The sequence below is a fragment of the Xanthomonas arboricola pv. guizotiae genome (genome assembly GCF_002940205.1).
GTDB classification, from domain to species: Bacteria; Pseudomonadota; Gammaproteobacteria; order Xanthomonadales; family Xanthomonadaceae; genus Xanthomonas; species Xanthomonas arboricola_C.
Window position 1 is genome coordinate 1 of the sequence record NZ_MDSK01000034.1, and the last position, 52,073, is coordinate 52,073.

The 52,073-nt window shown below is 65.2% G+C and carries 40 protein-coding genes, 1 other RNA gene and 1 pseudogene; 21 read left to right on the forward strand and 21 right to left on the reverse strand.

Annotation, left to right across the window (positions count from 1 at the left end; genetic code table 11):
• Window positions 1–156 precede the first annotated feature (156 nt).
• From XarbCFBP7408_RS23230 to XarbCFBP7408_RS17565, 3 genes are all read right to left on the reverse strand, one after another.
• Entirely contained in the window at window positions 157–1,902 is a 1,746-nt protein-coding gene (locus tag XarbCFBP7408_RS23230) for a TonB-dependent receptor domain-containing protein (protein ID WP_258072186.1), read from the reverse strand.
• The gene (locus XarbCFBP7408_RS23235; protein WP_258072188.1) at window positions 1,881–3,146 is read right to left on the reverse strand and encodes a TonB-dependent receptor; all 1,266 of its coding nucleotides are present in this window, start codon (window positions 3,144–3,146) and stop codon (window positions 1,881–1,883) included. The genes XarbCFBP7408_RS23230 and XarbCFBP7408_RS23235 overlap by 22 nt, the downstream gene beginning before the upstream one ends.
• 785 nt (window positions 3,147–3,931) lie before the next feature.
• The gene (locus XarbCFBP7408_RS17565) at window positions 3,932–4,789 is read right to left on the reverse strand and encodes an acid phosphatase (RefSeq protein WP_104564051.1); all 858 of its coding nucleotides are present in this window, start codon (window positions 4,787–4,789) and stop codon (window positions 3,932–3,934) included.
• 194 nt (window positions 4,790–4,983) lie between these two features.
• Between XarbCFBP7408_RS17565 and XarbCFBP7408_RS17570 the strand changes: the two genes are divergently transcribed.
• The gene (locus XarbCFBP7408_RS17570) at window positions 4,984–7,284 is read left to right on the forward strand and encodes a TonB-dependent receptor (protein WP_104564052.1); all 2,301 of its coding nucleotides are present in this window, start codon (window positions 4,984–4,986) and stop codon (window positions 7,282–7,284) included.
• A 97-nt stretch (window positions 7,285–7,381) separates the two neighbouring features.
• Here XarbCFBP7408_RS17570 and XarbCFBP7408_RS17575 read toward each other — a convergent pair.
• Window positions 7,382–7,457: non-coding RNA, sX9 sRNA (locus tag XarbCFBP7408_RS17575), on the reverse strand.
• Window positions 7,458–7,533: 76 nt separating this feature from the next.
• Between XarbCFBP7408_RS17575 and XarbCFBP7408_RS17580 the strand changes: the two genes are divergently transcribed.
• Window positions 7,534–8,628 (forward strand): glycerophosphodiester phosphodiesterase, encoded by a 1,095-nt coding sequence (locus tag XarbCFBP7408_RS17580; RefSeq protein ID WP_181106866.1) that lies wholly within the window; start codon window positions 7,534–7,536, stop codon window positions 8,626–8,628.
• Between the two features lie 118 nt (window positions 8,629–8,746).
• On the opposite strand, the gene XarbCFBP7408_RS17585 is transcribed toward XarbCFBP7408_RS17580, so the two are convergent.
• A complete protein-coding gene (locus XarbCFBP7408_RS17585) occupies window positions 8,747–9,535 on the reverse strand; it encodes a rhomboid family intramembrane serine protease (RefSeq protein WP_104564053.1) in 789 nt (262 codons plus the stop codon).
• 398 nt (window positions 9,536–9,933) lie between these two features.
• Window positions 9,934–10,890: a TerC family protein gene (locus tag XarbCFBP7408_RS17590; protein ID WP_104564054.1), complete on the reverse strand. Its 957-nt coding sequence runs from the start codon at window positions 10,888–10,890 to the stop codon at window positions 9,934–9,936.
• A 261-nt stretch (window positions 10,891–11,151) separates the two neighbouring features.
• Between XarbCFBP7408_RS17590 and XarbCFBP7408_RS17600 the strand changes: the two genes are divergently transcribed.
• Both XarbCFBP7408_RS17600 and XarbCFBP7408_RS17605 read left to right on the forward strand, forming a co-directional pair.
• A complete protein-coding gene (locus XarbCFBP7408_RS17600; protein WP_104564055.1) occupies window positions 11,152–12,318 on the forward strand; it encodes a class I SAM-dependent rRNA methyltransferase in 1,167 nt (388 codons plus the stop codon).
• Between the two features lie 286 nt (window positions 12,319–12,604).
• Window positions 12,605–12,925: a hypothetical protein gene (locus XarbCFBP7408_RS17605; protein WP_104564056.1), complete on the forward strand. Its 321-nt coding sequence runs from the start codon at window positions 12,605–12,607 to the stop codon at window positions 12,923–12,925.
• Between the two features lie 26 nt (window positions 12,926–12,951).
• Here the strand turns inward: XarbCFBP7408_RS17605 and XarbCFBP7408_RS17610 are convergent, their stop codons facing one another.
• On the reverse strand, window positions 12,952–14,802 hold the full coding sequence (locus XarbCFBP7408_RS17610; RefSeq protein ID WP_104564057.1) for an Svx/AvrXca family virulence/avirulence protein: 1,851 nt from the start codon (window positions 14,800–14,802) through the stop codon (window positions 12,952–12,954).
• A 522-nt stretch (window positions 14,803–15,324) separates the two neighbouring features.
• Between XarbCFBP7408_RS17610 and XarbCFBP7408_RS17615 the strand changes: the two genes are divergently transcribed.
• A complete protein-coding gene (locus tag XarbCFBP7408_RS17615; protein WP_104564058.1) occupies window positions 15,325–16,494 on the forward strand; it encodes a glycerate kinase in 1,170 nt (389 codons plus the stop codon).
• 106 nt (window positions 16,495–16,600) lie between these two features.
• Here XarbCFBP7408_RS17615 and XarbCFBP7408_RS23530 read toward each other — a convergent pair whose 3' ends face one another.
• Window positions 16,601–16,732 (reverse strand): hypothetical protein, encoded by a 132-nt coding sequence (locus XarbCFBP7408_RS23530; protein WP_429001413.1) that lies wholly within the window; start codon window positions 16,730–16,732, stop codon window positions 16,601–16,603.
• Between the two features lie 154 nt (window positions 16,733–16,886).
• Between XarbCFBP7408_RS23530 and XarbCFBP7408_RS17625 the strand changes: the two genes are divergently transcribed.
• From XarbCFBP7408_RS17625 to XarbCFBP7408_RS17635, 3 genes are all read left to right on the forward strand, one after another.
• Entirely contained in the window at window positions 16,887–18,635 is a 1,749-nt protein-coding gene (locus XarbCFBP7408_RS17625) for a sensor domain-containing diguanylate cyclase (protein WP_104564059.1), read from the forward strand.
• A 475-nt stretch (window positions 18,636–19,110) separates the two neighbouring features.
• Window positions 19,111–20,622 carry a XopAH/AvrB family type III secretion system effector gene (gene xopAH / locus XarbCFBP7408_RS17630; protein WP_104564060.1) on the forward strand — a complete coding sequence of 504 codons (1,512 nt, stop codon included), beginning with the start codon at window positions 19,111–19,113 and terminating at the stop codon, window positions 20,620–20,622.
• 349 nt (window positions 20,623–20,971) lie between these two features.
• Window positions 20,972–23,446 (forward strand): GH92 family glycosyl hydrolase, encoded by a 2,475-nt coding sequence (locus tag XarbCFBP7408_RS17635; protein WP_104564061.1) that lies wholly within the window; start codon window positions 20,972–20,974, stop codon window positions 23,444–23,446.
• 415 nt (window positions 23,447–23,861) lie between these two features.
• Here XarbCFBP7408_RS17635 and XarbCFBP7408_RS17640 read toward each other — a convergent pair whose 3' ends face one another.
• Both XarbCFBP7408_RS17640 and XarbCFBP7408_RS17645 read right to left on the reverse strand, forming a co-directional pair.
• Window positions 23,862–25,277, reverse strand: a complete 1,416-nt coding sequence (locus XarbCFBP7408_RS17640; protein ID WP_104564062.1) for an amino acid permease — start codon at window positions 25,275–25,277, stop codon at window positions 23,862–23,864.
• 207 nt (window positions 25,278–25,484) lie between these two features.
• Window positions 25,485–25,865 (reverse strand): hypothetical protein, encoded by a 381-nt coding sequence (locus XarbCFBP7408_RS17645; RefSeq protein WP_104564063.1) that lies wholly within the window; start codon window positions 25,863–25,865, stop codon window positions 25,485–25,487.
• Window positions 25,866–26,123: 258 nt separating this feature from the next.
• Here XarbCFBP7408_RS17645 and XarbCFBP7408_RS17650 point away from each other — a divergent pair, with 258 nt between their 5' ends.
• From XarbCFBP7408_RS17650 to XarbCFBP7408_RS17660, 3 genes are all read left to right on the forward strand, one after another.
• A complete protein-coding gene (locus tag XarbCFBP7408_RS17650; RefSeq protein WP_104564064.1) occupies window positions 26,124–27,707 on the forward strand; it encodes a DNA recombination protein RmuC in 1,584 nt (527 codons plus the stop codon).
• Between the two features lie 171 nt (window positions 27,708–27,878).
• Window positions 27,879–28,283 (forward strand): hypothetical protein, encoded by a 405-nt coding sequence (locus XarbCFBP7408_RS17655; protein WP_181106870.1) that lies wholly within the window; start codon window positions 27,879–27,881, stop codon window positions 28,281–28,283.
• A 153-nt stretch (window positions 28,284–28,436) separates the two neighbouring features.
• Window positions 28,437–28,982: a glutathione peroxidase gene (locus XarbCFBP7408_RS17660; protein ID WP_104564065.1), complete on the forward strand. Its 546-nt coding sequence runs from the start codon at window positions 28,437–28,439 to the stop codon at window positions 28,980–28,982.
• 247 nt (window positions 28,983–29,229) lie between these two features.
• On the opposite strand, the gene XarbCFBP7408_RS17665 is transcribed toward XarbCFBP7408_RS17660, so the two are convergent.
• From XarbCFBP7408_RS17665 to XarbCFBP7408_RS17690, 6 genes are read right to left on the reverse strand one after another with little or no spacing between them, the layout of a single operon-like run.
• Window positions 29,230–30,273 (reverse strand): MlaA family lipoprotein, encoded by a 1,044-nt coding sequence (locus tag XarbCFBP7408_RS17665; RefSeq protein ID WP_104564066.1) that lies wholly within the window; start codon window positions 30,271–30,273, stop codon window positions 29,230–29,232.
• A gap of 10 nt (window positions 30,274–30,283) precedes the next feature.
• Entirely contained in the window at window positions 30,284–30,583 is a 300-nt protein-coding gene (locus XarbCFBP7408_RS17670) for an STAS domain-containing protein (protein ID WP_104564067.1), read from the reverse strand.
• Entirely contained in the window at window positions 30,573–31,235 is a 663-nt protein-coding gene (locus XarbCFBP7408_RS17675) for an MlaC/ttg2D family ABC transporter substrate-binding protein (RefSeq protein ID WP_104564068.1), read from the reverse strand. The genes XarbCFBP7408_RS17670 and XarbCFBP7408_RS17675 overlap by 11 nt, the downstream gene beginning before the upstream one ends.
• On the reverse strand, window positions 31,232–31,777 hold the full coding sequence (gene mlaD / locus XarbCFBP7408_RS17680; protein WP_104564069.1) for an outer membrane lipid asymmetry maintenance protein MlaD: 546 nt from the start codon (window positions 31,775–31,777) through the stop codon (window positions 31,232–31,234). Before mlaD ends, XarbCFBP7408_RS17675 begins: the two co-directional genes overlap by 4 nt.
• Window positions 31,778–31,788: 11 nt before the next feature.
• Complete coding sequence (locus XarbCFBP7408_RS17685; protein ID WP_016902129.1) at window positions 31,789–32,538, reverse strand: MlaE family lipid ABC transporter permease subunit; 750 nt, start codon at window positions 32,536–32,538, stop codon at window positions 31,789–31,791.
• Entirely contained in the window at window positions 32,538–33,332 is a 795-nt protein-coding gene (locus XarbCFBP7408_RS17690) for an ABC transporter ATP-binding protein (protein ID WP_054592475.1), read from the reverse strand. Before XarbCFBP7408_RS17690 ends, XarbCFBP7408_RS17685 begins: the two co-directional genes overlap by 1 nt.
• A gap of 303 nt (window positions 33,333–33,635) precedes the next feature.
• Between XarbCFBP7408_RS17690 and recC the strand changes: the two genes are divergently transcribed.
• The 5 genes from recC (at window position 33,636) to XarbCFBP7408_RS17715 (ending at window position 45,890) form a co-directional block, all read left to right on the forward strand.
• On the forward strand, window positions 33,636–37,040 hold the full coding sequence (gene recC / locus XarbCFBP7408_RS17695; protein ID WP_104564070.1) for an exodeoxyribonuclease V subunit gamma: 3,405 nt from the start codon (window positions 33,636–33,638) through the stop codon (window positions 37,038–37,040).
• Window positions 37,037–41,242 (forward strand): UvrD-helicase domain-containing protein, encoded by a 4,206-nt coding sequence (locus XarbCFBP7408_RS17700; RefSeq protein ID WP_104564071.1) that lies wholly within the window; start codon window positions 37,037–37,039, stop codon window positions 41,240–41,242. The genes recC and XarbCFBP7408_RS17700 overlap by 4 nt, the downstream gene beginning before the upstream one ends.
• Before the next feature lie 353 nt (window positions 41,243–41,595).
• Complete coding sequence (gene recD, locus XarbCFBP7408_RS17705; protein WP_104564072.1) at window positions 41,596–43,815, forward strand: exodeoxyribonuclease V subunit alpha; 2,220 nt, start codon at window positions 41,596–41,598, stop codon at window positions 43,813–43,815.
• 138 nt (window positions 43,816–43,953) lie between these two features.
• A complete protein-coding gene (locus tag XarbCFBP7408_RS17710) occupies window positions 43,954–45,009 on the forward strand; it encodes a virulence RhuM family protein (RefSeq protein ID WP_047126549.1) in 1,056 nt (351 codons plus the stop codon).
• Between the two features lie 506 nt (window positions 45,010–45,515).
• Window positions 45,516–45,890 carry a hypothetical protein gene (locus XarbCFBP7408_RS17715; protein ID WP_258072193.1) on the forward strand — a complete coding sequence of 125 codons (375 nt, stop codon included), beginning with the start codon at window positions 45,516–45,518 and terminating at the stop codon, window positions 45,888–45,890.
• Here XarbCFBP7408_RS17715 and XarbCFBP7408_RS23535 read toward each other — a convergent pair.
• Entirely contained in the window at window positions 45,828–45,998 is a 171-nt protein-coding gene (locus XarbCFBP7408_RS23535) for a type II toxin-antitoxin system RelE/ParE family toxin (RefSeq protein ID WP_181106868.1), read from the reverse strand. The genes XarbCFBP7408_RS17715 and XarbCFBP7408_RS23535 overlap by 63 nt on opposite strands.
• Window positions 45,998–46,252, reverse strand: coding sequence for an antitoxin (locus XarbCFBP7408_RS17725; protein WP_104564074.1), 255 nt, complete (start codon window positions 46,250–46,252; stop codon window positions 45,998–46,000). The genes XarbCFBP7408_RS23535 and XarbCFBP7408_RS17725 overlap by 1 nt, the downstream gene beginning before the upstream one ends.
• 138 nt (window positions 46,253–46,390) lie before the next feature.
• On the opposite strand from XarbCFBP7408_RS17725, the gene XarbCFBP7408_RS17730 reads away from it, so the two are divergent.
• Both XarbCFBP7408_RS17730 and XarbCFBP7408_RS22460 read left to right on the forward strand, forming a co-directional pair.
• Window positions 46,391–46,867 (forward strand): hypothetical protein, encoded by a 477-nt coding sequence (locus XarbCFBP7408_RS17730; RefSeq protein WP_258072192.1) that lies wholly within the window; start codon window positions 46,391–46,393, stop codon window positions 46,865–46,867.
• The gene (locus tag XarbCFBP7408_RS22460; protein WP_146093783.1) at window positions 46,864–47,256 is read left to right on the forward strand and encodes a hypothetical protein; all 393 of its coding nucleotides are present in this window, start codon (window positions 46,864–46,866) and stop codon (window positions 47,254–47,256) included. Before XarbCFBP7408_RS17730 ends, XarbCFBP7408_RS22460 begins: the two co-directional genes overlap by 4 nt.
• A gap of 424 nt (window positions 47,257–47,680) precedes the next feature.
• Here XarbCFBP7408_RS22460 and XarbCFBP7408_RS17740 read toward each other — a convergent pair whose 3' ends face one another.
• Window positions 47,681–48,013 carry a hypothetical protein gene (locus XarbCFBP7408_RS17740; RefSeq protein ID WP_102252942.1) on the reverse strand — a complete coding sequence of 111 codons (333 nt, stop codon included), beginning with the start codon at window positions 48,011–48,013 and terminating at the stop codon, window positions 47,681–47,683.
• Window positions 48,014–48,281: 268 nt separating this feature from the next.
• Between XarbCFBP7408_RS17740 and XarbCFBP7408_RS17745 the strand changes: the two genes are divergently transcribed.
• Genes XarbCFBP7408_RS17745 through XarbCFBP7408_RS22470 form a run of 3 tightly spaced genes read left to right on the forward strand, consistent with a single transcriptional unit; the run spans window position 48,282 to window position 50,583 of the window.
• Window positions 48,282–49,121 carry a ParA family protein gene (locus XarbCFBP7408_RS17745; RefSeq protein ID WP_104564075.1) on the forward strand — a complete coding sequence of 280 codons (840 nt, stop codon included), beginning with the start codon at window positions 48,282–48,284 and terminating at the stop codon, window positions 49,119–49,121.
• On the forward strand, window positions 49,118–49,675 hold the full coding sequence (locus tag XarbCFBP7408_RS22465) for a hypothetical protein (RefSeq protein WP_146093784.1): 558 nt from the start codon (window positions 49,118–49,120) through the stop codon (window positions 49,673–49,675). The genes XarbCFBP7408_RS17745 and XarbCFBP7408_RS22465 overlap by 4 nt, the downstream gene beginning before the upstream one ends.
• Complete coding sequence (locus tag XarbCFBP7408_RS22470; RefSeq protein WP_146093785.1) at window positions 49,672–50,583, forward strand: hypothetical protein; 912 nt, start codon at window positions 49,672–49,674, stop codon at window positions 50,581–50,583. The genes XarbCFBP7408_RS22465 and XarbCFBP7408_RS22470 overlap by 4 nt, the downstream gene beginning before the upstream one ends.
• Window positions 50,584–50,635: 52 nt before the next feature.
• On the opposite strand, the gene XarbCFBP7408_RS17750 is transcribed toward XarbCFBP7408_RS22470, so the two are convergent.
• Entirely contained in the window at window positions 50,636–51,472 is an 837-nt protein-coding gene (locus XarbCFBP7408_RS17750; protein WP_104564076.1) for a restriction endonuclease, read from the reverse strand.
• Between the two features lie 234 nt (window positions 51,473–51,706).
• Window positions 51,707–51,985, reverse strand: a pseudogene (locus tag XarbCFBP7408_RS17755) (XVIPCD domain-containing protein); the annotation flags it as partial.
• Window positions 51,986–52,073 lie beyond the last annotated feature (88 nt).

The window sequence follows — 52,073 nt, forward strand, 5'->3', positions numbered from 1 at the left end:
CGGAAACCTTGGCCGGTTTGCACTTTGTTGTCTTCACGATTCTGATGCTTGGAAATGCAGCCACGCTCTTTCAAAGTTCATAACACGCTCTAGCCAAAAAAATCCAGCCTCTTTCGAGGCTGGATTTCGTGATGCCATCCTTCGAGCAACGAACAATCAGAAATCGTAGCGTGCGGTCAAACGGAACGAGCGCGGCGTCTGGTAATTGACGTCGTTCAAATAGTTCGGGCTGATCACGTCGCGGGACGCTTCACTGAACTCGTTGTACTCGGTCACCCTGTCGTTGTTGAACAGGTTGAAGACATCGAGCTTGATACGCAGCTTGTTGTCGGCCCAGTTGGGGATATATGCAGCCGCCAGATCGAACGTCCAGGTCCAGGGTGTCCGCCCTTCATCGCCACGCTGCCGTAGCACGCGGGTGCCTTCAGCGTTCAAGCAATAAAAGCTCGAACCGCTGTAACCGGTGAGGTTGCCCTGGTCAGGCTGCGGAATGTCGTCCAGCGGGATGTAGCCCTGGCAGTTGACCGGCCGACCGGACTGCAGTATCAGGTTCCCGCCGAACTGCCATTCCGGCGTGAGGTTGTAGGCGCCGAACAGCTTGAGGGTATGCTGGCGATCATTCGGTGTCGGCCCATAGGTACCGTCGGTGAACAGACGGTGATCGAAGTCCTGCGTCAGGCCCGGGTCTTCCTGCTCCAGTGTGGAATTGACGTAGCCCTCCACATTGCCGCGCGTTCTGGCAAATGTATAGGAACCCTGGAAGTTGAACTTCTCACCGGTGCGCTCCCAAAAGAACTCCAGCGCGGTGTGAATACGCCGGTACTCGGGCAGACCGAGATACGAAGCTGGCAGGGTCGCCAATTCCACTTCGCCATCGCCATTCAAGTCGACATTGAGAGTGACATCGCTGCCCGGATTCACGAAGTAGCAGCTGGGGACCGAACTCGGATCGAAGTCGGTAAAGCCGTTGTCTGCGGCCCAATCGATCCACGGATTGGTCGTGCAGGTATCGTCCATGCCGCTCTTCACTTCTCGGCGGATCATGCGAACGCCCGCCATCCAGTTTTCCGTCAATTGCAGCTGCCCGCCCAGAATCACCTCGTCCTGGTACATGGGCGACAGATTGGTGGATGCAACAGAGGCAGGGTTTGGCGCGACCAGCGAGCCATTGGTCTGGGTCACGCCAATCTGTGCGCCCTGACCGACCGGCGTGCCGTCGGCTTCACTCCATCCATCGACAAAATACCAATTGGACACAGTCGATTCCGCGCCCGTTGCACGGATACTGGAGTTCGTAGCCACCGGAATGTAGTAGCGGCCGGCGGTACCGAACAGCTTCAAGCTGGCGTCGCCGAGCACATCCCACGAGAACCCAAGCCGTGGAGCGAGCTTGTAGTCGGATTCGACCCAAGCGATACCGTCGCCGTTCTTGTTCTCGAACTTTTCACCGCGCAGACCGAGCACGGCGAGGAAGTTTTCCGTTACTTGCCAATTGTCTTCCAGATAAAAGGCGCTGTTGGTGTTTTCGTAGCTGGAGCTGCTGGTCTGATAAACGCGCGAGCGCGCATACAGTGAGCCGCGCGGCACCAGCTGACCGTTCACGGTGCGGCCCGGGCGCCCGGCAAATGCGCCGGTGGCAACTGCATTATTGGGTACCAGGTAATAGGCCCAGTTGATGCCGCCGGCATAGGTCCGGCCACGATGGCTGGATTCGTAGTTCTCCTGATCGACACCGAAGCGCAGTCGGTGATCCCCCAGCACCCATTCGCCGTCGACACGGAATGCCTTACGAATGTCCTCGTCCGGTTCGGCATCCAAATCGGCGATGGTGGAAATCGTCCCAGGGTTGCAACCGATGTAGCGATCCACCGTGCTGGTGGTCAGCCCGAAGCTGTACGCCACGGGCACTCGCCGCCGGCAGGGTTGGCGGGCAAGCGCGAGCCGATCAGGTTGCTCAGATAGCCGTACTGCGCCGACAGGGTGAAGTTGTCGGTGAAGTAGCCGGTGTATTTGAGGATGCCGACCTTGCCACCGTTCTCCATTTCGTAGCGTTCGATCGGTGCTTCATGGCGCCCGACGTTGTAGCGGTTTTCGCCGTTGGCATCGAGATTGTATTCGTACGTGTTGTACTTGGTCTTGGCCTGGTTGTAGATGCCGGTGAACTCGACCAGATTGCGGTCGTTGATATACCAGTCCAGCTTGACCAAGCCTTGCGGTGTGCTGTCGCGAGTCCGTTGGCTCGTCAATGCTCCGAACGTGTCGCTGGTTTCGCTTCGGCCTTCGGCCAAGGCGAAGAAGAACAGCCTGTCCTTGATGATCGGGCCACTGGCATACGCCGAGTAAATGGTGCTGTCGTATTGATTGTCGCTGCGGTACTGGTACAACGGGTCTGCCGCATCAGGATCGCGCTCGCGTACGTTCTTCCCGGAAGCTCGTCCCCAATCCGGCTCCCATTCGACGCTGCCACCGTAATGCCAATCGTTGGAGCCGGCCTTGGTCACGATGCTGACGATCCCGCCCAGCGAGCGCCCATATTCGGCACCGTAACCGCCAGTCTTGACCTGCAACTGACCAATGCCCTGGAAGGGCACGTTGGCGAATGACAGAAACGTGCGCATGTTGGTCACGTCGAAGCCGTTGATGTAATAGCCGTTCTCAGCCACCGACGAACCGCCGAACGAGGCGAGATTTCCTGCACCCAGGCCGCTGTCACCTCTGACTGCGCCAGGCGCTAACAAGGCGACCGAGGAGACATCGCTTGCCACTGGCAGCGAGATCATCTGTTCGGCCGTGAACACCGTGGTGGATTCTACCGAGGACACATCGATCGGGTTGAACGCTCGTTGGCCTACCACTTCGACCCTGTCCAGGGTCGTGGCGTCATTGGTCAGAAGCACTTGCGAGCCGCTACCGACCTTGACCTCGACCTCGCGAGTCACGCCATCAGAGGTGATGACGTACCTGCCTGGAGGCAGCTGGCTGAAGGTGAATCGGCCATCGGCAGCAGCGGTGGCCGAGCGACTTACACCCGTCTGGGGGCTTTGAATGGCAACGGTGCTACCTGGCTGCCCGCTACCGAAGATGGACCCCACTGCACTTTGTGCATGCACACCACCTGCCACGCACATGCCCAAAGCAAGGCTCAAGGCACTGCGTGTGATGTTCCTGGACAACGAACTACGAACCCCTGGACGCGTCATTCCTCTCTCTCCTGATGAACTACGCTCACTACGACTGCCAAACGTGGACCCAACTGCCCTGCAGCAGCTGAGGGGAGTGCTCTCCAAACGACAGCGAGCTGAACGGCTGTCAACTTCCTGAAGGCTACCTGAAGATTAACCCAAGATTTACGACCATGTCATCCTTTGGGAACTTTCTTGTGAAATGGCGCGTTTGGGCTGGGTAATCGGCAGCGAATTCGTGTACGCAGCTGCGAATTTCGGCGTGGACGCAGCCGGGCGCCGCTTCTGGCGAAGGCCGCGCTGGGCCGCCGTCCGGCGTTCCTCACTTCTGAATCAGATGCCCGGGTAGGCTGGTAGCCGCCCTGCGCGCATCGCCGCCAAAAACGCATCGTCGGGGAGGCAGTGTTGTTGCACCCTCTCTCGTGTTTCCGTCACTTGCGGGCACACACGCCCGTCGCTGGCACGGGGCAGGGGATGGTCTGCACGTGGGAAGGGAAGTGACTGGCCGCCGTCTGCAAGATGCGGATGAACGCGCATGCCAGAGCGATCCAGCGGCAACGGCTGCGGGACCCAGGCAACCGCCACCATTGCCGGGAGCATGCCGGAGCGATGCGGAATTCGCCAGCGAGCAAGGGCGCGGGCGGACGCAGCGCGCCAACTGCGCCGGCAGCGTTCAACGCATGTCAGCCAGATTGCCGCCCCGTCTTTTCCAAGCCAACGGCGCAGCGCACATAGGTGCGCGGTACCCCTTACATCACATCAGGCAACACGGTCTGTAGCGCAGTGTCTTCGGTATCGCACGCCTGCGGCGCGGGCATCGCTGACTGCTTCGCACGTGCCTTGTCGATCTCGCGGCGCGCAGCGGCTAGATCCTTCTGGAACTCGGGGTTACCGTGCAAGGCCGCGACGGTGGCGGCACCCATGATGCGGCCCTGCAGGACATCGCTCTGCCAGTGCACGTTGCAGACCAGGCGGCTGTCGCCGAAGGCGCGGCCGCGGGCGAGCAGGGCGTCGCGGTGGGCGGGGGCGATTTCGGCCAGGATCAGGCCCCAGCTCCAGCCGATCGCGGTGTGGCCGGAGGGGTAGGAACCGTTCTTGCGCAGCGCCGCGTCGTCGCCGGGCGTGCACATCGGCTGGTCGTTGCGCATGAACGGGCGTGGCCGCTGGTAACGGGCCTTCGCCGCGCTGGTGCTGGTGCTGGCATCGCGCATGCTGCGTTCGAGCAGGCGCAGCAGGTGCGGCGTGTGTGCTTGGTCGATCTGGATGCCGAGCGCGCAACTGAAGTGATTGGCGGCCGCCGGGAACGTCAGCGCAGCGTCCTGCGTGGCCAGGTCCCAGCGCGGTGTGCCGCGCAGGGCAAGCATGGATGTGGCGATGGCCTGATCGTTGGCGAGCGCGGCGCTGCCGTCCTGCGGCGGTGGCGGTACCAGGCGCAGGCTGTCGGGCACCTGTGCTTTTTCCAGGTAGCCGTGTGCATCGGTGGCGATCACCGAGCCCGCCGGAGCCGCCTTGTCGCGCGCGCTTGCACTGCCGCATCCCACTGCCAACACCGCGATGGCGACGCTGGTCAGCGTCCGGAAACAAGCGCGAGCAATGCGATCGGACATGCAGCAACCCTCGGACAACACAGATGGATGAGTGCGCAGATTACGACGCGCAGATGACATCTGCATGCCAGCGCAACGCAGCTGCGGCGCGGAATACGCAGCTGCTGTCGCAGCACTGTCATGTCCCGGTCGCATCGACGCAAGACAGCTGTCGCACGCTTGCCGTCATCTTTTGACTCGTCCCCCTGCCGCTCATGCCCAAGACCCATCTGTTAAGTGCCGCCGTCCTTACCGCGCTCGTGCTGTCGCCGGCTGCCCACGCCGCCGATCCCGAGGTGACTGCCGATACCGGCACGACCGTGCAGCAACTCGACGCGGTCTCGGTGATCGGCCAGGGCGAAACGCGTCAGGTGCAGCGCATCACCCAGCAGGACATTCCGGTGTTGCCGCCGGGCACCAGCATCCAGAAACTGCTCAACCGCATGCCGGGCGTCAACGTGCAATCCAACGATGCCTTCGGTGCCAACGAGGAGTCGCAGACGATCAGCCTGCGTGGCTTCAACGGCACGCGCCTGGGCTATACGCTCGACGGCCTGCCGCTGGGTGACAACGCCTACGGTAACTACAACGGCCTCAATATCAGCCGCGCCCTGATTGCGGAAAACTTCGGCGGCGTGGAGCTGGCATCGGGCATCGGCGCATTGGGCACCGCGTCCACCAGCAACCTGGGCGGCACCATCCAGTACTACTCGGCCGATCCGTCCAGCGTGTTCGGCGGGCAGCTGTCGCAGACGGTGGGCTCCGATGCCAACCGGCGCACCTTCCTGCGCGTGGACACCGGCGACTACAACGGGTTTTCGGCGTATCTGTCCGGCATCAATGCCGAAGCCGACATGTGGGCGCGCCCGGAGTCGCCGACCACCACGCGGCAGTTCAATGCCAAGGGCGTGTACCAGTTCGACGGCGGCAAGCTGACCGCGTTCGCCGACACCTCGCGGACCTCGCAGGCCGACTATTCGTATCTGTCCAAGAGCGGCATGGCGCGTGGCCTGGGCTGGGACTGGAACCTGTACGCACCGGACTGGAACCGGGCGTTGGCCGCGGCGTACTGCGCACCGGCCACGCGCAATGCGGCGCGCTGCGGCTTCAGCGGCGGCGTGGACAACATCGACGATGCGTACTACCAGAGCCGCGCGTTGCGCGACGACGATCTGTTCTATGTGGCCGGCGACTTCCAGCCCAACGATGCCATCAGCCTGCACACCCAGGTCTACCACCACGAAAACAAGGGTCAGGGCCACTGGTGGTCGCCGGGCCAGGCGTCCAACCCGGGCACGCCGCAGGCATTGCCGATCTCCATCCGCAGCACCAATTACTGGATCAACCGCACCGGCGGCATCGCCTCGCTCGGCTGGAACCTGGGCCCGCATCATCTCGAAGCCGGGCTGTGGTACGAGCGCAATCACCACGATGTGGAGCGCAATTTCTACTGGATCGACGGGCCGGTCAGCGATGACAAGTTCCTGCAGGATCCCGACCGCCGGCTGTTCTCGCAGAACTACATCATCACCACGCGGCAGTTCTATGTGCAGGGCAACTTCAAGTTCCTCGACGAGCGCCTGAGCCTGGATCTGGGCATCAAGAGCCCGAGCACCGAAATGACCGCGCGCGAAACGCCGGGGCTGGCGGTGGAAGCGCCGGTGGCGACCGGTTCGATCAAGGCCAGCGAGTCGGTGCTGCCGCAGGTCGGTCTGGGCTATCGCATCGCAGACGGGCAGGAAGTGTTCGCCTCGTACGCGGAAAACATCGCCGCGTTCCAGGGCGGCGGCGCCGGTGGTCCGTTGCTGGTGACGCAGGCCTCCTTCGATGCCAGCGTCGGCGCACTGGAGCCGGAGAAGTCGCGCACCGTGGAAGCCGGTTATCGCTTCGTGCGTGACCGCTTCGAAGCCTCGCTGGTGGGTTACGACGTGACCTTCGACAACCGCCTGCTCTCGCTCAATCCCTGCGCCAGCATCCAGCAGGGCACCACGCCGGCCTGCACCACGCGCTTCTTCAACGTGGGCTCGGTGAGCAGCCGCGGCGGCGAACTGACCGTGATCTGGAAGCCGACCAGCTACCTGCAGTGGTACAACTCGGCTTCGATCAACCATTCGACCTACGACGACAACTACGTGCAGAACGGCGTGATCATTCCGACTGCCGGCAAGACCACGGTGGATACGCCCAAGCGCATGTTCGCCAGCGAAATCGCGTTCAACTACGCCAACTGGAACATCAACCTGCGCGGCAAGTACACCGGCCAGCGCTACTACACCTACACCAACGACCAGGGCTTCGGCGGTTACACCTCGTTCGATGCGGGCGCCGGGTACGACTTTGGCCAGGCCGGCGTGCTGCAGGGGCTCAAGCTCTCGCTCAACGTGACCAACCTCACCGACAAGCGCTATGCGTCCAACCTCACCGCGTTCGCCAACAGCGATCCGAATGGCCGTCAGCTGGCATTCCATGCCAGCGCGCCGCGGCAGGTGTTTTTGACTTTGGATGCGAAGTTCTGAGTTAGGGATTGGGGAGTCGGGATTGGGGATTGGTAACAGCGGGTCTTATGGCTGCTGACTGATTTCCGGTGGTGATCGACGTGGATGGTTTTAGAGTGGCTGGCAAGACTTAGGGAGTGGTTGTCAGGCTAGTGCGGACGATGCGGAGAAAGCGGGATGTACACATCGTACATCCCGCCTCGCTCATCGGCCGCGCTCGCCTGACGATGACGCGGTGGTGTTGATGGCTGTTTTTTGTTGGAGAAAGGCATGATGCAGTTCCACCGCGCGTTGGTGTTGGGAGCGATGATGGTCGGCATGAGCGGGTCCGCGTTGGCAGAGGCGCCGTTGGCGAAGACGGTGCAGATCTTTGCGCACCGTGGCGCCAGCGCCTTGCGCCCGGAACACACCTTGGCGGCGTATGCCAAGGCGATCGTCGATGGCGCCGATTTTGTCGAGCCGGATCTGGTGTCAACCAAGGATGGCGTGCTGGTGGCGCGGCATGAGAACGAGATCGGCGGCACCACCGATGTGGCCAGCCACCCGGAGTTCGCCGCGCGCAAGACCCGCAAGACCATCGATGGCCAGGCGATGGAAGGCTGGTTCACCGAAGACTTCACTCTTGCCGAATTGAAGACCTTGCGTGCGCGCGAGCGGTTGCCGCAGTTGCGCAGCACGCGGTGGGATGGGCAGTTTCAGATCGTCAGCTTCGACGAGATCATCGATTTTGTCGCCGCCGAATCGGCGGCGACCGGGCGCAGCATCGGGCTGATTCCGGAGATCAAGCACCCGAGTTACTTCAAGGCACTTGGCCTGCCAATGGAAGACAAGGTGCTGGCCACCTTGCGTGCGCATGCCTACACACACACTGCGCCGGTGATCATCCAGTCGTTCGAGACCGGCAACCTGCGTGAGCTGCGCGGCAAGATCGGGCGCAGCAGCAACATTCGCTTGCTGCAGCTGCTGGGCGGTGCGCAGATGGCGTTGCCCGATGCGGGCGTGGGCAATGCGCCACGCACCTACGCGCAGATGATCACGCCCGAGGGACTGAAGCAGGTTGCCGGCTATGCCGATGCGATCGGCCCGGACATCCGCAGCATCATTCCGCTGGATGCGCAGCAGCGCCTGGGCACGCCGACCAGCCTGGTGCACGACGCGCATGCGGCCGGGCTGCAGGTGCAGCCGTATACGTTCCGTCCGGAGAATTATTTTCTGGCGGCCAACAACCGCAACAGCGGCGCGGTGACCGAGCGCAACGACAGCGGCGCACTGGCCGAGCTGAAGATGTATCTGGATGCCGGCATCGATGCGTTCTTCGCCGACGACCCGGGCCTGGCGCGGCGTGCATTGAGCGGGCACCCCTGAGCAGCGTCGCGTAGGAGCGCGCCAGAGCGCGACGGGCTGTAGCGGTAATGCCCATCGCGCGCAGGCACGCTCCTACGCAGGGCAGGGCATGATCGGTTCTGCGGTCGCCTGGAAAGTCTCAGCTACCTGGCGGCCGCTCGCGCGGCGGGAAATGCAGCACCACGCTTTGCGAGCCATCGTCCTGGCGCTGCCACAGCACAGGAACCTGGCGTGGCGGCGGCGGTTCCAGCACGTCGCGTTCGGTGTTGCTGATCTCCCAGGCGGCGTCTTCGTCCTCGTCTTCCCAGCTGTAGCGCGGCCTGGCCTGCTGCGGGTCGCGCAGGCGCAGCAGCAGCGCGGCGATCAGGCCGGCAACCGCGCCGCCCAGATGCGATTGCCAGGACACGCCGGCCTCGTGCGGCAGGATGGTCAGCAACATGCCGCCGTAGAACAGGAAGGCGATCATGCTGGTGGCAATCGCCGGGCGGTCGCGGCGCAGCAGGCCCAGCACGAACACCAGGAACATCAGCCCGTGGGTGACGCCACTGGCGCCCAGATGCCGGCTGCCGGGCTCGCCCAGCAACCACGCGCCCAACCCCGAACCCAGCCACAGCAACGGCAGCGCCAGGGCGGTGGCGCGCGGATACACGCTGCCGGCCAGCGTGCCCAGGATCAACAAGGCGGCGGCGTTGGCGCCCAGATGCGCGAGCGAGCCATGCAGCAGCGGGGCGGTGAGAATGCCGCGCAGGCCGTCGGCCTGCAGCGGTGCCACCGCCCAGGCGCGCCAGTCGAATATGCCTTGCGCGGTGAATACCGCCACCAGCAGCAACACGGCGGCAAGGCTCACATTGAAGGCACGCAGCACCCGGGAACGATCCAGGCGAGCTTGGGTGGTGGTGTCGGCGGCGGCAACAGGATGCGGTGTCATACCTTCACGGATGGCGTCGCGCGGGTTTTTTACAAGCCTCTCAAACTCGGGATAAGCAGGCCCGGCGGCGGGATAATCCAATCCCGCCGCCGAATCCTGGCGTCGTCTGCCGCGCATGACGCAAGTGGATGAGACGCGGCACCGCACGTGCCGCGCCATCCGCCATCTGCAAAGTCCACTTCCGGCCGATCTGCAGCTTGGCTGCAGGGCCCTTGCCCGCCCACCATCGCAGGACACGCTGCAAGTACGGCCTTGTAAGCTCTTACGCGGCATCCATGCCGCGTAAGGTCCCGCGACGGTGGGCGGGCAAGGACCAGTCGGAATGGTCGGTGTGCATGGTTGCGAGCAGCGGAGGCTGCGCCACCAATCCCGAATCCCGACTGCCCAATCCCGGCTCCTCAGTGCCCGGCCGGCCTGGGCGGGCGCAGCACGCTCAGCACGATGGTCGCAACCAGGATCGCCACCACCACGCCCAGCGACACCAGCACCGGGATCTTGTACAGGTCGATGATCATCATCTTGGTGCCGATGAACACCAGGATCACTGCCAGGCCATACGGCAGCAGGTGGAAGCGGTCGGCCATGCCGGCCAGCAGGAAGAACATCGCGCGCAGGCCCAGCACCGCGAACACGTTGGAGGTGAGCACGATGAACGGGTCGGTGGTGATCGCAAAGATCGCCGGGATGCTGTCCACCGCGAAGATCACATCGATCACCGCAATCAGGATCAGCACCACGAACAACGGGGTGAACCAGCGCTTGCCGTCCTTGATCACGCTCAGCGCATGGCCGTGGTACTGCGGGCTCAGGCGCAGATGGCCGCGCATCCAGCGCAGCACCGGGTTGGCTTCCAGGTCCGGCTCCTTGCCGGCGGAGAACCACATCTTGATGCCGGTCAGCAGCAGGAAGGCGCCGAACACGTACAGCAGCCAATGGAACTTGGTCAGCAGCACCGAGCCGGCAAAGATCATGATCGCGCGCAGCACGATCGCGCCCAGCACGCCGATGATCAGCACGCGCTGGCGCTGCTCCTCGGGCACGCCGAAGTAGGTCATCACCATCAGGAACACGAAGATGTTGTCGACCGCCAGCGATTTCTCGACCAGATAGCCGGTCAGGAACTCCAGCCCGATGCGGTCGGCCGCCGCATCGCCCATGCTGCCCTGCAGGTACCACCACAGGCCGGCGTTGAAGGCCAGCGCCAGCAGCACCCAGCCTATGCTCCACCAGGTGGCTTCCTTGAAGGTGACCTTGTGGGCACCGCCGTGGCGCATCAGCACCAGATCGACCAACAGCGCCACGATCACCACGATCGCGAAGCCACCCCATAACCAGACATTGCCAATGGTTTGCATACAAGAATCCCGAAAGTGAAACGACCTGGACAACCGGTGGGCTGAGGCCTTGTGACACGGAAATCGTGGATTCCGGGTGACGGACCTTCGCCTGCGCGGCGAAGGTCTCGCTCACAACCGGCCGGGCCGGTTGCCGTTGCACCGGAGCGCCTGATGGCAGGGCTCGTCATGACGGCGACAACGCTGGGAGCTACTCCCCTTCTGCGCCCGATTCTGCGTGCCCGGGGCAGGCACGTCAATCCAGCCGGATACAATGGGCGGATGAATACTCCTGTCCCCGTCGTCCGACTCAAGAATGCCTGGCGCTCCAGCCACCCGTGGATCTTCCAGAAGCTGGTGGAAAAGCCCGCCGCCAAGCCCAAACCCGGCACCATCGTCGATGTGGTCGGCGTGGACGGGGAATGGATCGGCCGCGGCTTCTACAACGGCCATTCGCGCATTGCCGTGCGCATCCTGGAGACCGACCAGGCGGTGCCGGTGGATGCGGGCTGGTTCTCGCGCAAGATCGCCGCGGCAGTGAGCCTGCGCCGCGACTGGCTCAAGCTCGATGGCGTGTCCGATGCCTGGCGCGTGGTGCACAGCGAAGGCGACGGCCTGTCCGGCCTGGTGGTGGACCGCTACGGCGACCTGGTGGTGGTGGAGTTCTTCGCCGCCGGCATGTTCCGCCACCGCGAATGGATCTACGAGGCGCTGCGCGAGCAGTTCCCGGGCTGCCGCTTCCACAGCTTCGCCGACGAACACGTGCAGAAGCAGGAAAGCTTCGATTTCCACGGCAACACCACCACCGAAGCGGCGGTGATCACCGAGTACGGCATCAAGTTCCGCGCCGACCCGGCCGGTGCGCACAAGACCGGCTTCTTCGCCGACCAGCGCGAGAACCGCCAGTGGCTGAGCGAGCAGGTCGAAGGCAAGAGCGTACTGGACCTGTGCTGCAACACCGGCGGCTTTGCCGTATACGCGGCCGCCTGCGGCGCGTCCGAGGTGCTGGGCGTGGACATCGACGAAGACGTCATCGCCATTGCCAAGGGCAACGCCAAGCTCAATAACGTGCGGCCCAGGTTCGTGCAGGCCGATATCTTTCCGTGGCTGCGTGATGCCTCCAATCGCGGCGAGCAGTACGACGTGGTGATCCTGGACCCGGCCAAGATGACCCGCGACCGCGAGCAGGTGATTCCGGCGCTGAAGAAGTACCTGGACATGAACAAGCTGGCGCTGGGCGTGGTCAAGCCGGGCGGCCTGTTTGCCACCTTCTCGTGCACCGGCCTGGTGGCCGAGCAGGAGTTTCTGGACATGCTGCGGCGCGCCTCGTATTTCTCCGGCCGCACCATCCAGATCCTCAAAGTGGCCGGTGCCGGCCCCGATCACCCGTTCATGGCGCACGTGCAGGAATCGCGGTATCTGAAAGCGGTGTTCTGCCGGGTGGTGTGAGGGCGCTCGCTGTGAGGCAGCGGGCAATGCGTAAAGCCCGCTGCTCGCGTGTGTAGGTCGGTGGCAGGGCAGGGATGGCCGCTTTGAGGATGATGCGCGGTGGCGGCGGCCAGGCGGTCTTGCACGTGCGCGCCGCATCGCGTGGCCTGCGATGTGCCTGCAGCGCGGGAGCTGCCGTCATCGGAAGCGCCCAACCAGGGCAACACCTGTGCGTGATGGCACTGGTTGGTCGCCGCACGCGGCAGCCGGGAGTTCAACGCAGACATTCACTAGGGAGCGGCAGCCGATGAGGTCCAGCGACGAAGACGAACGCAAGGCTTTGAGGCGCTTGCTGCGCGAGGTCGAGCGGCCGCATGCCAGCCTGCTGGCCAGCAACTGGCCGGTGTTCGGCGTGTGGCTGCTGTTTTCCGGTGCTTTCATGTACTTGTTCCAGACTGGCGACGGTTCGCCGCTGCATCCGCTGCTGCTGGCGCTGGGCTCCACCTGTCTGGGCGTGTTCGGTGCGTGGATCGTGTTCCGCGCGGTATGGGCGCGGCAATGGCCGCATGTGCGCGAGCACATCGATGTGGACAGCGTGCGTGCGCGGCTGGCAGAGCTGGACGATTGAGCAGGCGGTGAGCGCGCAGCGCGCACTCACCAGCCGGCCGGGCGAGCGGTGATCTCCGGCACCGCCTGGCGCAGATCCGCACCGAACCCGGGCTTGAGCATCGTCTCCGAATCGATGAAGCCGTAGAACACGCCCTGCACCGGCGAGGCGCCCTGCTGCTCGATGTCGCCGCGCAGCTGTGCGGTGCCGCCCACGTTGATCGCGCCGAACGCGCCCGGGCCCTTGAACACGGTACTGGCCTGGGCGTTGGCGCCGATGGTGGCGCCCGGATGCCACACGGTCAGCCCGCCGAGCACGGCGTTGCCCTGCACGGTGCCGCCCATCACCGTGGCATGGCCCTCGATGCGGGCATTACCCAGCACGCTGCCGGCCAGCACCCGTGCAAATGGACCCACGTAGGCGCTGGAAGCGACATTGGCGGCATTGGCGACCCAGCCGCCACCATTTGCGTGGCGACGGCCCACCGGGGTGGGCGTGGCGGCATTGGGCTGGCTGCCGGCCGGGGCGGCATTGGTCAGGATGACGCTCCACGGGTAGCGGTAGATGGCGTAATACGACTGATCCCATTTGATTTTCTGCATGGTGGTGGGCGTGCCCATCACCATCAGATAGACCGCGCTATCGCCGCGCTTCAAGGCCACGCTCAGGCTGGCCCTGGCACCACGCTGCAAGGCGCTGTAACGCGCCTTGCCGGCACTGTCGATGATCACCACGCCCCAGCGCCAGTCCGAATCCGGGTTGGGGATACTGGCAGGGTCATTGACCAGGCCCGGGAGACCGGTGACAGCCGGGGCGCTCTGCACCTGGCCCTGGAAGGCGACCGTGATGCTGGTGGCGCCGGCGGCCGGAATCAGCTGCACAAGGTTGTAGCCCCAGCGCTGCGGTGCCCACTCGAACGGCACCCGATAGCGATTGGCCTGGCCGGCCACCGGATCGAGCACGGTCATGCGCAGCGCGCGGTCGCGGTTGTCCCAGTCCTGCGTTTGCTGCGGGTCGAAGGACAGATTGCTGCCGTAGCGGGCGCGGTATAACGCACCCTGGTCGCTGCCATCGGGATTGGTGTAGTCCCAGTTGACGTTGCGCATGGCCCAGTCGCCGAACACATCGTTCATCTGCGCCTGGCTCCAGCCCATGTTCGTCTTGATCACCGAAAATGGATCGGTGGTGCGGCGTAGCGGGTTGTCGATGCGCGGGGCCTTGCTCCACATGTCGTTGATGATGGAGTAGCCATAGCGATCCTTGAGGTACTCCATGAACTGCCAGTTGCAGTAGTTGTCGCGGGTGGAACCCAGGTACAGGTGCGGATAATTCACCAGCATGCTCGAGCAATGCACCTCGCTGGCATGGAATTCCGGCATCTGATGGGCCATCCAGTTGGCATGCGATTCCCAGATCCAGCCGGTGTAGTCGGACTCCTGCAGGCCCCCGGCCTGGTACTGCAAGGCGTGGGTAAATTCATGCGCCAGCCCCCAGTGATCGCGCAATCCGCCCGGGCCGATGCGCATCATCATGCCAGCGGTGCTGGTGATGCCGCCGATCAGGCCAAAGCGGGGGTCGATGTAGAGATTGGCCTTGTACTTGGTACTGGCGTTGCAGAACGGCTCTGGAAACCTGATGCGATTGAGATAGATGTCCCAGACCTGTTCGAGATACTCGCCAGCAGCGCGCACGTCGGCACCGGAAATCCCGTTACCGCTCCATCGGAACGCAAAATGCGCAGTCTGGTAACGCACCCCGGGCATGTTCACTTCCGCGGCGCCGACCATCCAGTTGCCGGCAGTGCAGGCGGCACTTGCAGAGGAGGCGGTGCCAAGACCCATGGCGATCAGGACAGGCGTGAACCAGCGTCGGGCATGCACGCGTCGTGAGTCGGACATGGTGGTGCTCCTGCCAAGCTGGAAGAGAGGTGTGTCGCAATGCGAATGACAGACACTGGCCGAGCCCATGTCCGCGATGCCGCACAACGTGGGCGTCGTCCTAGCCTCGCAGAGCGCAGTGCGGGGAAGCTGTCGTGACTGCGCTGATGCCGACATCGCTTCGTGCAAGCGCGTGTGCCATGAGGCAAGCTGAGTGCGGCAGGACGACGACAGAACAGCCTGACGCGCTGCACGCGGCACCTGCCTTCGCTGTGCAGCGCTGCATGAGGCAACCACAGCCTGTGCAGACGCTCGCCACCAACGCAGAGCTGCAGCGTGGTGGTCGTTCGGTGGTCACGCAGCGCGCGGACGTCATGGCCGGCAGTCCATGCAGCTTGCGCGGCGCGGGTGCGCACCTGCCCACCCTGGCAGCGCGTTGACCAGCATCCCCGGGAATCACCTCACACTGAAGGGCACCGCGGGGTCCCGCCAAGGCGCTGCCCCCATTCCGCACCAGTGGCCCGTCCTGAAGCGAGTGACCGTATGAAGATCGTGATCGCACCCGATTCCTACAAGGAAAGCCTGTCCGCGCTGGAGGTGGCCACCCAGATCGAGGCCGGCTTCCGCGAGGTGTTCCCCGACTGGCAATACCGCAAGGTGCCGGTGGCCGATGGCGGCGAAGGCACGGTCGACGCGCTGGTGGCGGCCACCGGCGGGCGGGTGATCGACTGCACGGTCAGCGGCCCGCTCGGTACCCCCGTGCAGGCGTTCTTCGGCTTGACCGGCGATGGCCGCACCGCGGTGATCGAGATGGCCGCCGCCAGCGGCCTGGCGCTGGTGCCGGCGGCCGCGCGCGACCCGCTTTGTACCAGCAGCGCTGGCGTGGGCGAACTGATCCTGGCCGCGCTGGATGCCGGTGCGCGGCGTTTGATCATCGGCATCGGCGGCAGCGCCACCAACGACGGCGGCGCCGGCCTGGCGCAGGCGCTGGGCGTGCGCCTGCTGGATGCGCAGGGCGAGTCGATCGGCCCCGGCGGCGGCGCGCTGGCGACGCTGGCGCGGATCGACACGCAGGATTTGGACCTGCGGCTGCAGGACTGCCAGTTCGAAGTGGCCTGCGATGTGGACAACCCGCTGATCGGCCCGACCGGCGCCTCGGCGGTGTTCGGCCCGCAGAAGGGCGCCACCCCCAGCATGGTGCGCCAGCTCGACAGCAACCTGCAGCACTACGCCGAGGTGCTGCAACGCGACCTGGGCCTGCGCCTGCACGAGCTGCCCGGTGGCGGTGCGGCCGGCGGCCTGGGCGCGGCGCTGGTGGCCTTTCTGGGCGCGCGGTTGCGGCCCGGTGTGGAGATCGTGGCGCAGGCGCTCGGGCTGGACGCATTGATCGCCCAGGCCGATCTGGTCATCACCGGCGAAGGCCGCCTGGACAGCCAGAGCCTGTACGGCAAGACCCCGGTGGGCGTGGCGCGGCTGGCGCAGCGGCACGGCAAGCCGGTGATCGCCATCGCCGGTTGCCTGGGCAATGGCGCCGCGCTGCTGCATGGGCATGGCATCGATGCGATGTTTGCGGTGGTGCATCGCGCCTGCACGGTGGAGCAGGCGCTGGCCGAGGCCGCCGGCAACGTGCGCGTCGCCGCACGCAATGTGGCCGCGGCGCTGCAGGTGGGCCAGGCCTTGGCGCAGCGGCCTGCGAGCGCGGACCTGCGCTGACGGCAGCGCGCGATGCCGCGCTCGCAGGCTGTGCACCAGGCCGTCGACACGCGATCCACTGGCGTGGTTCGCCTGAGGCGTGAGCGCAGCACGGGACGCTGCGCCGTCACGCACGCAGCGAACGTGCCACCGTGTCCTGCTGGATGACCGCGTGCAGCGCATCGCAGAACTCTGCGGCGTGGACCTGCGCACTACCGACGACCGCGTGCGCCTGTATCTGGCCTTGCAGATGCGCCACGACGGCGCGAATGCGCGACCGGGCCCGCCCCGTGACGGGGCGCATGCGCTGCGCACAACGCATCTTCTGTGCGATGGCGCACGCAACGCTGCGTTGGCAGGTATGTGCGGTCCGCTAGACTGCCCGGATTGCCCGGGGCAAAGCGAGCATTTCATTGAGCCACTGCGACGCCGCCGTGTCATCCACCTCCCGCGAGGCCGAGCGGCTGTCGCGGCTGGCGCTGCTGCAGGTCGTCGATACCGATGCCGAGCCGTTCTTCGATGCGCTGGCCGCCGCCGCGCAGGCGATCGCCGGCACGCCGATCGCGCTGGTGTCGCTGGTGGACGAACGTCGCCAGTGGTGGAAGGCCAATATCGGCCTGCCCGACGCCAGCGAAACCCCACGCGAACTCGCGTTCTGCGCCTACACCATCCAGGACGATGCGGTGATGGAAGTACGCGATGCGCCGGCCGATCCGCGCTTTCGCGACAACGCGCTGGTCACCGACGCGCCGGGGATCCGTTACTACGCCGGTGCGCCGATCGTGTTGTCCGACGGCTTGCGCATGGGCACGGTGTGCGTGATCGACCAGCGCCCGCGCGCGCTGGAGCCGGCGCAACTGGCCGCCTTGCAGCAGCTGGCCAGGGTTGCCGCCGAAGGCCTGGAGCAGCGCCGGCTGATGCTGGAGCGTCAGGCGGCCAACGAACAGCTGCAGCAACGCCTGCGCGAGAGCGAAGCGTTCCTGGAACGCACCGGCCGGGTCGCCGGCGTCGGCGGTTGGGAAGTGGACGTGGCCAGCGGCACCCTGACCTGGTCGGATCAGACCTGCCGCCTGCACGACCTGCCGGCGGGTTACCGGCCGACCCTGGCCGAGGGGATCGGCTTCTATCTGCTCGATGCGCGCGCGGTCATCACCGAGGCGGTCGAGGCCTGCGTGCGCGATGGCACGCCCTGGGATCTGGAACTGCCGCTGGTCAGCGCCACCGGCCGGCAGCTGTGGGTGCACAGCACCGGCTCGGCAGAGCATGTGGAGGGGCGCACCCGCCTGATCGGCGCGATCCAGGACGTCACCGACCGCCATCGCGCGGTGGATGCGCTGGCCGCCAGCGAACGCAAGTTCCGCAACATGTTCCAGTACAGCCTGGGCCTGATCTGCACCCACGACATGGAAGGCCGCCTGATCAGCGTCAATCCGGCCGCCGCGCGCTCGCTGGGCCGCAGCGTGGACGAGATGGAAGGCCGCTCGCTGCTGCAATTCATCCGTCCCGAGCGGCACGCCGCCTTTCAGGGCTATCTGTCGCGGATGGTGCTCGACGGCCAGGACGCCGGCGTGATCGAGCTGGTCGCCAGCGATGGCAGCCTGCGCCACTGGCAGTACCGCAACGTGCTGGACGTGGAGGCCGACGCCACCATCGTGCTGGCGCACGCCCAGGACATCACCAACCAGTACCAGCAGGAGAAGCAGCTGCTGGAATGGTCGTTCACCGACCCGCTCACCAACTGCTACAACCGCCGCTTCCTGGACGAACTGGACAAGCGCGACCCCAGTGTGCGCTGGGGCTGCGTGGTGGTGGATCTGGACAAGTTCAAACTGGTCAACGACACCTATGGCCACCAGCGCGGCGATGAGGTGCTGGTGCAGATGGCCTGGTTCCTCAATCACCCGCTGCGTCGCCAGGACCACCTGGTGCGGCTGGGCGGCGATGAATTCCTGGTGCTGCTGCACGCGGCCAGCGAGCCGCAGCTGGAAGAGCTGGTGCGCACCTACCTCGCGGCCAGCGATGAGGCGCCGATCCTGTTCACCCTGGGCACCGCCTTGCGCCAGCCGGGCGAGGCACTGAGCGCGGTGCTCGACCGCGCCGACCATTCGCTCTATGCGATTCGGCGCGCGCGCCGCGGCACGGGCGTCAACGACCAGCGCTAGCGTCTACCGATCCGATCCGATCCGATCCGATCCGGACGCGGGACGGTGGGCGTTGGCTGGGACGCGTTCGAGCAACCACAAGGACTCCTGCACGCTGGACTGCGAGTTCTACAACGAAGCCACCTGTTCAGCCCGATCGGGCGCAAGATCGGCAGAAGACGCGTTCGATTTCTGAGCCGACCTTCGCCTGCCGCATGTGACCAGAATGCGGCTCTACACCTCTCATCGGAATGGACACCTTCGGCCGTCATCGTCTCAGCCGCAAGAGCAGCTCCGCTGTGAGTACCGCAGTTGCGCGCAAACGCACCCCCGGCCTTGGGATCCGGGGGACATCGCCGGAGCGGCTGCATTCTGGCTAGCACACGCGCAACGCTTCGCTTGATGAGCCACCACTTTCCGAGCTATCGGCTAAATGCCAGGGGTTGTGCGCTACGTTCAGAACGACAACGACCGTCGTCGTGCACTACCGGATTTTATGAAGATCAATAAAGCGCCATCGCACAGCGGCATTGCCTCGGGCGATACGCCGCAGTCACCGGCACCCGCAGATACACCGCCGCGGCCGACGACAGCCGGCGCAGCCGGCCCCCTGAGCGGCCTCAAACGAAAGGTGAAAAAGGCGCTTCCCGGCATGCTCTGTTCCGGAGCAAAACAAACCACGAACGGTTCCGAAGCTGCCAGTCATCAGGCAATGACAATGCAGCCGGCAAATGCGGCCCTGGCAGGTATCGAAATGGCACTGTCCAGACCGGGCGAAACAGTAACCGTGGACTTGCAGCGCCAGCGTCCCCCACAGGCGCTGACCCCAGAGCAACGGATCAGTTCGGATGTACAGGTGCGTCTGCGCTACGCCGAAGAGCAAGGCGCACGCAGGCTGGACATCGAGAGCAGTCTCTTCCATGAGCCGGGAGCTCAATCGGTCACCACGCACGGATCCAAACCGTTGCTGAAGGCGGCGGCATCGGCGGCGCTGGCGCCTGGTCTGCAGGGGCTGGACCACATGTTCACCTCCGTATCGCCGCCTATCCCTCACGCACTGCCAGGCCCTGCTGCCGAGAGCAGACTTTCGCCTACGCAGATTGCGTTGACCGGCGTGGCACGCTGGCCAGACCCGCTCTTCAATCAGGAGTCGACACCAGAAAATCAACAATATGGTCGCCGCTTTCATTCCACCGCCCGGGACGGCGGCGCACGCATTGCAAGCGGGCAGATCCAAAGCTTCCGGCAACTGTGGGATTTCGTCGGCGCAGCGCGTCATAGCTGGGCCAGCCAGCAAACAGCGCAGACAGGTGGTCCCGGCAAGCCAGAACACGAGAACGCTGAGCCATTTGCGGCGGGTTACCCACGGCAGGCGGACGGCGGCACACCCCTGGTAGAGCGCTATGCGTATCTGTCGCAACGCGCGCGCCAGCTTCCGTTGGTTCGGCAAACCAACGACCTTGTTGCCGACGCTGCGCAACCGATGCCCGACGGGTTCATGGCACATGATGTCTTCGAAATGGCGGGCGAATTGAATGGGGAGGTGGTTCCTCTCACGCAACTACGGCTGGCGGTGAATCCGGAAGACTTTCAGCATCCGCTCGCCGAACAGGCGCGCACAGGACACCAAGAACCGCCTGCCATCGCTCTTCCATCTTGCATCGCGCACACCCCTTTCGAACTGGTGCAGCCGATCATGAACCATGTCGAAAACCTGTTTGGCGACCTGGTTGCGCGAGCCCACGATCGCGCCGAGTTGATGCCGGCGCTTGGCAACCTGCATTGGTGGATGGCTCATGCGATGCCCGACCTGCGAGGAAGCGCCGCAAAGACCGAATTGGCCATCCGTGCGTTGGCGAACGCGCATGGTGTCGAGCTGCCCCCATTCGCGCGTGGAAATGTGCCGGACCTGGAAGCCTTCCTCACCGATCGAGAAAGCTTCAGCACGCACTACGCAGATCTGTTCGAACGGCCGGATCACGAAACCGCTGCATCCACGCGCGACTGACGCGCCGCCAGGAGTCGGTTGAAGAGACGCGGGCAGCATGGCGGATGCCCTCAAGCACATCGTGCGCCGCCGCCTGGGCGACTGCTCAGGCTGATGGACTCCATTGCAGGGCAATTAGGAGCTGGCAATCCTCCGCTGCGCTGCCATCGGGGCGTGTCCTGTCCGCAGTAAGTGCGGAGGGTAGAGCGCTGCGTCCAGACAAGGTCATTACTGCGCCTGACGCCATCCGGGGTTGTGGCATGAGTCGGTTTTCGCGCACCCTCGTCCTGCGCCGGTCGCCGCGTGTTGGGGCGAGCGGTATGCGCGATCTCACCTGCGGTTGCGGCCGCTCTTCCCCGAGGTGTCCTGCATGCTTCTTGTTGTTGCCTCTCATCGCGCTTGGTCGCGTCTTTCATCAACGCCGCTGTGGCGCCGCGCCGCCGCCGGCCTGTGCCTGCTGGGTGTCACTCTCGCCGGTCCGCTGGCCGCGCAGGACCCGGCGCAGGTCAACACCTTCATCGGCAGCAAGGACGACGGCAATACCTTCCCCGGTGCGTCGGCACCGTTCGGCCTGATCCAGGTCAGCCCGATCGGCGCGCATTACGCCGGCTGGCGCTATGACGACCCCAGCATCCGCGGCTTCGGGCATTCGTTCCTGTCCGGCGCCGGTTGCTGGGAGCAGGGCGGGCAGGTGTCGATCCTGCCGGTGACCGGCCGCATCGGTCCCGGCGGCGACTTCGACACCGGCGATGCCAAGGCCTTCGACCAGAAACGCTATGCCGCCCGTTACACGCACGACGGCGAAGTGGGGCAGGCCGGCTACTACAAGGTGCGGCTCACCGATTACGGCGGCATCGACGCCGAAGCCAGCGCACTCACCCGTGCCGCGGCCGAGCGCTATACCTTTGCGCCCGGCGCCGACACCGGCCATGTGCTGGTCAACGTGGCCCAGGCCAACGACCGCCACGTAGTGATCGGCAGCCAGGTGCAGCTGGTCGGTGACCGCGTGGTGGAAGGCAAGCTGGTCACGCAGAGTTTCTGCGGCGGCCACGAGTACACCACCTGGTTCCGGCTGGAATTCGATCGCCCGTTCACCGCGCACGGCATCTGGGGCGAAGATGGCGGCGTGCCCGGCGCACGCCACGGCATGGGCGGCGAACTCAAACCCAATGGCGCCTGGCTCAGCTTCCCGCTGGGCACCGGCAAACACGCGCGTGCGGTGACCGTGGTCAGCGCGATCTCGCATGTGGATGCCGAAGGCGCCCGCACCAATCTGCGCGCCGACGGCATGCAGGGCGGCAAACCGCTAAGCCTGGAGCAGATGCGCCAGCGCGCGCAGCAGGCCTGGCGCAAGGAACTGGCCAGCCTGCAGCTGGAAGGCGCCAGCAACGATGACCGCAGCGTGGCCTATACCGCGCTGTACCACGCGCTGCTGCAACCGCTCACCGGCAGCGATGCCGATGGTCGCTACCGCGGCTATGACGATGCCATCCACAACGCCGATGGCTGGACCTACTACGAATACTTCTCGCTGTGGGACACCTATCGCTCGCAGAACCAGTTGCTCGCGCTGCTGCGCCCGCAACGTGCGCGCGATATCGGCCGCTCGCTGCTGGCCATCCACCGGCAGGGCGGCTGGCTGCCGCGCTGGGGTTACGCCAACTACGACACCAACATCATGACCGGCGATCCGGTGACGCCCTTCCTGGTCGACCTGTGGCGCTTCGGCGCGCTGCAGGGCAATGAGGCCGAGGCCTACGCGGCGCTCCGCCAGAACGCCTTCGGCCAACCGCCGATCAACTCGCGGCATTCCGGGCGCTCGGGCAATGCGAGTTATCTCGCCAACGGCTTCGTGCAATACGACCGCGCGTTTCCGTCCAAGGGCATGGACGTGGACCCGCACCACGGCGGCTCGGCCACACTGGAATACGCGCTGGCCGATTGCGCGCTGGCACAGATGGCCCACGCCCTGGGCCATGCCGAGGACAGCACGCAGCTGCGCGCGCGCGGCGGCAACTGGCACCGCGTCTGGGACGCCACCGTGCGCGATGCCGATACCGGCTTTGCCGGCTTCCCGCGTCCGCGTCTGGAAGATGGCAGCTGGTACGCGCCGTCCAACGACCAGTACAGCCCACGCTCGCAGCACGGCTTCCATGAAGGCACCGCCTGGCAATACCAGTGGCTGGTGCAACAGGACATCCCCGGCATGCTGCAGGCCATGCACGGCACCGAACAGGCAGGCAAACGCCTGGACACCTTCTTCGCCTACGACGACCTGCTCAAGGACCCGCGCAATGGCGCACGCACGCACTGGGTGGTCGGCCCGTATAGCTACTACAACCAGTACCGCTACAACCCTAACAACGAACCGGACCTGCACGCGCCGTGGATGTATACACTGATCGGCCAGCCGTGGAAGACCGCCACCGTGGTGCGCGCCGCGCAGCAGTTGTTCACCAACGCGCCCAATGGCGTCACCGGTAACGACGACCTCGGCACCATGTCGGCCTGGTACCTGTTCAGCGCCCTGGGCCTGTATCCGGTGGTGCCGGGTAGCGGCCAATTCCTGCTGCACACCCCGCGCTTCAAACGCGCCACGCTGGACCTGGGCAATGGCAAGCGCCTGCGCATCGACGCCCCCGGCGCCGACGGCCGCGCGCTGCAGTACGTGGAAGGCGTGCGCTTGAACGGCAAGCCGCAGCCACAGGTGTTCCTGGACTGGGCGCAGTTGCAGCAGGGCGGCACGCTGTCGTTCGCGCTGACCAGCCGCGCCCCGACCCAAGGGTGGGGCACGCAAGCGGATGCGTTGCCGACCTCGTTCTGTGCCACGCCAGCAGCGCAGTGAGCAGCACGTGCTCTTGATCCGCCGGATGCCCTGATCCGTCAGACCGGCGGATGAAAACCCCTCCCCCATCGGGAAAGAGGGGCTCGTTGTTCCCTTCTCCCGCTGGGAGAAGGTGCCCCGAAGGGGCGGATGAGGGTAGGAGGCGAAGCCACTGGCCAAGCTGGATGACAGCAGGCTTGGTCCGTTCTCCCGGCGGGAAATGGTACAGCTCGCCTCCATCGCTTCATTCTTGAAGGCGCGTCGCGACGCGTCCGTCATCGCAGGCACGTGCTGGATGTCCGAGGCGCCCCTCATCCGGCGCTACGCGCCACCTTCTCCCCCAAAGGAGGACAATGTCCCAGCGGGAGAAGGGAGTGCTGGCATTGCCCCGGTGTTCTGCAAGCCTCTCGCGCGCGGGCGAGGGGGACATCGCGCCTCACCCGGCCTGGTTCAACCGGCTATTGCGCCGCCCATACGCCAGATACACCACCACGCCCAGCGCGTTCCACAACAGGAACCATCCCTGCGTCTTGCTCGGCAGGCTCCAGAACAGATACAGGCAGCCGCCGATCGCCACCGGTCCCACCACCCAGGCCAGCGGCGTGCGGAACGCCCGCGCGCGGCCTGGCTCGCGCACGCGCAACACCAACAGGCAGGCGGCCACCGCGGTGAACGCCGCCAACGTGCCGGCATTGGCCAGCGCGGCGATCTCGTCCAGCCGCGCCACGCCCGCCAACGCTGCCACCAGCACCGCCGTGAACAGCGTGATCGCCACCGGTGTGCCGGTGCGTGCATTGACCTTGGACAAGCCGCGCGGCAACAGCCCGTCGCGCGACATCACGAAGAAGATCCGGCTCTGCCCGTACAGGAACGCCAGCAACACCGTCGGCAGCGCGATGATCGCCACCGCACCGATCACCAGCGCCGCCTTGCCATGGCCCAGTTCGCGCAGGATCAGTGCCAACGGCTCCGGGCTCTTGCCGAACACGGTGAAGCTCATCGCCCCCACTGCCGCCAGCGCCACCAGCACATAGATCAGCGTGCAGCCGATCATCGAACCGACGATGCCGATCGACAGGTCGCGCCCCGGGTTCTTGGTCTCCTCGGCCGCGGTGGAGATCGCATCGAAGCCGTAGAACGCGAAGAAGATGATCGCCGCCGCCGCCATCACCCCGCGCTCCACGCCGTCGGGGCCCATCGCCTTGGAGAAGCCATACGGCATGAACGGCTGCAGGTTGGCGCTGTTGAAGGTCGGCAACGCAATGGCCACGAACACGCCGAGTGCGATGATCTTCAACACCACCAGCACCGCATTGAGCGTCGCGCTTTCCTTGGTGCCGGCCATCAGCATGCCGGCCACCAGGAAGGTGATCGCCACCGCCGGCAGGTTGACGATGCCGCCGGCATGCGGCCCGGCAACCAGCGCATGCGGCAAGCTCACCCCCAGCCACTGCAGGAAGCCGACAAAGTAGCCCGACCAGCCCACCGCCACCGTGCTCACCACCAGCGAGTACTCCAGCACCAGGCTCCAGCCCACCACCCAGGCGATGCTCTCGCCGAGCGCGGTGTAGCTGTAGGTGTAGGCGCTGCCGGCGGCCGGCATCATCGTGGCCATCTCCGCGTACGCCAGCGCCGCGCAGGCGCAGACGATGCCGGCCGCCACGAACGACAGCAGCACCGCAGGGCCGGCCTTGTCGGCGCCCACGCCAATCAGCGTGTAGATACCGGTGCCGACGATGGCGCCGATGCCGAGCGCAATCAGATGCGGCCAACTCAGGCTGCGGACCAGTTGCCGGCCGGCCTCGTGCACAGTGACCTGATCGATGGATTTGCGCCTGAGCCAAGACGACATGCGGACCTCGCGGGAATCAAACAATTCGCGAGTGTCGCCCAACGCGCCGCAGCAAAGCTATCGGTCCAAGGTCATGCGGCGGTGGCGGTCGTGCAGGGCACACACGCGCACGGCATCCCCGTGCGCCCTACAGACCCATCACCGAGCACGCCCACCCTATATGTCACTGCCGAGGCGATTCCCAAATCGCCACTCCCGAATCTCCGCTCACTCAACCGACGGGCGATGCGGCGGGCGCGCGTTGCGATAGATCAGCTGCACTGCCCAGGCACCGGCAAGCCCGACCACACCGGCAGCGAAGTGGCTCCAGTCGAGCAACTGCGGCGCTGCGCCATTGGCTTCGTGGCCCCACAGGTTGAACCACAGCAGCACCAGCGCGGTGACGCCCATGCCGATCCAGAACCACAGCCGGGTTCCGCCGATTGCATAGATCAAAAACGGCAACGCCGCGCCGATCAAAAAATGCACCGGGAAAAAATACACCGTGCCGTAGGGCCGCGTCAGGTACCACACGATCGCCGCAAAGGTACCCAGAAAAGCAAACAGGCCCAGCGCCAGCAGGCGGGTTTGGTTGGTGGCAGTGGTCATCGGCAAGCCTCGCAAAAGCAGAGCCCCACCCTACCCATGCGCAGGTCACGCCGAGGTCAATGCGCTGCAATCTGCCTGCAACTCCATCACCGCGGCGCTGTCTGGCCCGCTTCGCGCAGCGGCTGCAGACATCTGCGCGAAGCGCCCTGATGTGCTGCCTTGGCACAGTGCGCGCGCCACCCAACTGCGCCCTGCAGCCGCCGCCGGCCGGCAAGCCACTGACGCAGCCCCTGCGACCGGCCCGGCTACACTGCGCACATGTCATCCGAATCCCTGATCCTTCTCGGGCTGCTCGTCGCAGTCCTGGTGTTGCAGCTGATCACGCTGCTGCGACGTCCTTCCACCAGCGGCCTGGAGCTGGCGCTGCGCGCCGAGCAACGCGACGGTCGCGGCGAATTGCGCGAGCAACTCGAAGGCCTGGCGCGGCAGCAGGACGGCCGCCTGGAAACCTTCGCGCGCAATCTCACCGAACTGTCCACGCGCACCGACCAGCGCCTGGACCTGTTGCGCGACGCGCTCGGTGAAGATGCGCGCAAGGCCCGCGAAGAAAGCGCCCTGGCGCAACAACGCACCGGCGAACTGCTGACCCTGCGGCTGACCGAATTGCGCACCCAGCTCGACGGCTTCGGCCAGCAGCAGGAAACCCGCATCCAGGTGTTCGGCCAGCAACTGACCGAACTGATCGCACGCACCGACACCCACATGGCCGCCCTGCGCGACGCGCTGGCCGAGGATTCCCGCAAGGGCCGGCAAGAGGCCGGCGAGTCGCAGCAGCGCTTCACCGAGGCCTTGGGCCAACGTCTGACCGAACTCACCCAGCGCAACGAACTGCGCATCGGCGAACTGCGCGCCACGCTGGAACAACAGCTGGCCAACCTGCAGAACGACAACGCCAGCAAGCTCGAACTGATGCGCGCCACCGTCGACGAAAAACTGCAGACCACGCTCAACACACGCCTGGATGCCTCCTTCAAGCTCGTCTCCGAACGCCTGGAGCAGGTACAGCGCGGCCTGGGCGAAATGCAGCAGCTGGCCACCGGCGTGGGCGACCTCAAGCGCGTGCTGACCAACGTCAAGGACCGCGGCGGCTGGGGCGAGGTGCAGCTGGAGAACATCCTCGAGCAGACGCTGACGATGGAGCAGTACGCGCGCAGCGTGCGGGTCAGGCCCGACAGCGCCGAAGCGGTGGATTTCGCGATCCGCCTGCCGGGGCGTGGCGACGACACCGTGGTGTGGCTGCCGGTCGATGCCAAGTTCCCGCGCGAGGACTACGAACGCCTGATCGATGCGCAGGAAAAGGGTGACCTCGACGCGATCAGGAATTCGACCGCCCAGCTGGAGCGCGCCATCCGCATTCAGGCCAAGTCGATCAGCGACAAGTACGTCTGCCCGCCGCAGACCACCGACTTCGCAGTGATGTTCCTGCCGACCGAAGGCCTGTACGCCGAAGTGATCCGTCGCGCCGGCCTGGTCGACCTGCTGCAGCGCGAACATCGCGTGGTGCTGGCCGGCCCGACCACGTTCACCGCCCTGCTCAACAGCCTGCAGATGGGCTTCCGCACGCTGGCGATCGAGAAGCGTTCCAGCGAGGTCTGGCAGGTGCTGGGCGCGGTGAAGAGCGAGTTCGGCAAATTCGCCGGCATTCTCGAAAAGGCCGAGCGGCAGATCAGTACGGTCGGCAAGAGCCTGGGCGAAGCCAGCCGCAAGACCCGCACCATCGAACGCCGCCTGCGCGGCGTGGAAACCCTGGCCAGCGAACAGTCCCAGGCGCTGCTGGACGATGCCGGCAGCGACGACACCGGAAGCAGCAACGAAGACGACGGCAACGACGAGCAGGAGTAATCCTGCTGCAACAAGCCACGGCGTAGGAGCGCACCCGGGCGCGACCAGGCATTACCGATAACGCCTCATCGCGCCCGGGTGCGCTCCTACCAACGCAGGTCTCCGGCGTGTGCTCTTGCGCCGATAGCCAGCACGCCACGCAGACATCGCCACCGCGATGCTGGTACCCACCTGGTTCAAGACGAGAGTTTCAACATGGCAACCCGATGGATCCACGCAGTGCTCTGCGCGCTGCTGCTGACCGCATGCAGCAATACCCCGGCGGCCAGGTCGGGCGCTGCGGCGAACGCTCCACAGCCTCCGCGCGCCGTCTCCGCCGACGCAGCCGACTGCACGGCAAAGGGCGGGCAACTGCGTCCGGTCGGCCGCATGCAGACGGTGCGTTGCGTGGTGCCGTATGCCGACGCCGGCAAGACCTGCAGTGACAACTCCTACTGCAGCGGCGATTGCCTGGCCACCAGCATCGTGCCGACCGGCACCGCGACCTCCGGCACCTGCCAGCGCGACAGCGACCGCTTCGGTTGCCGCCAGGAGGTGGTTGGCGGCATGGGCCAGGCCGCGTTGTGCATCGATTGATGGCTGCGAACAGGGTCAAGCGCGCGCACAGGCCGATCAGCCGATCGGGCCGTGCGCGTCGCGTCAGATAACTGCAAGCGCCATGAGCCAGCGGCATCGCTCGCTCCACCCTGACGGTTTATGCTTTCGGCTCCACCTGTCCAGGACGCACCGATGAGCCAGACGCTGTACGACATCCCTGTGGCCCGCATCGACGGTGAGCCCGCCACGCTGGCCGACTATCGCGGCAAGGTGTTGCTGGTGGTCAACGTCGCCTCCAAGTGCGGGCTGACCCCGCAGTACGAAGGCCTGCAGGCGCTGTATCGCGACAAGCAGGCACAGGGGCTGGAGGTGCTGGGCTTTCCGGCCAACGACTTCAACGGACAGGAGCCCGGCAGCGAGGCGGAGATTGCGCAGTTCTGCCAGCTCACCTACGACGTGAGCTTTCCGATGTTTTCCAAGATCGCCGTCACCGGCGCCGAAACCCATCCGCTGTATCAGGCATTGACCAGCGCCCGCCCGCAGGCCACCGGCGATGGCCCGATGCGCGAAAAGCTGGCCGGCTACGGCATTACACCCAACCCGGCACCGGGCGTGTTGTGGAACTTCGAGAAATTCCTGATCGGCCGCGACGGCCAGGTCATCGATCGCTTTGCGCCCGACGTGCCGGCAGACGATGCGCGCCTGCGTGCAGCGGTGGATGCGGCGCTGGCGGCGTAGCACCTGGCGCGGTGGCGAACTGATTTGATCCGCGTCGCTGCGATCGCTGTTTATATTGCCGGTGATCCGCGCCATCTAAGGGGAAGGCCTTGCCGGCGGAGTTCCCTCCACGCGAGATCGCGGCCCGGACGGTGCTCCAGCTACCCCAGCCGCCACCGTCAGCCGGAAGGCCGTAAAAGACCAGCGCACAAAAAAGCCCGGGATCGCTCCCGGGCTTTGTATTCATCCAAACCGCAAGCTCAACCGATCAACGAATCCACTGCGGGATCGGCATCGCATCCACCGGCACGGTGCTGTCCTTGTCCTCGCGCAGGTAGTCGGGCAACTCGTTGTCCTTCTCGCGATGGCTGCGCAGATCGCGCACGATCTGGTAGTTGCGGCGCTGCATCCACGCATCGCGGGTCAGCGCGTACTCGTCCGGTGCCTGGTCGCGCAGCGAATCCAGCGACATCAGTTGCGAGCGCGTATCCACCAGCTGCAAACCCTGCAGGGCGAAGCGCGCACCGCTGTCGTCGACCTGGCGCAACGGCGATAGCGGAATGTCGCCGCCCAGGCCGAAGGTATCGCGCACGGTGCGCGGGCCGAACAGCGGCAACTCGAAGTAGCGCGAATTGCGCCAGCCCCACACACCCAGGGTCTGACCGAAGTCCTCGCTGCGGCGCGGGATGCCCGCCGCGGAGGCCGGGTCGAACAGACCGGCCACGCCCAGCGTGGAATTCATCACGAAGCGGCCCAGCGACTGCACCGCATACACCGGGTGGCCCTGCAGCAGCTGATTGACCATGGTCAGCGGCGTGCCGAGATTGTCGAAGAAGTTGGTCACGCCCAGACGGGCCGGACGCGGCACCACCTTGGTATAGCCGGTGGCCAAGGGACGCGCGACGCCGCGGTCCACCGCCAGGTTGAAGCGGTGCATGCCGCGGTTGTAGCGCTCCCACGGATCGTAGGACGGCGCGTCACCGGGTTGTGCCGGTGCAGCGTTGGCGCCGGCCTGCGGGGTGGTGGGGCCGTAGAGCGCAGCGAAGTCATCCTCGGCCGAGGTAGGGGCACCGGCCGTGCCGGCATCGGCGCTGGTCTGCTCGGCAGGCTCCGCCGCGGTGGCCGGCAGGGCGTCGGGGGCGGCAAAGCCGGCGGCGGCCGGCTGCGCGGTCACACCGGCATCGTCGCGTGCCGGCGCGGGCGTCGCATCCGGGGCGGACGCGGCCGCAGGCGGTGCGGGCTTCGGAGCATGGCTGGCACAGGCGCCAAGCAGCAGGCAGGCCAACAGGGAAAGGGGGCGAAGCTGGGTCATGGGGTGGCGCTCAGGCCTGGAAATCGAAAGTAGGGGACAAACGGTAGGCGGCACGCAATTCGTCCAGACCGGACGCTGCACCCACCACCGTGACAGGACCGGCACCGCTGCTGCGCACACGCGCAGCCAGTTCGGCCAGCATCGCCACGCCGGCACTGTCCAGGCGTTGTACACCCGACAGGTCCAGCGTGCGAATGCCGTCCAGCTGCGCGATCGCCTGCGGCCAGGCCGCAGTGACCGCGTCGCGGTCAAGCACGCCGGTAAGTACCAGCGTGTCGCCATTGCGTTGCACGGAGCTGTTACTTGCCATTGGCCGGTGCCGGACCGACCTGCAGATTGCCGCTACGCAGCTCTGCGGCGACCTTGGCGATGCCCTTCTCGCGCAGCGGGCCGTCGAACTGGGTCTTGAAGGTCTGCACGTAGGAGATGCCTTCGATCATCACATCGAAGATCTTCCACTGGCCGCCGACGTTACGCATCATGTAATCGACCGGGGTCGGGTCGTTGCCGGCGCGCAGCAGGTCGGTGGACACCTTGACGCCGCGGTTGCCCGGCAGCGCGCTCTCGGACTTGGCACGGAAGGTTGGCTTGCCTTCGAAGTTCAGCAGCGCGGTGCCGTAACGCTGCATCAGGTTGTCGGCCAGCGCATCGGCGAACAGCTTGACGTCCGCATCGGAGGCGCCACGGCCGTTGACGCCCAGCACCAGGCGGGCCGAGTAGTCGCGGTCGAAGGCCTTGTTCAATTCGCCATTGATGTACTGGCGCAGGGCGGCCGGGTTGCTGCGGAACTCGGCGCGGCGCTGATCCAGCGTGCTCAGGATGCGGGTGCTGCTGTCGATGACGGTCTTGGTCGCCGCGCCCTGCGCAGGCGCGCTGGCAGCAGCCGGCTGCGCCAGCACGGTCGCCGGTGCGCAGACCAACACGGTCGAGGCCAGGATGGCGGAAAGCAGGGTGGTCTTCATTGGTGTGGTTCCGTAGAGGGAGAAGCGGACTGGCCGGGCGCGGGCGCCTGACCATCGGTGGCAGCCGGGGCATTGCTGCCGCCACCGCCACCACTGAACATGTATTTGCCGACCAGCTGCAGCAGATCCACCGCCGGCTGGGTGAAGCCGATTTCCTCGCCCGGCTTGAGCGTCTCCGGGTCGCCGCCCGGCTGCAGCCCGATATAGCTCTCGCCCAGCAAACCGCTGGTGAAGATGCCGGCCGAGGTGTCGGCGGGCAGATCCTTGTATTTGTTGTCCAGCGACAGGGTGACCACCGAGTCGAACTTGGTCGGGTCCAGGCTGATGTCGGACACCTTGCCGATGGTCACGCCGCCGATCTTCACCGGCGCCTGCGCACGCAGCTGGCCGATCTGGCTGAAGCGCGCGGTCAGCGTGTACTGGCTGGAGCCGAAGCCCCAGCGCTGGTTGGTCGAGGCCACCGCCAGCACCAGCAGCGAGGCCAGGGTCAGCAGCAGAAAGGCGCCGACGGCGAATTCGAGTCGTGGTCCACGCATGACCATAGTTATTCCACTCACCTAAACAACATTGCAGAAAGGACGAAGTTGAACATCAGCACCAGTAGCGAGGCGTTCACCACCGCGCGGGTGGTGGCGATCGAGGTGCCTTCGATGGTCGGTTCGGCATGGAAGCCCACGTAGGCGGCCACCAGCGCGGCGGTGCCGCCGAAGATCGCCGACTTGAGCATCGCCACGCCGAAGTCGTCCCAGAAGTCCACGCTGTTGCTCAGCCCCGACCAGAATGTGCCGTTGTCGATGCCCAACACGTGTACGGCCTCGAAGTAGCCGCCGGTGATGGCCAGCGAGCAGAACACGCCGGTGAGCAACGGCACCGTCAGCACCGCCGCCCAGAAGCGCGGTGCCACCGCCTTGGCCACCGGATCGATGGCCATCAGTTCCAGCGCCTTGATCTGGTCGGTGGCGCGCATCAGGCCAAGCTCGGCCGCGATCGAACTGCCGGCCCGGCCAATGAACAACAGCGCGGTCAGCACCGGTGCCAGCTCGCGGTACAGCGACAGTCCCAGCAAGGTGGACAGCGCATCCGACGCACCATAGGTGGTCAGCGTGCGGTAGCCCTGCAGGGTCAGCACCAGGCCGACGAAGGCGCCGCCGACGGCGATGATCGGCAGCGAGCGCGCGCCGACCTTGTAGATCTCGCGCACCAGCTCGGCGATGAAGTCGCGCGTGGGCACCGAACCGCGCAGCACGGTCAGCGAGAACAGCCCGGCGCGGCCGAAGGCACGGATCGAGTCGACCATGGCCATCAGGCAGCACTCCGGTCGCGCCGCGGCGCCGCATCGAAGGCGATCGGGCCATCCGGCTGGCCATGCAGGAACTGCTGCACCAGCGGGTCGGTGCTGTCCTGCAACTGCTCGGGCGTGCCGGCGAACACGATGCCGCCATTGGCGATGACCACCGCCTGGTCGCTGATCGGCAGGGTTTCGTGCACGTGGTGACTGACGATGATGCTGGTCAGGCCAAGGCTGTCGTTGAGGCGCTGGATCAGGCTCATGATCACGCCCGAGGCGATCGGGTCCAGCCCGGTCAGCGGTTCGTCGTAGATCATCAGCGGCGGGTCCAGTGCCAGCGCCCGCGCCAGCGCCACACGCCGCGCCATGCCGCCGGACAGTTCGCGCGGCCAGGCATCGGCGGCGGCCAGCAGGCCCACCGCATGCAGCTTCATCTGCACCAGGCGCTGCAGCACCGGCGCCGGCAGGCGGGTGTGGGTGCGCAGCGGCAGCGCGACGTTGTCGGCCACGCTGAGGTCGGTCAGCAGGCCATTGCCCTGCAGCAGCACGCCGACATTGCGACGCATCTCCAGCAGTGCACGGTTACCATGCGGGATCGCGCTGCCGAACAGGGTGACCGTGCCGGCAACCGGACGCAGTTCGCCGGTCAGCGCGGCCAGCAAGGTGGACTTGCCGCTACCGGAAGGACCGAGCACGGCCGTGATGCTGCCGCGCGGCACATCGAGCGAGACGTCGCGCAGGATCGTGCGACCGCCGCGATCGATGCGGACACCGGACAACTGCACGACAGGGGATGCGGACGCCGTCATCGAAGCCTTTAACAGAATTCCAACGCGATAGAGTAGCCGTCATCCGGCTGAACATAACCGAACCGGCGCGTGCACTATTGTCGCATCCCTGCGCGGCGTTGCGGCCGCTGCTGGGTACCGGCCGTGTAACAGCGTGTCCTGCGACACAATCGAGACGCGTGCGTGCGCAGGACAGATGAAACGTACGCTGCAGCGGCCTCGCCTCTGCCCACTCCAGTACGGCCCGAACAGCGGCGCCACTCGCTGCGCGCCGGTCCTGGGCAACAGCGCAGCACGGCCGCATCCGGCACAATGCGCGTACGCATGCACGCCACTTCCGCGCCCGATTTCCGCCTCTATCCCTCAAATGCGCTGGATACGTTGGCTGCCCTGCTCGCACAGGAGCTGCGCCGGCCGGTACCGCAGCAGCCGTTGCTGCAGCCGGAGGTGGTGCTGATCCCGCAGGTGGCGATGCGGCGCTGGTTGCAGTCCACGCTGGCGGCCGAGCATGGGGTTGCGGCCAATCTGGAATTCCTCACCCCGGGCGAATTCGTCGCGCGCGCGCTGGACTGCAATCTCGGCCCGGCCGACGACGACCTGGACATGGCCACCACGCAGTGGCGCCTGTACACCGCCTTGCAGGCCGATCTGGGCGGCGATGCGGCGTTGGCGCCCCTGGCCGGGTATCTGTCCGATGGCGATGCGCTCAAACCCTGGGCGCTGGCCGGCGAGCTGGGCAATGTGTTCGAGAAGTACCAGGCCTGGCGACGCGACTGGTTGCTGCGCTGGGAAGGCGGCGCCGACCCCGATGATCCGCAGGCGCGGCTGTGGCGCAGCATCGCCACCGGCCGGCAATACCGCGCGCGTCGCATCGGCCAGTATCTGGATCGCTACGCGCGCCCGGACGGCCCGCTGCCGCAGGGCTTGCCCAGGCGCCTGTTCGCCTTCGCCATCTTGAATATTTCGCCCGACGTGCTGCGCGTGCTGGCCACGCAGGCGCGCGTGGGCACGCTGCATTTCTACCTGCCCACGCCCACGCAAGGTTACTGGGGCGACCTGCAAACCCTGTGGCAGCGCCGTCGCGAAGACGGTGCGGTGCAGCTGTTTGCCGAGCAGGTGCAGGAAAACCCGCTGCTGCAGGCCTGGGGCGCGGCCGGGCGCGACTTCATGGCATTGGTCGGCGACTACGAGGTGGTGCACCCGCTGGCCGAGATCGCCGCCTACGCCGACCCGCTGGAGTCCGGCCGCCGCGCACTGGCTGACGGCGGCCTGGGCGACAGCCTGCTGCGGCGCATGCAGAGCGACCTGTTCCATCGCCGCGCGCCCAGCGTGCCTGCCGCGTTGCCGGCGGTGAATCTGCACGACCCCAGCCTGCAGGTGCACGCCTGCCACACCCGTCTGCGCGAGCTGCAGGTGCTGCACGACCAGCTGCGCGCCTTGCTCGACGATGCGCGCTTCGACCCGCCGCTGCAGCCGCGCGAGATCGCGGTGCTGTCGCCAAATATCGACCCGTACGTGCCGTACCTGGACGCGGTGTTCGGCAGCCACGGCAACGACGATGCCTTGCCGTACGCGCTGGCCGATGCCAGCCCGTTGGCCAGCGAGCCGCTGGCCGAAGTGTTCCTGAGCTTGCTCGGCCTGCCGATCGCACGCTTCGGCCTGCACGAGATCCTCGACCTGCTCGCCAGTGCGCCGATCGCCGAGGCCGCCGGCCTGGACGAAGCCGGGCTGGAACGTCTGCGCGGCTGGCTGCATGCGGCCGGCGCGCGCTGGGGGCTGGATGCGGCGCACCGGCGACAGCATCAGGCACCGGGCGACGACGCCTACACCTGGTGCTTCGCGCTGGACCGGCTGCTGCTCGGCCATGCCAGCGGCACCGACGACGATATCGAGGGTGTGGCGCCCTGGCCGCAGCTGGAAGGCAGCGCGCTGGCCGCACTGGATATCTTGTTGAAGCTGCTGCGTGTGCTCGAACGTCACCAATCTTTATTGGCTGAGGCGATGACGCCGGTCGAGTGGCGCGAGCGGCTGCTCGGCCTGCTGGAGGCATTGATGCCAAAAGCGCCCTCGGCACCACGCGCGCAGCGCGCGCTGGATCGGCTGCGCAGCTTGATCGACCAATTCGCCCGCGACGCAGTGCGCGCCGACTACGCGGGAACCGTGCCAGCCGAAGTGGTGCGCGCGCATTTTGCCGCGGTGCTGGGCGAGTCGGACACGCGCGCGCCGCTGCTCACCGGCGGCATCAGTTTCGGCCGCATGGTGCCGATGCGCTTGCTGCCATTTCGCGCGATCTGCCTGCTAGGCATGAACGATGGCGACTTCCCGCGCCGCGACCCGGCCGCCGGGCTCAATCGCCTCACTGCCGAGTTGGGCACCGAGCGTCGCCGCCACGGCGACCGCTCGACCCGCGAAGACGATAGGTTCCTGTTCCTGCAGTTGTTCGCCTCCGCGCAGGACGTGTTCTACCTGAGCTACCTCGGCGCCGATGCGCGCGACGGCAGCGCGCGCGAACCGTCGGTGCTGGTCAGCGAGTTGCTGGGCAGCGCCGTGCAGTACCACGCCGACCCGGCGGCAATCGACACGCTGGTGGTGCACCACCCGTTGCAGCCATTTGCCGCCGCCGCCTTCGGTGCGCCGGGCGATCACGGCGCCGACCCGCGCCGTTTCAGCTATCGCCGGCAGTGGCGGCCTGCGGTGGACAGCCTTACCGGCCAGCGCCAGCCGCTGGCGCCGTGGGTGGCCGGCGCGTTGCCGGCCGATGACATCGCAGTGCCGGCCAGCGTGTCGATCGACGAACTGCGCCGCCTGTTCGCCGACCCGGCCGGGCAGTTCCTGCGCCACCGCCTGGGAATGCGCCTACCGGATCCGGCCGGCGAAGACAGCGATCTGGAACCGCTGCTCGCGCCCACGCGCGGGCTGGAGCAATACGGCCTGCAGCAGCACGTGTTCGACGCCGCGCTGGCCGGCGACACCGAGCGGCTCTACGAGCGTCTGCGCGCGCGCGCGTTGCTGCCGTCCGGGCCACTGGGGCGACGCCAGCTCGATGAGCGGGTGGCGCAACTGCGCCCGTATGCCGAGGCATTCCGGCACTGGCGCGGCGAGGCGCCGGCGCAGTCGCGCCGGTTGCAGGTGCAGATCGGCCAGACCGAGGTGCACGGCCGCGTGCCCGGCTGGTATGCGAGCGGGGTGGGGCGGGTGCAGGTCGGCGCGCTCAGCGGCCGCAGCGCGATCCGCCACGGCCTGGAATGGCTGCTGCTGCGCGCCGCCGGCGAGCACGCGCCGTACGTGCGCTTCTTCGAAGACGAAGACGGTTTGGGCCCGCATCCCATCGACGCCGAACCGCTGTCGCAGACGCAGGCGCAGGGTGCGTTGGCCGCCCTGCTGCAGGTGTATCGGCAGGGCTTGCAGACGCCGCTGGCGTTCGCGCCCTACAGCAGCTGGAAATATCACCAGGCCGCGCGCAGCGACGACCTGGACAAGGCCATCAAGGACGCTGCCGGGCAGTGGCAGTCCAGCTTCGGCTGGAGCGAATCGCACAGCCCGGAACTGCGCCTGGTCAACCGCGGCCGCGACCCGTTCGCTGACGCGCAGCGCTTTGCCGATTTCGCCATCACCAGCCACCGCGTGTACGACCTGCTCGAGCGCGGCAACGCCGATGCCACGCTGGATCCGGAGCGTCTGACCGAGAGCTGGCGCCACTGGCATGGCGCGCAGGAAGAGGCCGGATGAGCCCCAGCCCGGTCACCGACCCGTATCTGCACCTGCCGCTGCATGGCGTACGCCTGATCGAGGCCAGCGCCGGCACCGGCAAGACCTTCACCCTGGCCACGCTATTCACCCGGCTGGTGGTCGAGCGTGGGCTGCGCATCGGCCAGATCCTCGCCGTCACCTTCACCGAGGCCGCCACCCAGGAACTGCGCCGCCGCATCCGCGAGCGCCTGGTGCTGGCCGCGACGCTAGTCCCCGACGCCCCCGTAGGAGCGGCCCCGGCCGCGACCGACCTCGCCGACGACCCGTCGCGGCCAGGTCCGCTCTTACACGAAGCGCCCGACGCCCTTCTCGCCACGCACCTGGCCACTGGCACCGAAACACCCGCGGCCCCCGTAGGAGCGGCCTCGGCCGCGACCGACCTCGCCGACGACCCGTCGCGGCCAGGTCCGCTCCTACAGGACGCGCCCGACGCCTTTTTCGCCACGCACCTGGCCACTGGCACCGAAACACCCGCGGCCCCCGTAGGAGCGGCCCGGGCCGCGACCGATCTCGCCGGTGACCCGTCGCGGCTAGGTCCGCTCCTACAGGACGCGCCCGATGTGCTGCTTACGCGCGCCATCCTCGCCACCCACCTGGCCACCGGCACCGAAACACCCGCGGCCCTGCGCCGCCGCCTGCAACAGGCGGTGGAAGAAATCGACCTGGCCGCCGTGTTCACCATCCACGGCTTCTGCGCGCGTGTGCTGCGCGAGCATGCGCTGGAAAGCGGCCAGGCCTTCGCCGCACCGGAACTGCTCGCCAACGACCGCGAATTGCTGGGCGAAGTCGCCGCCGATCTGTGGCGCCAGCGCGCCGCCGATGCGGCAATGGCCGAAGACCTGATCGCGCTGTGGTCGGGCGGCCCGGAGGCACTGGCCAGCGATCTGCGCGCACTGGTGCGCCATCCAACGCTGTTGCCGGCGGCCGCCACGACAAACGACGATTCCGCTGCGCTGCTGCAAGCGGTGCAGGACGCCAGCGCCGCACTGGCCGCCGCATTCCAGGCGCACGGCAGCGCGTTTTTCGACACCATCATGGCCGCCATCGACGGCGGCATCCTGAGCAAGGTCAGCTACAAGCCCGAGTGGCTAACAGCGTTGTGGCACTGGTTCGACAGCTTCGCCGCCGCGCCCTCGGTCAACGCCGCCCCGCACGCCAAGCTGATCAAGTTGACCGCTGCGGAACTGGCCGCCGGCACCAACAAGAAGTTCGTCGAGCGCACGCCGGCCTCGCCGCTGAGCCACGAGATCGATGGCTATCTCACCGCGCTGGCCGGTGTCGAAGCATGGCGCACACGTCGCCGCATCCGCCTGCTGCACGCATTGCGCGACGACGCCATCGCACGGCTGGCATTGCTCAAGCGCCAGCGCCGCGTGCAGACCTACGACGACCTGGTCGATGGCGTCGCGCACGCGCTGGAAGGCGCGCAGGCGCAGGCGCTGGTCACGCGGCTGCGCGCGCAATACGCCATCGCGCTGGTGGACGAATTCCAGGACACCGACGACCGCCAGTGGGCGATCTTCTCCAATGTGTTCGGCGAAGGCCCGCGCGCGCGCGCCGCCGGCCTGGAGCCGGCGCTGTTTCTGATCGGCGACCCCAAGCAGGCCATCTACGGCTTCCGCGGCGGCGACGTGCGCACCTATCTGGCCGCCGCCGTCACTGCCGAACTCGCCCCGCCGCTGAGCCACAACTTCCGCTCGCGCCCCGGCGTGCTGGCGGCCATCGACGCGCTGTACGCGCAGGCCGGCTACAGCGATGCCTTCCTCACCGACGGCATCGCCTTCCACCCGGTGCAGGCCGGCACCAAGCGCGTGGATGCCGATCTGCAACGCGATGGCGTCACCGCCCCGGCATTGACGCTGTGGCGCGCACCGGAACCGCCGCTGCCACCTGCCGCGGCAGCGGCAAAAACCAAGCAAGCAGGAAAGCCCAAACCCTGGAGCGCCAACCGCGCCCGCGAGCTGGCCACCGCCGCCTGCGTGGCGGCGATCCGTGGCTGGCTGGCCGGCGGCCGCGACGGCACCGCCACCGTCAATGGCCGCCCGGTGCAGGCCGGCGATATCGCCGTGCTGGTGCGCAGCCACGGCGAGGCCACGCGCATGCAGCAGGCGCTGGGCGCGGTGGGCATCCCCGCCGTGGCGGCCGGCAAGCAGAGCCTGTTCGCCACCGACGAGGCGCTGGAGCTGCTGGCCCTGTTGCAGGCCTTGCTCGACCCGGGCGACGACAGCCGCCTGCGTGCCGCGCTGGCCACCGTGCTGATCGGCGCGGATGCCGCCGCCATTGCCGCGCTCGCACACGACGGCGAGCGTCACCGCCGCTGGCAGCAGCAGGCGCTGGACTGGCGCGAGCGCTGGCAGCGCGGCGGCCCGCTCGCCCTGATCGGCGACCTGGGCGCCGCGCACGGGCAACGCCTGCTCGCCCTGGTCGATGGCGAGCGCCGCCTCACCAACTACCTGCAGCTGGCCGAACTGCTGCAGGAAGCCGACGCCCGCGCGCTCGGCCCGCACGGCCTGGTCGACTGGCTGTCGCGCCGCATCGCCAATGCCGACGACAACGACGAAGCCCAGCAGCTGCGGCTGGAGTCGGACGCGCGCCGCGTGCAGATCGTCACCCTGCACAAGAGCAAGGGCCTGGAATATCCGCTGGTGTTCCTGCCGTACATCGGCATCGGCCGCAGCGACAAGGGCGCCGGCCGCCATTGCGTGCTGCATGCGCCGGAGCTCGGCCGCCAGCTGCACTGGAAGACTGATAAAGACGACCCGACCTGGAGCGCCGCCGAAGCGGCCTGGAAGCAGGAACAACGCGCCGAAGACGCACGCCTGCTCTACGTCGGCCTGACCCGTGCCGAGCACGCGCTGTGGATCGCCAGCGGCCCGTTCCACCAGCACGAGCGCACCGCACTGTCCGGCATGCTGCGCGCGCTCGATGCGCTGCAGGGCGCGGCCGGCGAGGGCGCAGTGGTGGTGGACACGTCCACGCCGCCCACCAACCTGCCGCGCCTGCCGCCGCCGGTCGAGGCGCAGGTGCCGCCTGCGCGCGCGCCGCAGCGGCATATCGCCCCGGACTGGTGGGTCTACAGCTTCACCCAGCTGGCCAATGCCGATGCCGGCGCCGCCACCGACCCGATGGCCAGCGCCACGGTGGTCGGCAGTGGCGGCAGCGACGAGCCCTCCGGCAGCGAGGCCGTTGCGGTGGCCGCCGAGGTCGACGCCTTCGACCCGCGCTTTGCCGGCAACCGCTTCGGCGTGGTGATGCACGACGTATTCGAGCGTTGCGACTTCGCTGCCTGGCAGGCCTGGCGCCCCGGCCTGCCCGCACCCGAGGGCCAGGCTGCCGCCATCCTCGAGGCGCTGCAACGCGGCGGCTACGTCGAGAAGGAATGGGACGACGGCCTGGCCATGCTCACCGCGCTGATCGGCCACACCCTCACCGTGGCCCTGCCCGAAGGCACCACCCTGGCTGCCGTGCCCGAGCCGCAGCGCCGCAACGAGATGGAATTCCATTTCGCCATGCGGCCCACCCGCGTCGATGCGCTGCTCGCGTTGCTGCACCGGTTTGGCGTGGTCGGCGACCGCCAGGCCTTCGGCGCGCGCCAGCGGCTGGAAGGCCTGATGACCGGCCTGATTGACCTCACCTACACCGTGGACGGGCGCTGGTACGTGCTCGACTACAAGTCCAACCGCCTGCCCAGCTACGACGCCGACGCCCTGGCCCGCGCCATGGCGCACAGCGAGTACGAGTTGCAGGCGCTGATCTACACCGTGGCCCTGCACCGCTGGCTGCGTTTCCGCCTGGGCGATGGCTACGACTACGCCCGCGACTTCGGCGGCGTGCGCTACCTGTTCTGCCGCGGCCTGGACGCCACCCGCAACCCCGCAGCCGACTCCAGTTCTATCCCCGGTTCCGGTTCTGACTCCGGTTTCGACTCCGACTCCGACTCCGTCAACGGCGCCAGCGCCAGCGCCGCCTCCGATTCCGACCCCGTCAATGGCGCCAGCTCCATCTCCGATTCGGGTTTCGACTCCGACGCCGGCTTCGACGCCGTCAACCGCGCCACGCCCGCACCCGGCATCCACGCCTGGCGCTTCGACCCGGCGCTGGTCCAAGCCCTGGACGCCCTGTTCGCCGGCAGCGCCCCGGAGCCGACATCCAGCAACCCAGGCACGCCCGATGCCCGCTAGCGCACAGCCCCTTACCGCTGACGCACCAAAGCCCCGCTCCCCCCGGGGCGATAAGGCACTGGTTGCGCGCCACCGGCGCGCGTGCCTTGGCGCGCCCGCGCCGCTGGCGCGGGCTGGGGCGCGGAGCGGGGGGTGGGGTGAGGGTACGTCCGCCGCCGAAGCATCCAAGCCATGACCCAACAGACCGCACGCCCGATCAGCGCTGTGCGCACGTCCGGCTCCCCTCGGGGCGGGCAGACCCCGCTTGCGCACACTGGCGCGCGTGCCTGGCAGTGTCTGCGCCGCGCCGCGCGGGCCGGGGCGCGCAGTGGAGGTTGGGGTGAGGGCGCCTGCGCCCAGAAGGCGTCCACCCCATGAACCACCCAACCCTCTTCAACGCGCTGATCAAGGCCGACGCCCTGCGCCCGCTGGATCTGGCCTTCGCCCAGAGCCTGCAACGCCTGGCCCCGGACACCGACTCCCAGGTATTGGCCGGCGCCGCACTCGCCTCGCTGGCCGTCACCAGCGGCCACGCAGGGCTGGACCCCGCCCGCGCCGGCATGCTGCTGGACACGCGCGAGGGCCCAGCGCCCGCACTCCCGGACCCCACCGATTGGCAACGCACCCTGGCCGCCTCGCGCTGGGTCGACCAACCGAATCCGCAAGATCCCGCCGCCGCCGACTGCCCGCTGGTGCTGGAACGCGGCCTGCTCTATCTGCGCCGCTACCGCGAGTACGAGCGCCGCCTGGCGCTGGGCCTGCAACGCATCGCCGCCCAGTCGCCGCCCCTGTTCGACGCAGCCACGCTAGCCCCGCTGTTCGCCCAGTTATTCCCGAACGCCGCCGCCTCATCCCCTCTCCCCCCGGGAGAGGGTGCCCGAAGGGCGGGTGAGGGCGCGGGCCTGCCCGAGCCATCCATCTACCGAGAAGGCACGGCCCCGCCCAAGCCATCTCACCACCCAGACCGCCAGGCCCAGGCCGCCGCCCTGGCGCTGCGCCGCAGCCTGCTGCTGGTCACCGGCGGCCCCGGCACCGGCAAGACCACCACCATCGCCCGCCTGCTGCTGCTGCGCATCGCCCAGGCACACGCAGCCAACACCCCGGCCCCGCGCATCGCCCTGGCCGCGCCCACCGGCCGCGCTGCCGAGCGCATGGCCGAAAGCCTGCGCCTTGCGGTCGCGCGCGCCATCGCCGGCGGCATCGACCCGGCCCTGGCCGATGCCCTGCCCAGCGGCGCCAGCACCCTGCACCGCCTGCTCGGCGTCATCCCGGATTCCCCGCAGTTCCGCCATCACGCCGACAACCCGCTGCCGTTGGACCTGATCGTCGTCGACGAAGCTTCCATGGTCGACCTGCCGCTGATGTGCAAGCTGGTCGAAGCCGTCGCCGATGGCACCCAGCTGATCCTGCTCGGCGACGCCGACCAGCTGCCCTCGGTGGAAGCCGGCGACGTGCTCGCCGCCATCCTGCAGGCCGCCGGGCCCGGCGATGCCCTGCAGCCGCAGGACGCACAGGCGCTGCAAGCACTGCTCGGCAACGCGCCCGGCGACACCACGCCCGCCGCCAGCCACGGCGGCGGCCTGGCTGGCCACCGCGTGCACCTGCTGCGCGGCTACCGGCAGGCGGACGACTTTGCACTGGCCCCGTTGGCCGACGCCGTGCGCGCCGGCGACGCCGACACCGCCCTGGCCCTGCTGCGCAGCGGCGAGCTGGCCGGCGTGCACTTCCACGAAGACGGCGAAGACCCGCTGGCCCTGGGCCGCGACGCGCTGCTCGCGCACTGGCGCGCGCTGGCCACCGCTCAAGACCCCGCCGCCGCATTGCGCGACGCAGGCCGCCTGCGCCTGCTCACCGCGGTGCGTGCCGGCCCGCAGGGCGCGCGTGGTCTCAACGCGCGCATCGAACAACTGCTGGCCGAGACCGGCTCCGGCGCCCGCCGTCTCGGCGGCGCCTCGCCCTGGTTCCAGGGCCGCCTGCTGCTGATCACCGAAAACAGCTACCGCCACGGCCTGTTCAACGGCGATGTCGGCATCTGCTTGCCAAGCGCACCCAATCCCACTGCGGTGCGCGATGACGCAGATGCGTTCTTGGCGCGCAGCGAGACGAACGCTTCTCCACGGCCCGGCGAAACCGCGCACTCTTCCGGACGCAGCGGCGCGCATTCCGTTGCAGCACGCAGCGACGCCGGTCCCAATGCCGGCCAAGCCGGGCAGGGCCCCTTGGTCGCTTGGTTCGAAGGCGACGGCGACGGCCAGGTGCGCGGCTTCCACCCCGCCGCACTGCCCGCGCACGAAAGCGCCTTCGCCATGACCGTACACAAGGCCCAGGGCAGCGAATTCGACACCGTCTGGCTGCAACTGCCCACCCGCGACGCCCGCGTGCTCAGCCGCGAACTGCTCTACACCGGCATCACCCGCGCCCGCCGCGCCCTGCACTTGGCCGGCAGCGAAGCGGTCATCCGCAGCGCGCTCGCCCGGCACGCCGCGCGCATCTCTGGCCTAGCGTGGCGGTTGGGTGCGCAGCAGCAGGCGGCACCCGCCAAGCCAGCAACAGAACCAGCTACTGCGTTGCCCGTGCAGGGTTCGTTGTTCTGATGGACGCGAGCCGGCGCAATGGCAACATCACTTACGGCAGAACGGCACGTTCGCCTATCACCATCACCGGGCATGCCCGGATAGCATCATGGACGAAGAAAAACTGGTTGTGCGGTATCGCCAGCATGGGAGGCATCAATGGCGAAAAAGCATGAAATTTCGCTCGTCCGCTCGTCGGCGGCCGAATACCTGACCTTCGTGGCCGCCGCAGGCGAGGGCGGCGTGCAGGCGGCGTATGCCGACGAAAACGTCTGGCTGACGCAGAAGATGCTGGCCCAGCTCTACGATGTCGAAACCCACACCATCAACTACCACCTGAAAAAGGTGTTCGCTGACAACGAGTTACAGCCAGATGCAGTTATTCGAAATTTTCGAATAACTGCCGCCGACAGCAAGAGCTACGACACCAAGCACTACAACCTCGCGGCCATCATTGCCGTGGGCTACAAGGTCAATTCCGAGCGCGCGGTGCAGTTCCGCAAGTGGGCCACCACCATCATCGAGTCCTTCACGATCAAGGGCTTCGCGATGGACGATGAGCGCCTGAAGAATGACGGCACGGTGCTCGGCAAGCGCTACTTCGAAGAGCAGTTGCAGCGCATCCGCGAGATCCGTCTCTCCGAGCGCAAGTTCTACCAGAAGATCACCGACATCTACGCCACCGCCCTGGACTACGATGCCACCGCGCAGGCAACCCAGCGGTTCTTCGCCACAGTGCAGAACAAGCTGCACTGGGCCATCCACGGGCAAACCGCAGCAGAAGTCGTCTACCACCGAGCCGATGCCGGCAAGCAGCACATGGGCCTGACCACCTGGGCCGATGCACCGCGCGGGAAGATCCAGAAGTTCGACGTGGCGGTTGCCAAGAACTACCTGACCACCGGCGAGATGGCGCAGTTGCAACGCCTCGTATCGGCCTATCTGGACCTGGCCGAGGACATGGCACTGCGGCAGATTCCGATGACCATGCAGGATTGGGAAACACGTCTGAATCGTTTCATCGAAGCAACCGACCGGCAGGTGTTGCAGGACGCAGGGCGCGTCACCGCCGAGATCGCCAAAGCGCATGCGGAAAGCGAGTTCGAAAAGTACCGCATCGTGCAGGACCAGCTGTTCGTGAGCGATTTCGATCGCGTGTTGCAGCAGCTTGATGCAGGAGACCGGGTGGACGGTGCCGACGAGGACTTGCGCTAGGGAAGCTCTGAACAACTCCTCGATAGACTTCTGATCGACGCCTGAGGTTGGAGCCATCACGCGTAAGTGATTGATTTTCAGCAACGGAGATTGTCGTGATCAAGCGAAATCCCAAATTCGCTCGCAACGCCAAGAGTTGTTCAGAGGTTCCCTAGACGGTGATGTGGGAAGCGCCAAAGCGTCAGGTCCCCAACCGCGCGCGATAGTGCACGTTGGATTGAAAGATCGCTCCGAGGATGAATCGCGACTAGCGTCTGCCCAGGAGTCGCCCGCCACGGTGGTTCCGCCCGTCCAGGGCTCGTACCCCAAGCCGGAGAGATGGCATGAGAACTGACGACAAAGAAGCGCTTGCGCGTAAGAGGTGAATGATGAAGGCGATATGGGTTCTTGGGATTCTCGCGCTGTCAGCCTGCTCCAGCGCGACTGCGGCTGGGAGGCTGGAGATCAGACTCCAAAACAGACAGGCAGCGCATACAGCGACAGCTGGAGCATCCGTCTCAGTCACGATGGCCAACGCAGGTGACCAGCCCATCGAGCTACCTGCCTCGTATGTTCCAGACGTAGACAAAGGCGGGGTGTTGCAGACCAATCTGTTCAAGGTCCTGCAAGAGGACGGCAGCCCCGTCGACTATCGCGGCATCTATGTGCACAACGTCCGAGGTTCCACGCCATCTCTTGTCCTGAAGCCGGGGCAGTCAATCGTCAGGACGATCAATCTGTCATTGAGTTACCAGATCATGCCTGGGCGCAATTACTCGGTCGGGGTACACCCACCTATACGTTATCGGGAGCAGCAGGAATCAAAGAGTAAAACCACCTCAGCCGATATGACGTCGCTGAAGACTGCTACATCCAACATCATCGAGATCACGCCTCGATAGGTCTGCGATGTATCGGCGAACTTGCGCCTGGCCCCAGCGTGTCGAGGTGTAGCGGATGATCCCGCGCAGATCGGCTTCGGCTGCGTCGGTGAGGACGTAGCCGTGCATCAACCGCGACGGCCCTCGGCCAATTCTTCATCCAGGATGGTGCTGACGCTCTTGGTAGACACGTTGCCAGCAAGGCCTTGCTCGACACGTCCCCCAAGGAGGGTTTTCAACTCCTGCCATGCCTGATCGGCGTTTACGTCGCCAGGAAAGAGACGTTCAAGCGCGTATTGCTTGATGGTCTTGCCCTGCAGAGCCGCCAGCGCCTTCAGGCTCTGATGCTGCTGATCGCTCAGATCGATGGTCAAACGGCTCATGACGCGCTCCTAAATCCATACAAACCCACATTAGCGCATCTGGGCTGGTTGACCGATTGCAGAGCTTTGGGACCCCAGCTCGGGTGACGCCGTGCAGTGTTTTGACGGAAACTGCGCTCCCGAAACAGGACCGCACCGATGGACCGACGTCGCCGCAAACGGATGGAGCGCTATTGGGCGCGGGCAGAAGCCAAGGCGCATGCAGCGGTTGACCGGTTGGACCCGGAAAGCTGGTTCGACCTGTGGCATACGCATGTGGACTGGAATGGCCGCGGCCACTCCTGTGTTGAGCATCGGCAGATGGTCAACGCGGTGGCAGTGCGTGTGCTGTGCTACCTGGAAGCACGTCTGGCGCAACGTGGTGCAGCGGTGCAGCTGTGGGCACACCTCAGTGAGGACACGATGGATACGGGCATTTACGCGCACTCTACCAATCCGAATGGCACGAGCTTCCCCACCGCCTTTCCCAACCTGGATTGGCAACTGGCTCTGCCTGCCGAGGTCGCAGCGATCCTGCCCGCCACGCATCGGGCCGGCACCGCGTCATGCGATGGCAGTACTTGGTATGTCGTGCAGCGTCAGCCAGCCATGGTCGGCCCGGAGGCACGTCAATGAGTTCCGACGACAAAGCCCATCGCACCGCATTGCGTTATGCCGTCGGTGCTCGTCAGCCGCGTGTGGCCAAGGCGCCCGTCACCGGCGCCGCCTATCGGCTAGCGCACGCCTGCTTCGGTTGCCGCAGAAGTTTCAAGATCGCTCCGCGCGAGCAGGTGGCCCCCTGTCCTGGCTGCGGTAACGCGCTGTGCGTGATGGGGCGTTCGTTCAAGGCACCCCCGGCCCGCAACCAAGCGCAATGGCGCAAGGTCGAGCGCTTGTATCGTGCTGGCTTTCGGTTCTTCAATTACCGCAGCCACCCGTGCGTTGCTCTCCCAGCCAAGCTGTCGGAGGTCGATCGCTTCATCCGTGATAACCCTGAGCACCCATTACGCCTGGGCGGTCATTGAGGCTGGCACGGCGTCACACCGCGAGGCCAGGCCTGCGCCTGACCTCGTCTGCCGTCTGGCAGGCCGGGCGGCTTACTTGCCCTTCTTTTCCTGCTTGGCCGCGCGCTTTTCCTTCAGCGTCTTGGTCGGCTCTTTCTTCTGGCTCTTCTTCTGGTCCATCCCCTTGCTCATGACACCCTCGTAGTTGCTGGATTGATCGGTCGGGCAGCGCCATGACCCTGGCGTGCCTGCGCACTGTACGGCTTGCGCGGGGTGGAATGGCAGCGGCAGCGCAAGGCCGGGCGACGGGCGGTGTGTCCGGCCCGGCGTCTGCGCGACGCAGCATGCGCCGGCAGCCCCCCGGCGTTGCCGGCTGGCCCACAAACGCAAACGCCCGCGTGCGACCGGCAAGGTTTGCATGCGGGCGCTGGCGACAGCGGCGGCCTTATTTGGCCGGCACGCGCTGGTACTGCTCGCCACCGGTGTTGAGGTGGCCGTTGGTCGCGTCGATAGCGAAATTCACCGTCTCGCCATCGTTGGTGACCTGCAGCGCCCCGTCCTTGTAGACCGCCGGGTAGCTCTCGGTCTTGGGCTTGCGGCTGAAGAACTTCGGCGTGGTGCTGCGGACCATGAAGGTCTCGCCATTGCGCTCGATGTCCATCGTCTCTTCCTGCGTCTGTACGTTGACCCAGTGGCCGACGAACTTCTCGCCCTCCTCCTTGGCGCAACCGCTCACCAGCAGTGCCGCGGCCAGCGCGGTACCCATCCACTTCATCATCGTGTGTTCTCCAGTTGAGTCTGGAGCCGAGGATGGCGGGTGGGTGATGTATGGGAGGTCAAGGTTTGTTCGCGGCGGGGCGTTGATACAGGAGTCCCCGGATCGGTCACCAATAACCCCGCATGTCGTCAGAGAGATACTTGATGGAATGGAAAAAAGTACTTGTGCTTCTGATAAAAGCGGGCAAGATGCGAGCTTTAGTTAAGACACCCGCATCTTGTGATTTTGATTCGCACGGATTAACGAAGGAAGTAATTGGGGCGCCGTAATGACAGCCAGATGTGTTGCAATAATAAATATGAAGGGGGGCGTCGGTAAGACCACGCTATCCTTTAATCTGTCGCAGTATCTCGCTGAGATGAGAGGGAAGCGAGTTCTTTTAATTGACTTGGACCCACAGGCAAATGCAACCGTTGTTTCAACCGATTCAGATCGCTATAAAGAACATTTGCAAAATAAGAAAACCATAGCAGATTTGTTCGTCGATGCTTTTGCTCATGTTGGTCCCATCAAGCCGTCCGCTGTTGGGATTATAGAGATGGATAATTATAAGTATAATGTATACAGCGATAGTAAGGGCGGGTTGTTTGATCTAGTGCCATCTGAGCTGATATTAAGCTCAGTCTTACGTGGTGTATCCATCGGGCCATATGATTTAGAAGCTCTCGTTACCGAAAAAGTGAGAAAAAAATACGATTTTATTTTTATTGATTGTGCGCCTACCTATTCTTCGCTTACAAGCATTGCACTTAATACAGCTAAAGCTGTTCTTATCCCCATGATTGCGGACTCATTTGGTGCGCATGGGACCAATTTAATGAAACAAGTTCTTGCAGAACACAAGCATGATTACGGTATCAGTCCGGTAATTGTTGGCGTGGTCTTTACAATGTATGCCTCTGATATATCTTCTCAGCGCACAATGGCGAATGAGATCATTAAAGAATGGGGGCCGCAATCGGTTTTCCGCACAAAAATTCGCAAGAGTGAGTGGTATCGAGTGGCTGCAGGAAAGCGAACAGCAATCTGGAACACTCCGGCACATGCAGAAACAAAAAATGAATTTGAGGAATTCATAGAAGAGTTCATCGAGAAGGTTTCTGTATGAACCGGTATATTGAAAAATCCCTACATGAAATTGCCGCATATACAAAATCTGCAACAGAAAATGAGGAGCGGATCGTCAGCGAGATACTGGAAGCGCTAGTGACAATCTTAGCTTCAAGGCCTTCATCTGTGCGCGAAGATACGTTAAAAAAGATTGAGCGCTATGTAGGGCAGCGTGCGAGAGGAGTTAGCGAGAATCCACAAACACCGGACCAGTTGCTTCTTGAAGTATTGCGGAGTAAATCATCTACACGTCTTTATAGTGAGCATACTTTGCGAAGAATTCATGCGCCATTTTGGAAGACCCTGGAAAAGGTTGCTGACAGCTGGCACCCCAGTGAACTTACTCACCTGCTGAGCTATGCAATGCATGCTCATGTTCTGAATGAAACGGAAAACAAAATTGCGCCTAAAACCGTCGTAGGGATTTACCGGCAGTACTTCAAAGATTTACGTGTACAAGAACGAGATGCTATTTTCCGTTATTTGCTCGATATGTTCTCGGCGGAGCCTAATTTTCGGCGTGCTGTCCGTGATAATGAAGTTCTAAGATGAAAATTCCATATTACAATAAGCGTATTGAGTTGGAGTTCGAAATATATGCTCGCGAGCTTAGAGAGCATGTAAATAGCTGCACAAATGAAGGCGAGGTAAAGCTTGGCGCTCAACGAGCTTACCGGCTCTTCTTTCCCCTATTCCTAACACTTCATTGTTTTCAATCACTTCGTGGTCTTTCTCATCCGACCCAGCAAATCCTGCTGACACGTATGCAACGACTCCAAAATAAGAAGGGATTTGTCGAAGCATTGCGTCTGCCGCAGCTTCCAGATGAATTGCACGCTGCAGTACTAGACTCACAGATCGAAATGCGATTCACGCATTTTCTGAAGGAAATGTGGTCTGACAGCTTACTGTGTCTTAACTCAATATTTCTTTGTAATTATCGTGGGGCATACATTGCCTTGCGCTGCATGCTAGAAGACTTATACAGACATCTCTACTATAAAGATCATCCCCAAGAATATTTAGATATGCTTGAAGGAGATGCGGAATCCGACCATGCTCGCGTAGCGCCTGTAGCACTTCGTGATTATCTTGCTGGTACGAGTTATCTAAGCCTTTACAGGAAGGTCGATACGACTTTTAAAAAGAAGACTGACGAAACAGAGTTCGACTTATTTTCTATGAACAGTCAGCTATATAGTTCTACGTCGGCCTACGTCCATGGCTCAAAATTCATATCAATGAATGCGTTTAAGGATAACGGTAGTGCTGTTCGTCGCGCTAATGAGGAACATGAACTATGTACCACGGTATCTAAATTCGTCAAAATGGCTACAGCGTTTCTTCTGGCCGCTCATCTTGACGACTATCGAAGAATGAATGAATACGATAAATCTATTTCATTCTTGGCATTTTCTAGCGATGAGAAGCATGCGCTAAGGCGGCTTCTGAACATATAAATTTGGAAGAATATGCGCAGAACAAGGTCAGAAAAGACGGGGTCAGGTTCATTTAAGAAGTTCCTCTGCACTTCGGGAACTGGATGCAGCCTAGGAAGTTCTCGCCGGTGCGCCGATTTGTTCTCTGCACCAGCGCGCTGCTGCAGCGCGGGCAGCTTGGGATCGCAACGGCCGCGGAGGCAGTGGAGTCAGGTGAAGCAAAGATAGGCTCCATGCGCGCCGATGTGACCGTCGGCTGCGCTGTGGTTTGTTGTTGCACCGCTCCTATCATTTCCAGTAACTGCTCGCCGCCAATCAACTCAATCGGCTTGCCTTCGGCAAAGCGCTCGGCATTTTTCGTGTAGGTACCGATACAGGCGATCTTTACTGCATGGGCCTGGTGATGCGCGAGCAGGCCGAACATTTCCCGCACTACGCTGACGCCGACTTGCTGGCGCTTCGACTGTTTGCATTGCACAAGCGTGCGGCGGTTGTCCTTGCGCAGGATCAGGTCGATGCCGCCGTCGGCGCCGCCCAGGCCGGTTTCTTCGACGCTGTAGCCCTGGCGGCGAAACGCTTCGCCCACCAATTGCTCGAACTGGCGCCAGCCGCCGGCGGACAGGCTCTCCAGGGTTGTGCGCGTCTCCAAAAAGCGCCGCCGGCTGCGTGTGCCCAGGTAGGAGAACAGCGCGGCAAGCCAGCAGACGCCGAGCAGCATCCACGCCAATGGCGCGAGCATCCCGCTCGATTGCTGGGCAATGCCCTGCGAAAGCATCCCGCCGTGTTGAGAAAACCACCAGCTTATGCCGTAGCGCACCGCAAGATACGCAGCGACTCCTGCAATCAAGCCAGCCGGCCACGGCAATGCAGCCAATGCTTCAAACCCGGTTTGCTTCTTTCTGCGTCCCATGCAAGAACCCCCGTCCCAGCTTCGACCATAGCCGCTGCAACAGGTTTTGTCAGCAGAGCATCTGCGCCGTTGCGAGCAATCTCCCACCAGACATCAGCCTCACGCGCTCGAAAGTGAGAAACCAAATTCTTGCCCCACCGCTTGAGGCCGCTTATGCGTCCATCAGCGCGCTCGCGTGCGTCGGAGTATTAATGCCCTCGCGAAACCTCAGGGCCAAAGCTATTTCGTGCACTCTCATACCATCCGGGGCGGCGGAGTGATCGATTGTTCGCGCTGCTGCTCTTGTTGCTGGGACTGTTGCTGCCGCTGTGTCTCACCTAAGGACTGCAATTGCGCCAGAGACTGTTCAACCGGCTGTGCAATGGCGTCGTTCGTCTTCATGTGCGCCATCTTGTGCGCGGGATCGTTCAACGCCCCCTCTACAACGAACAGGTTCTCGCCTTGTCGCACAGACTTATAGTTCTCGCTCAGCACGACATGATCGATTCTTGTCAGCCCATTCTCTTTAGCTAAGAGCGGCTAACAAAACCCTTGAATTCTGTTGAGTCGGCGACAACATTGCCGGCATGACACGTCGCAACGAGATCCCTAGTGCGCTTTG

What these genes read in the sequence shown, in the direction of transcription:
- XarbCFBP7408_RS17645 (WP_104564063.1), bottom strand. Translation starts at nt 25,865, where the DNA reads ATGACCACTGCCACCAACCAAACCCGCCTGCTGGCGCTGGGCCTGTTT.
- XarbCFBP7408_RS17640 (WP_104564062.1), bottom strand. Translation starts at nt 25,277, where the DNA reads ATGTCGTCTTGGCTCAGGCGCAAATCCATCGATCAGGTCACTGTGCAC.
- XarbCFBP7408_RS22470 (WP_146093785.1), top strand. Translation starts at nt 49,672, where the DNA reads ATGAAAATTCCATATTACAATAAGCGTATTGAGTTGGAGTTCGAAATA.
- XarbCFBP7408_RS17590 (WP_104564054.1), bottom strand. Translation starts at nt 10,890, where the DNA reads ATGCAAACCATTGGCAATGTCTGGTTATGGGGTGGCTTCGCGATCGTG.
- XarbCFBP7408_RS17580 (WP_181106866.1), top strand. Translation starts at nt 7,534, where the DNA reads ATGATGCAGTTCCACCGCGCGTTGGTGTTGGGAGCGATGATGGTCGGC.
- XarbCFBP7408_RS17750 (WP_104564076.1), bottom strand. Translation starts at nt 51,472, where the DNA reads ATGGGACGCAGAAAGAAGCAAACCGGGTTTGAAGCATTGGCTGCATTG.
- XarbCFBP7408_RS17700 (WP_104564071.1), top strand. Translation starts at nt 37,037, where the DNA reads ATGAGCCCCAGCCCGGTCACCGACCCGTATCTGCACCTGCCGCTGCAT.
- XarbCFBP7408_RS17605 (WP_104564056.1), top strand. Translation starts at nt 12,605, where the DNA reads ATGAGGTCCAGCGACGAAGACGAACGCAAGGCTTTGAGGCGCTTGCTG.
- XarbCFBP7408_RS17745 (WP_104564075.1), top strand. Translation starts at nt 48,282, where the DNA reads ATGACAGCCAGATGTGTTGCAATAATAAATATGAAGGGGGGCGTCGGT.
- XarbCFBP7408_RS17565 (WP_104564051.1), bottom strand. Translation starts at nt 4,789, where the DNA reads ATGTCCGATCGCATTGCTCGCGCTTGTTTCCGGACGCTGACCAGCGTC.
- XarbCFBP7408_RS17635 (WP_104564061.1), top strand. Translation starts at nt 20,972, where the DNA reads ATGCTTCTTGTTGTTGCCTCTCATCGCGCTTGGTCGCGTCTTTCATCA.
- recD (WP_104564072.1), top strand. Translation starts at nt 41,596, where the DNA reads ATGAACCACCCAACCCTCTTCAACGCGCTGATCAAGGCCGACGCCCTG.
- XarbCFBP7408_RS17710 (WP_047126549.1), top strand. Translation starts at nt 43,954, where the DNA reads ATGGCGAAAAAGCATGAAATTTCGCTCGTCCGCTCGTCGGCGGCCGAA.
- XarbCFBP7408_RS17570 (WP_104564052.1), top strand. Translation starts at nt 4,984, where the DNA reads ATGCCCAAGACCCATCTGTTAAGTGCCGCCGTCCTTACCGCGCTCGTG.
- XarbCFBP7408_RS17615 (WP_104564058.1), top strand. Translation starts at nt 15,325, where the DNA reads ATGAAGATCGTGATCGCACCCGATTCCTACAAGGAAAGCCTGTCCGCG.
- XarbCFBP7408_RS17610 (WP_104564057.1), bottom strand. Translation starts at nt 14,802, where the DNA reads ATGTCCGACTCACGACGCGTGCATGCCCGACGCTGGTTCACGCCTGTC.
- XarbCFBP7408_RS17670 (WP_104564067.1), bottom strand. Translation starts at nt 30,583, where the DNA reads ATGGCAAGTAACAGCTCCGTGCAACGCAATGGCGACACGCTGGTACTT.
- XarbCFBP7408_RS17740 (WP_102252942.1), bottom strand. Translation starts at nt 48,013, where the DNA reads ATGATGAAGTGGATGGGTACCGCGCTGGCCGCGGCACTGCTGGTGAGC.
- XarbCFBP7408_RS17600 (WP_104564055.1), top strand. Translation starts at nt 11,152, where the DNA reads ATGAATACTCCTGTCCCCGTCGTCCGACTCAAGAATGCCTGGCGCTCC.
- XarbCFBP7408_RS17660 (WP_104564065.1), top strand. Translation starts at nt 28,437, where the DNA reads ATGAGCCAGACGCTGTACGACATCCCTGTGGCCCGCATCGACGGTGAG.
- XarbCFBP7408_RS17715 (WP_258072193.1), top strand. Translation starts at nt 45,516, where the DNA reads ATGGCCAACGCAGGTGACCAGCCCATCGAGCTACCTGCCTCGTATGTT.
- XarbCFBP7408_RS17585 (WP_104564053.1), bottom strand. Translation starts at nt 9,535, where the DNA reads ATGACACCGCATCCTGTTGCCGCCGCCGACACCACCACCCAAGCTCGC.
- XarbCFBP7408_RS22465 (WP_146093784.1), top strand. Translation starts at nt 49,118, where the DNA reads ATGAACCGGTATATTGAAAAATCCCTACATGAAATTGCCGCATATACA.
- XarbCFBP7408_RS23535 (WP_181106868.1), bottom strand. Translation starts at nt 45,998, where the DNA reads ATGCACGGCTACGTCCTCACCGACGCAGCCGAAGCCGATCTGCGCGGG.
- XarbCFBP7408_RS17685 (WP_016902129.1), bottom strand. Translation starts at nt 32,538, where the DNA reads ATGGCCATGGTCGACTCGATCCGTGCCTTCGGCCGCGCCGGGCTGTTC.
- recC (WP_104564070.1), top strand. Translation starts at nt 33,636, where the DNA reads ATGCACGCCACTTCCGCGCCCGATTTCCGCCTCTATCCCTCAAATGCG.
- mlaD (WP_104564069.1), bottom strand. Translation starts at nt 31,777, where the DNA reads ATGGTCATGCGTGGACCACGACTCGAATTCGCCGTCGGCGCCTTTCTG.
- XarbCFBP7408_RS17650 (WP_104564064.1), top strand. Translation starts at nt 26,124, where the DNA reads ATGTCATCCGAATCCCTGATCCTTCTCGGGCTGCTCGTCGCAGTCCTG.
- XarbCFBP7408_RS22460 (WP_146093783.1), top strand. Translation starts at nt 46,864, where the DNA reads ATGAGTTCCGACGACAAAGCCCATCGCACCGCATTGCGTTATGCCGTC.
- xopAH (WP_104564060.1), top strand. Translation starts at nt 19,111, where the DNA reads ATGAAGATCAATAAAGCGCCATCGCACAGCGGCATTGCCTCGGGCGAT.
- XarbCFBP7408_RS17730 (WP_258072192.1), top strand. Translation starts at nt 46,391, where the DNA reads ATGGACCGACGTCGCCGCAAACGGATGGAGCGCTATTGGGCGCGGGCA.
- XarbCFBP7408_RS17675 (WP_104564068.1), bottom strand. Translation starts at nt 31,235, where the DNA reads ATGAAGACCACCCTGCTTTCCGCCATCCTGGCCTCGACCGTGTTGGTC.
- XarbCFBP7408_RS17725 (WP_104564074.1), bottom strand. Translation starts at nt 46,252, where the DNA reads ATGAGCCGTTTGACCATCGATCTGAGCGATCAGCAGCATCAGAGCCTG.
- XarbCFBP7408_RS17690 (WP_054592475.1), bottom strand. Translation starts at nt 33,332, where the DNA reads ATGACGGCGTCCGCATCCCCTGTCGTGCAGTTGTCCGGTGTCCGCATC.
- XarbCFBP7408_RS17665 (WP_104564066.1), bottom strand. Translation starts at nt 30,273, where the DNA reads ATGACCCAGCTTCGCCCCCTTTCCCTGTTGGCCTGCCTGCTGCTTGGC.